Source organism: Kitasatospora sp. NPDC051164, from assembly GCF_044455625.1.
Lineage (GTDB): Bacteria > Actinomycetota > Actinomycetes > Streptomycetales > Streptomycetaceae > Kitasatospora.
Genome location: NZ_JBITFB010000006.1, coordinates 222,533 through 280,203, shown reverse-complemented (window position 1 = coordinate 280,203; position 57,671 = coordinate 222,533). Strand labels below are relative to the sequence as shown.

General features: G+C 73.7%; 33 protein-coding genes (2 of these 33 running past the window's edge). 17 read left to right on the top strand and 16 right to left on the bottom strand.

The features are described from left to right. On the bottom strand, positions 1-389 hold the 5' end (the start) of the coding sequence (locus ACIBEC_RS11750; protein WP_360490859.1) for a hypothetical protein. Its footprint begins 427 nt before the window's first position; 389 of the gene's 816 nt are visible here — the first part of the coding sequence; its start codon is at positions 387-389; its stop codon lies off the left edge, out of view. A gap of 79 nt (positions 390-468) precedes the next feature. Next, positions 469-1,101, bottom strand: coding sequence for a hypothetical protein (locus ACIBEC_RS11745; RefSeq protein ID WP_360490862.1), 633 nt, complete (start codon positions 1,099-1,101; stop codon positions 469-471). A 138-nt stretch (positions 1,102-1,239) separates the two neighbouring features. Here ACIBEC_RS11745 and ACIBEC_RS11740 point away from each other — a divergent pair, with 138 nt between their 5' ends. After that, positions 1,240-1,917 carry a response regulator transcription factor gene (locus tag ACIBEC_RS11740; protein ID WP_360490865.1) on the top strand — a complete coding sequence of 226 codons (678 nt, stop codon included), beginning with the start codon at positions 1,240-1,242 and terminating at the stop codon, positions 1,915-1,917. Positions 1,918-1,939: 22 nt separating this feature from the next. Next, positions 1,940-3,436 (top strand): ATP-binding protein, encoded by a 1,497-nt coding sequence (locus tag ACIBEC_RS11735; protein WP_360490868.1) that lies wholly within the window; start codon positions 1,940-1,942, stop codon positions 3,434-3,436. Between the two features lie 49 nt (positions 3,437-3,485). Here the strand turns inward: ACIBEC_RS11735 and deoC are convergent, their stop codons facing one another. Next, on the bottom strand, positions 3,486-4,178 hold the full coding sequence (deoC, locus tag ACIBEC_RS11730; RefSeq protein WP_360490871.1) for a deoxyribose-phosphate aldolase: 693 nt from the start codon (positions 4,176-4,178) through the stop codon (positions 3,486-3,488). A 257-nt stretch (positions 4,179-4,435) separates the two neighbouring features. Between deoC and ACIBEC_RS11725 the strand changes: the two genes are divergently transcribed. The 5 genes from ACIBEC_RS11725 (at position 4,436) to ACIBEC_RS11705 (ending at position 10,243) form a co-directional block, all read left to right on the top strand. Further along, positions 4,436-5,149 carry a GntR family transcriptional regulator gene (locus ACIBEC_RS11725; RefSeq protein WP_360490874.1) on the top strand — a complete coding sequence of 238 codons (714 nt, stop codon included), beginning with the start codon at positions 4,436-4,438 and terminating at the stop codon, positions 5,147-5,149. Between the two features lie 223 nt (positions 5,150-5,372). After that, on the top strand, positions 5,373-6,593 hold the full coding sequence (locus ACIBEC_RS11720) for an alcohol dehydrogenase catalytic domain-containing protein (RefSeq protein WP_360490877.1): 1,221 nt from the start codon (positions 5,373-5,375) through the stop codon (positions 6,591-6,593). After that, positions 6,590-7,903 (top strand): MFS transporter, encoded by a 1,314-nt coding sequence (locus tag ACIBEC_RS11715; protein WP_360490880.1) that lies wholly within the window; start codon positions 6,590-6,592, stop codon positions 7,901-7,903. Before ACIBEC_RS11720 ends, ACIBEC_RS11715 begins: the two co-directional genes overlap by 4 nt. Next, the gene (locus ACIBEC_RS11710) at positions 7,890-9,269 is read left to right on the top strand and encodes an MGH1-like glycoside hydrolase domain-containing protein (RefSeq protein WP_360490883.1); all 1,380 of its coding nucleotides are present in this window, start codon (positions 7,890-7,892) and stop codon (positions 9,267-9,269) included. The genes ACIBEC_RS11715 and ACIBEC_RS11710 overlap by 14 nt, the downstream gene beginning before the upstream one ends. A gap of 2 nt (positions 9,270-9,271) precedes the next feature. Continuing rightward, complete coding sequence (locus tag ACIBEC_RS11705; protein WP_360490886.1) at positions 9,272-10,243, top strand: Gfo/Idh/MocA family oxidoreductase; 972 nt, start codon at positions 9,272-9,274, stop codon at positions 10,241-10,243. A 71-nt stretch (positions 10,244-10,314) separates the two neighbouring features. On the opposite strand, the gene ACIBEC_RS11700 is transcribed toward ACIBEC_RS11705, so the two are convergent. Beyond that, entirely contained in the window at positions 10,315-12,420 is a 2,106-nt protein-coding gene (locus tag ACIBEC_RS11700) for a SpoIIE family protein phosphatase (RefSeq protein ID WP_360490889.1), read from the bottom strand. A 250-nt stretch (positions 12,421-12,670) separates the two neighbouring features. On the opposite strand from ACIBEC_RS11700, the gene ACIBEC_RS11695 reads away from it, so the two are divergent. Then, entirely contained in the window at positions 12,671-14,320 is a 1,650-nt protein-coding gene (locus tag ACIBEC_RS11695) for a CocE/NonD family hydrolase (protein WP_360490892.1), read from the top strand. A gap of 259 nt (positions 14,321-14,579) precedes the next feature. Continuing rightward, complete coding sequence (locus tag ACIBEC_RS11690; protein WP_360490895.1) at positions 14,580-15,941, top strand: MFS transporter; 1,362 nt, start codon at positions 14,580-14,582, stop codon at positions 15,939-15,941. An 82-nt stretch (positions 15,942-16,023) separates the two neighbouring features. Here the strand turns inward: ACIBEC_RS11690 and ACIBEC_RS11685 are convergent, their stop codons facing one another. From ACIBEC_RS11685 to ACIBEC_RS11650, 8 genes are all read right to left on the bottom strand, one after another. Continuing rightward, positions 16,024-16,680 (bottom strand): hypothetical protein, encoded by a 657-nt coding sequence (locus ACIBEC_RS11685; protein WP_360490898.1) that lies wholly within the window; start codon positions 16,678-16,680, stop codon positions 16,024-16,026. Next, entirely contained in the window at positions 16,677-17,498 is an 822-nt protein-coding gene (locus ACIBEC_RS11680; RefSeq protein ID WP_360490901.1) for an ABC transporter ATP-binding protein, read from the bottom strand. Before ACIBEC_RS11680 ends, ACIBEC_RS11685 begins: the two co-directional genes overlap by 4 nt. A gap of 61 nt (positions 17,499-17,559) precedes the next feature. Next, the gene (locus ACIBEC_RS11675) at positions 17,560-18,858 is read right to left on the bottom strand and encodes a PLP-dependent aminotransferase family protein (RefSeq protein ID WP_360491553.1); all 1,299 of its coding nucleotides are present in this window, start codon (positions 18,856-18,858) and stop codon (positions 17,560-17,562) included. A 139-nt stretch (positions 18,859-18,997) separates the two neighbouring features. Then, positions 18,998-20,101, bottom strand: coding sequence for an alpha-hydroxy acid oxidase (locus ACIBEC_RS11670; RefSeq protein ID WP_360490904.1), 1,104 nt, complete (start codon positions 20,099-20,101; stop codon positions 18,998-19,000). Between the two features lie 8 nt (positions 20,102-20,109). Next, on the bottom strand, positions 20,110-21,174 hold the full coding sequence (gene hppD, locus ACIBEC_RS11665) for a 4-hydroxyphenylpyruvate dioxygenase (protein ID WP_360490907.1): 1,065 nt from the start codon (positions 21,172-21,174) through the stop codon (positions 20,110-20,112). Continuing rightward, positions 21,171-21,404 (bottom strand): MbtH family protein, encoded by a 234-nt coding sequence (locus ACIBEC_RS11660; RefSeq protein WP_360490910.1) that lies wholly within the window; start codon positions 21,402-21,404, stop codon positions 21,171-21,173. The genes hppD and ACIBEC_RS11660 overlap by 4 nt, the downstream gene beginning before the upstream one ends. Then, positions 21,401-34,282, bottom strand: a complete 12,882-nt coding sequence (locus ACIBEC_RS11655) for an amino acid adenylation domain-containing protein (RefSeq protein ID WP_360490913.1) — start codon at positions 34,280-34,282, stop codon at positions 21,401-21,403. The genes ACIBEC_RS11660 and ACIBEC_RS11655 overlap by 4 nt, the downstream gene beginning before the upstream one ends. A 91-nt stretch (positions 34,283-34,373) precedes the next feature. Beyond that, positions 34,374-35,615 carry a cytochrome P450 gene (locus ACIBEC_RS11650; protein ID WP_360490916.1) on the bottom strand — a complete coding sequence of 414 codons (1,242 nt, stop codon included), beginning with the start codon at positions 35,613-35,615 and terminating at the stop codon, positions 34,374-34,376. A gap of 650 nt (positions 35,616-36,265) precedes the next feature. Here ACIBEC_RS11650 and ACIBEC_RS11645 point away from each other — a divergent pair. The 3 genes from ACIBEC_RS11645 to ACIBEC_RS11635 are packed head-to-tail and all read left to right on the top strand — an operon-like array spanning position 36,266 to position 49,757. Further along, positions 36,266-46,822 carry an amino acid adenylation domain-containing protein gene (locus ACIBEC_RS11645; protein WP_360490919.1) on the top strand — a complete coding sequence of 3,519 codons (10,557 nt, stop codon included), beginning with the start codon at positions 36,266-36,268 and terminating at the stop codon, positions 46,820-46,822. After that, positions 46,819-48,612 (top strand): condensation domain-containing protein, encoded by a 1,794-nt coding sequence (locus ACIBEC_RS11640; RefSeq protein ID WP_360490922.1) that lies wholly within the window; start codon positions 46,819-46,821, stop codon positions 48,610-48,612. The genes ACIBEC_RS11645 and ACIBEC_RS11640 overlap by 4 nt, the downstream gene beginning before the upstream one ends. Further along, positions 48,609-49,757 carry a nucleotide disphospho-sugar-binding domain-containing protein gene (locus ACIBEC_RS11635; RefSeq protein ID WP_360490925.1) on the top strand — a complete coding sequence of 383 codons (1,149 nt, stop codon included), beginning with the start codon at positions 48,609-48,611 and terminating at the stop codon, positions 49,755-49,757. Before ACIBEC_RS11640 ends, ACIBEC_RS11635 begins: the two co-directional genes overlap by 4 nt. 107 nt (positions 49,758-49,864) lie before the next feature. Here ACIBEC_RS11635 and ACIBEC_RS11630 read toward each other — a convergent pair whose 3' ends face one another. Continuing rightward, on the bottom strand, positions 49,865-50,950 hold the full coding sequence (locus ACIBEC_RS11630; protein ID WP_360490928.1) for a glutamate--tRNA ligase family protein: 1,086 nt from the start codon (positions 50,948-50,950) through the stop codon (positions 49,865-49,867). Positions 50,951-51,387: 437 nt separating this feature from the next. On the opposite strand from ACIBEC_RS11630, the gene ACIBEC_RS11625 reads away from it, so the two are divergent. From ACIBEC_RS11625 to ACIBEC_RS11605, 5 genes are all read left to right on the top strand, one after another. Further along, the gene (locus tag ACIBEC_RS11625; protein ID WP_360490931.1) at positions 51,388-51,537 is read left to right on the top strand and encodes a keywimysin-related RiPP; all 150 of its coding nucleotides are present in this window, start codon (positions 51,388-51,390) and stop codon (positions 51,535-51,537) included. A 53-nt stretch (positions 51,538-51,590) separates the two neighbouring features. Further along, positions 51,591-53,387, top strand: coding sequence for an asparagine synthase-related protein (locus tag ACIBEC_RS11620; protein ID WP_360490934.1), 1,797 nt, complete (start codon positions 51,591-51,593; stop codon positions 53,385-53,387). Between the two features lie 101 nt (positions 53,388-53,488). Then, positions 53,489-53,746 (top strand): lasso peptide biosynthesis PqqD family chaperone, encoded by a 258-nt coding sequence (locus ACIBEC_RS11615; RefSeq protein WP_360490937.1) that lies wholly within the window; start codon positions 53,489-53,491, stop codon positions 53,744-53,746. Next, entirely contained in the window at positions 53,743-54,177 is a 435-nt protein-coding gene (locus ACIBEC_RS11610) for a lasso peptide biosynthesis B2 protein (protein WP_360490940.1), read from the top strand. The genes ACIBEC_RS11615 and ACIBEC_RS11610 overlap by 4 nt, the downstream gene beginning before the upstream one ends. Positions 54,178-54,388: 211 nt before the next feature. Next, positions 54,389-55,675, top strand: coding sequence for an MFS transporter (locus ACIBEC_RS11605; protein ID WP_360490943.1), 1,287 nt, complete (start codon positions 54,389-54,391; stop codon positions 55,673-55,675). An 18-nt stretch (positions 55,676-55,693) separates the two neighbouring features. Here ACIBEC_RS11605 and ACIBEC_RS11600 read toward each other — a convergent pair whose 3' ends face one another. From ACIBEC_RS11600 to ACIBEC_RS11590, 3 genes are all read right to left on the bottom strand, one after another. Then, entirely contained in the window at positions 55,694-56,569 is an 876-nt protein-coding gene (locus ACIBEC_RS11600) for a helix-turn-helix transcriptional regulator (protein WP_360490946.1), read from the bottom strand. Between the two features lie 111 nt (positions 56,570-56,680). Next, the gene (locus ACIBEC_RS11595) at positions 56,681-57,523 is read right to left on the bottom strand and encodes a class I SAM-dependent methyltransferase (RefSeq protein ID WP_360490949.1); all 843 of its coding nucleotides are present in this window, start codon (positions 57,521-57,523) and stop codon (positions 56,681-56,683) included. After that, a protein-coding gene (locus ACIBEC_RS11590) for a 4-hydroxyphenylacetate 3-hydroxylase N-terminal domain-containing protein (RefSeq protein WP_360490952.1) crosses the window boundary here: on the bottom strand, positions 57,520-57,671 show its final stretch. The gene runs 1,348 nt beyond the window's last position; 152 of the gene's 1,500 nt are visible here — the last part of the coding sequence; its start codon lies off the right edge, out of view; its stop codon occupies positions 57,520-57,522. Before ACIBEC_RS11590 ends, ACIBEC_RS11595 begins: the two co-directional genes overlap by 4 nt.

The window sequence follows — 57,671 nt, the reverse complement described above, 5'->3', positions numbered from 1 at the left end:
ACCAGGGCGAGGAGCACGGCGAACGCCACCGCGGAGGCGACGTACGGCACCCCGACGGCGACGTGCGCGACATCGGCCGCCATGGTGCCGAACACGCTCACCATGATCACCGCCGTCCAGTACACCGCCGGGACGTAGCGGCGGGCCCGGGCCTGCACGAACAGCGCGGCGACGAGCAGCAGCCCCGCCGAGCCGACCGCAGGGACCGGCCCCAGGACCCGGGCGAGGTAGTCGGATGTGGTCTCGCCCATACCGGTGGTGAGGATCTTGACGACCCAGAACACCGCCGTGACCTGCGGGACCTTGCTCAACACGGACCGTGCGGGGACGAGCCGCCCGGGGACGGCCGGGCCGCGGTGGGCCGCTCGGGGGGTTGTCGTGGCGCCCATGACGGCGGCGCTCCCTTCTCTACGGCACGGCGTGGCCGCGCCTCGCTACGGCGCGGCCTGGCCGCGCCCGGTCGATGCGTCAGCCGCCCAGCACGGTGTTGCCGGTGACCGAGCCGGTGGCCCCGTCCACGGTCACGGCATGCCGCACGCCGTCGGCGCCGATCACCACGGCCCGCCAGGCCCGGCCACCGCCCTGTTCGGCCACCGTGGTCAAGGACTCGACCCTGCCGCCCGTGACGACGGACGCGGCCTTCGCCAGCGCGTCGGCGGCGTTGGTCGACGGCAGCGGCGCCGGTGCGGCGTGCCCGGCCCGGCCGTCCTCGTTCCCGTGGCCGGGGGCCGTGCGGCCCTCGTGACCCCGGTGACCCTCGCGATCCCGGCCGGCGCCCTGCCCGCCGCCTTGACCACCGTCGCGGCCGCCGTCACGGCCTTCGCCCTGACCGCCGTCCCGGCCGTCGTACCGCTCCTGGTCACCCGCCGCCGCCCACCGGCCGCCGCCGTGGCCCTCGTGCTCGTGGTGGACCGCCACCGCGGCCGCGCCACCGCCGATCACCACGACGGCCGCACCGGCCACGACCCAGCGCGCCGACCGACCGCGCACCCACCGGCCGCGCACCCACCGGCCGGCCCGCCCCAGGCCCGCACGCGCCTTGCCCGCGCCGCTCGTCACGTCGTTCTGCTGGGACTCCACGCCTTCTCTGGGCTCGCTCACGTACCCGCACCGCTCCTCGACCCGGCCCGGACCGTCCCCGGGCGACTGCGTCAGGATGGCGGGGCGTTGCTGAAGATCGGCTGAAGAGCAGGAGGCACCCCCGGCCACCCGCTCCGGCGACCTGCGACCCTGGTGGGCATGCGTGTACTGGTGGTGGAGGACGAACGCCGGCTGGCCCTGGCCCTGCAGCACGGGCTGACCGCCGAAGGGTTCACGGTCGACACGGCCCACGACGGCCCGTCCGGCCTCGCCAAGGCCATGGACCACGCCTACGACGTCGTCGTGCTCGACATCATGCTGCCCGGCCTCAACGGCTACCGGGTGTGCTCACGCCTCCGGGCCTCCGGCAGCGATGTCGGCATCCTCATGCTCACCGCGAAGGACGGCGAGTGGGACGAGGCCGAGGCACTGGACACCGGCGCCGACGACTACCTGTCCAAGCCGTTCTCGTTCGTCGTGCTGGTCGCCCGGCTCAGGGCGCTGGCCCGCCGGATCGGCAGCCGCGCGCCCCGGCGCACCGTCCTGGGCGACCTCGTCGTGGACTCCGCCGCCCGTACCTGCACGCGGGCCGGCACGGGCGTCGCCCTCACCCCCCGGGAGTTCGCCATCCTCGACCACCTCGCCCGACGGGCCGGCGAAGCCGTGTCCAAACGGGAGATCCTCGACGCCGTCTGGGACGGCGGCCCCGACAGCGACCCGAACACCGTCGAGGTCCACGTCAGCGCGCTCCGACGCAAGATCGACACCCCGTTCGGGCGGGCCGCGGTGCAGACCGTGCGCGGCACCGGCTACCGGCTGGCGGCCGACGGTGGCTGACCCGACCATGCCTGACCCGCCGGTGGCTGACCCGACCACGGCGCGCCGCCGGATCCGCGCGGCACTGCACCGGCGCCTCTCCCGCCACCCCCGGGCCGCCGCCCTCGCCGACCGGCTGACACCGCGCTCGGTCCGCGCCCGCACCACCCTCGCCGCCTGCCTCAGCGTCGCCGTCGTCCTCGCCGTCGCCTCCGCCGCCGTCGTCCTCCTGCTGCGCGCCAACCTGGAACGAACCGTCGAGGACGGCGCCCGTGAACAGGCCCAGGCCGTCGCCCGCCTCGCCGAGGACGGGCGGCTCCCCGGCCAGCTCCCCCTCGACCACGGCACCGACTTCATCCAGGTCGTCGACGCGCACGGCACGGTGGTCGCCGCCAGTCAGAACCTGACCGGCCACCCCTCGGTCGCCCCCACCGGCCACCGCGACGGCCACACCACCTTCAACCTCCGCACCCTCGGCGACCAGCACCACCAGCGCGTCACCACGATCACCACCGCCACTCCGAGCGGCAGCGTCACCGTCCACGTCGGCGCGTCCCTGCGCACCGTCGACGCCGCCGAGGACCTGACCACCGCCGCGCTCGCCGCGCTGAGCGCGGTCCTGCTGATCACGGTCGGCGTCCTCACCTGGCGGGCGACCGGCCGTGCCCTGCGGCCGGTCGAGGCCATCCGCGCCGAGGTCGCTGCCATCGGCGACCGCGACCTGAACCGCCGCGTCCCCGAACCCCGCAGCGAGGACGAGATCGCCCGCCTCGCCGGCACCATGAACGCCATGCTCGAACGCCTCGAAGCCGCGGGCGTCCGGCAGCGCCGCTTCATCGCCGACGCCTCCCACGAACTGCGCAGCCCCCTGACCGTGCTGCGCACCCAGCTCGAGGTCGCCCTCGCCCACCCCGACCCCGACGTGCGCACCGACCTGACGGCCGGCGCGCTGGAGGACACCGAACGCCTCCAGGCCCTCGCCGCCGACCTCCTGCTGCTCGCCCGCCTCGACGCCTCCGGCCGCGACCGGCCCGGGGAACCCGTCGACCTCGCCGCGCTGGTGCACACCACGATCGCGGCCCGCGGCGCCGAACCCCACCCCGTGACCGTGCACACGCCCGTCCCCGTCACGGTGTCCGGGCATCCCCTGTGGCTGGGCCGACTCCTGACCAATCTGCTCGACAACGCCCAACGCCACGCCCGGCATGCGGTCACCGTCCGCCTCGGCACGGACCGGGCCACCGGCCATGCGGTCCTGGACGTGGCCAACGACGGGCCCCCGATCGAACCCGCCGACCGCGAGAAGATCTTCGAACGCTTCACCCGCCTCGACGACGCCCGCAGCCGCGACGACGGCGGCGCCGGCCTCGGCCTGCCGATCGCCCGCGACATCGCCGCCCTCCACGGCGGCACCCTCACCGTCCTCGGCGTGACGGGCATGACCGGCGTGACCGGCGTGACCGGCGTGACCACCTTCCGCACCCGCCTACCGGCCGCCCCGACCGCCGCCCCGAACACCCGGCCGACGTCCGACGGCTGACCCAGGGTCGTCCGCCCGCCGCCCGGGGCGGGGGCGGCCGGGTGCGGGATCAGGCAGCGGCCTGGCGGACGGCCAGGTCGTCCAGGATGGTGGCGGTGGCGGTCGCACCGAAGCGTTCGGCGCCGGCGGCCACGAACTCCAGCATGCGGTCGAGGGTGCGGACCCCTCCGGCTGCCTTGACCCTCATGTGGGCGGGGACGTTCGCCCGCATCAACCGGACGTCCTCCAGGGTCGCGCCACCGGGCGCGAAGCCGGTCGAGGTCTTGACGAAGTCCGCGCCCGCCAGCGTGCTGAGCCGGCAGGCGCGCAGCTTGTCCTCGTCATCGAGGTAGGCGTTCTCGAAGATCACCTTGGTGAGGCCGGCACCCGCAGTGGCATCGACGACCGCCGCGATGTCCTCCCGCACCGCGTCGTCCTCCCCGCCGCGCAGCAGGCCGATGTTGAGCACCATGTCGAGTTCGGTCGCACCCGCCGCCAGGGCGTCGACGGCTTCGCCCGCCTTGGCCGCCGTGGTGGAACCGCCGTGGGGGAAGCCGATGACGGTGCCGACCTCGACGGCGGTGCCGGCGAGCGCCTTGACCGCCAGGGGGACGTCGGCGGGGCGCACGCAGACGGAGGCGACGTCGTAGGTCGCGGCGAGCTCACAGCCGCGCAGCACCTCGGCGGTGGTCAGTTCGGGCCGCAGGAGCGAGTGGTCGATCATCTTGGCGAGCTGCCGGACGTCGATGCCGGTGGAGTCCATGAGCCTGTCCTAGTGGTGAGGCGTTTCGCGTCGCACCGGTCAGGGCGCGACAGCGCGGACAGTCCGACGGTAACCTCAGGCTGTCTAGCTGTCTATACAGCCGGTCCGGAGATCGGGACAGGAACACATGTGACGGACATCACAGTGCACGCCTCTTGCCCTTGGCGTATTTCACCGTGGAATGTCCCGCTCTGTACTGGTCTACGCTGGTTGACTAGACAGCTAGACGGCGTATTCTCAATTTCGGAGGGCCCCTTTTGGAAACGGATTTCGCACCCAGGTACCACCGGATCGAACAGGCCCTCCGAAACCGGATCGCCGAGCATCGACCGCACGACCCGCTCCCGTCGGAGACGGATTTGTGCGAGGAATTCGGGGTGAGCCGCATGACTGCCCGAGCGGCCGTTCAAGGGCTCGTCACGGAAGGCCTGGTGTACCGGATCCCCGGGCGCGGGACATTTGTGGCGGAACCGCCGACCCACCGTCGCGCGGAAAACCTGGTCCGATTCAGCGAGGAAATGCGCAGACAGGGCCGCAAGCCCTCGTCACAACTGATTTCGGCGAGTCTCCGGACTGCCCTGCCGGAGGAGATCCACCGGCTCCGGCTGCGGAAATCCGCACAGGTCGTGGAGGTCAGCCGGGTGCGGTTGGCCGACGGGGTCCCGACCGCACTGGAGCGGGCGGTGTTCCCCGATGCCCTCGTCGCCCTGCTGGAGGTCGACTTCCGCACGGCGTCGATGCACGAGGCGCTCGCCGGGCTCGGCCGGACGCCGACCCGCGGACACGCGTCCATCAGGGCCGCCGCGGCCGGCGAGCGGGAGGCGGAGCTGCTGGCGGTGGCTCCGGGCACCGCCCTGCTCGTCGAACAGCGCCTCATCGTGGACCAGGACGAACAGCCCCTGGAACTCGCCGAATCCCGGTACGTGGGCGACAGATACGCCCTGGACGTCGCCTTCGAGGTCGATTCCTGAGGCGATTCCTGAGGCGATCTGCCGAGATCACCTGGTCATCCCGTCATCCGTGCGGCTCTCGGGCCGCACGGATGACGCGGATGTCGACCACGTGGGAGAAATTTCCGACGGGGAACTGCACGATCGGCGGGCAGTACGGCCCGAGCGGGCGATACGACCCGACCCGATTCCAGTAGTGGAAGACACTTTCATGCGTGGAGGGAAAGCCGTGTACGCGTACCTGATGACCTCTCCCGGGGAAATCAACCGCACCCTGGTACCTGATCCGGAATGCCGTGAGGACGAAATCCTGCTGCAGACCGAGGCGGTTTCCATCTGTTCGACCGACGTCTCCTACTTCCGCGGCCACCTCTTTCCGGAAGCCTGGCCGATCATTCCCGGACACGAATACGTGGGAAGGGTCGTCGAGGTCGGCAAGCGACTCCGGGACGACGTACTACCGGGCGACCGGGTGACCTACTGGGGACAGACCGACTTCGGCGGGATGGCCGAGTACCGGGCGCTGCGGCCGCTCTTCCCGGGACGGCTCGGCGTGGAGACGGCCTGGTACACCGGGCGCAACTTCTACGACGCCGACCAGGCCGCGGCCGTCGTCCTGCCGGCGCACGTGCCCTCGGACCTGGCCTCCGTGATCGAGCCGCTGACCTCGGTCCTGCGGTCGTTACTGCTCAACCCGCCGAAGCCGGGCGACACCTGCGTCGTCCTCGGCTGCGGCCCCAGCGCCCAGCTTGCCGTCCAGGTGCTGCACCGCCACCTCGGCGCCGGCTCGATCACCGTGCTGGACCGCAACAGCGACCGGATGGCCGTCGCGCTGCGGCACGGGGCCTCCCACGCCTTCAACACGGACACCCAGGCGCCGGAGCTCGAAGCGTACGTGCGCGAGCACCATGACCAGTACGCGGACTACGTGTTCGACGCGCTGCCCCACATCTCGGCGCCGGCCCGCTCGGCCGGGCAGGCCGACGCCCCGGACAAGGACATCCGGGAGATCGCGATGGGCCTGTTGCGCCCCGGCGGCTCGTACGTCATCTACGGCGCGACGGCCGTCCCGCAGCGGCTCAACACCTGGATGATCCTGGCCAAGGGCCTCAAGCTGCTCTCCACCCCCTTCGACGTCCGCTCGTTCCCGATGGCCCGCTCCGCGCACGTCACCGCCGTGGCCCTGCGGCTCGTCGAGTCGGGCCTGGTCGATCCCGCCCCACTGATCACCACCCGCGCCTGTATCGACGACGAGGACGCCGTCCGCGAGGCGTTCACCGGCTACGGGCGGGGCGCCTCGATGAAGACCTCGCTGCTCGCCCCGTCCGTCCTCCTCGACCACGTGCGCCGCACGGCCGCCGCGACCGACTCCGCCCCCGTCGGCTTAATCCCCGCCGACGCCGTCCGGGCCGACACCGTCCGGGCCGACGGTCCCTTCGCCGAGCAGACCGGGATACCGGGGTGACTGGCACCGACCCCGGCACCGACTTACCGGTCGCCCCGGTTCACCGGCCCCCCGCCTTCGTCCGGGACCGGCTGACCACCACGGCCTACGGCGGACTGGCCGTGTACGCCTATCTCCTGTACGCGCTCGGCCCACTGCTGCCGCTCCTGCGCCACGACCTGCGGCTGAGCTACGCGCTGATGAGCCTGCACTCCACGGCCTTCGCCGCCGGTGCGATCCTCACCAACCTGCTGTTCCGCCGGCTCCGGACGCGGGTGGGCCACCGGATGCTGTTCTGGTCCGCGCTCGCGGCCCTCGCCCTGGGGTCGCTCCTCCTGGCGACCGCGCTGTCGGCCGCCGTCACGCTCGGTGCGGCCGTCCTGGGCGGCATCGGCGGGGCGCTGCTGCAGACCACGGCCCTGGCGGTGCTGGCCGAGCACCACGGCGCGGACGAGTCACTCCGGGCGCGGGCCCTGGTCGAGGCCAACGCCGCCGCGAGCGTCAGCGCACTCGCCGCGCCCCTGGTCATCAGCGGCCTGGAGAGTGCCGGGGCGGCCTGGAACTGGTGCCTGGTGCTGCCCGTCCTCGCGCTGGCGGCCATGTACCCGGCGCTCCGCAACGAGCCGCTGCGCCCACGCACCCCCGCCGTCCCCGACGCACCCGACGCAAGGACTGCCCCGACCACCACCGCCGTCCACCCGGCGGAGGCCGACCGGCCGACGGGCGCGTTCCCGCTCCGCGCCGCCCTGTGCGGTCTCGTCGTGGGCTTCGAGTTCTGCCTCGCCTACTACGCCGCGCCCCTTCTCACCAACGCCATCCACCTGACGGACAGTCAGGCATCGGCGGCGCTCGCCCTGTTCTACGGCGGCGAGCTGGCCGGCCGCCTGGCGGGGAGCCGGCTGGCGGCCGGGGCCCGCTCCGCCCGCTCGGCCGCGCTGGTGGCCGGCTCCCTGACCGTCGCCGCCACCGGGTTCCTCCTGCTGTGGCTCGCCTCCACCACCTGGCTCGCCCTGCTGGGCCTGATCATCGGCGGACTGGGGGTCGCCAACCTCTTCCCGCTGACCCTCGCGCTCGCGGTGAGCGCTGCGCCCGGCCGCACCGACCAGGCCACGGCCCGCGTCCAACTCGCGGTCAGCACCTGCATCATGCTCGCGCCCCTGCTGCTCGGCACGCTGTCCGACCGCCTCGGCGTCCGCTCGGCCTTCGGCCTCGCCGGCTGCCTGCTGCCGCTCGCCGCACTGCTGCTCGCCGCCCGGCGACGGCACCCCGCCCCCACGACCGCCCCTGCCCATGTGTCCTCCACGGGAGTCACCCCGCATGTCCGTCACTGAGCGCACCGAGAGCACCGAGAGCGCGGACAGCCGCGCCGAGAGCTCCGAGAGCATCGCCGAGAGCTCCGCTTTGGCCCGCGACACCCTGGCCCGCAACCACCGCACCGGCTTCTCCCGGGCGGCCCAGCGCCCCTACGACTTCACCTGCCCCTCCCCCGACAGCTACCCCTTCCAGTGGGCCTGGGACAGCAGCTTCCACGCCATCGCCCTCACCCACGTCGACGCGGTCCGGGCCCGGGACGAACTGCGCTCCCTGCTCGGCGCGGTCACCCCGACCGGCTTCCTCCCGCACATGGTCCTGTGGCAGGACGACCTCCGGCCGCGCGCCACCGCGGACTTCAGGATCGACCTCTGGGAGGGGTGGCGGTCCGTCACCATCGCGCCGCCCGTGGTGGCCCGGGCCGTCGAGCGGGTGTACCGGGCCACCGGCGACGACCTCTGGCTGCGTCGCGTCCTGCCGCCGACGCTCGCCTTCTTCGGCTGGCTCAGGGACCATCGCACGAGCCCCGGCACCGGACTCCTCGAGATCTACCAGCCCGACGAGTCCGGACTGGACAGCAGTCCCAAGTACGACGCCGCCCTCGGTATCCAGTCGGCCGCCGAGGACGCCGTGCACACCGCCTGGCACCGCGCGATGCGGTCGCTCATCACGGCCTACGCCTCCCCCTCCCGCACGCCCGAGACCCCGCTCCGTGACCGGAGGCTGTTCGTCTGGAACGACGTGCTCGTCAACACCATCTACGCCGACGGGCTGGCCTGCCTGGCCCGCCTTTCCCGAACGGTAGAACCGAACGGGCGTACGGCGGAGCGGCTGGCCGAGGAGTCCCGCGCGATCGGCACCGCGCTGATGCGGCACTGCTGGGACGAGGCCACCAGCGCCTTCCAGGACCTCGACCTTGTCGCCGGCGAACGCAGTGACGTCCTCACCGCCAGTTCGCTCCTGCCCATCCTCCTCGACTCGGTACCGGAGACCGCCGCCCGCCGGGTCATCGAACAACACCTCCTGAACGAAAGGGAGTTCTGGCGTCCCCATCCGATACCCAGCGTCGCCGCCACCGAGCCGTCGTACGACGCCTCGTTCCGCACCGGCGCCATCTTCCGCGGCTCCAGCTGGGTCAACCTCAACTGGTACCTGTACTGGGGGCTGCGCAAGCGCGGCTACCGCACGGAAGCCGACACCCTCGCGGCCCGCACCTGCGCGCTCGTCGCGGCCTCGGGCACCCGGGAGTGCTACGGGCCGGAGGACGCCGCCGGGCACGGCGCGCGCTCCTTCGGCTGGAGCTCCCTCGTCCTGGACCTGGCCTCCGCCATGACGACAGCGACCACGAGGACGACGACGGCAACGGCAACGACGGAGGAGGACTGACCATGGCCAACTGGGGTTTCCTGGGCGCCGGTTCGATCGCCGCCTCCAGCCTCGCACCCGCCGTCCACGCGGCCGACGGGCCGCGCCTGCACGCCGTCGCCGCGACCGACTCCCGGCGGGCCCGGGCGCTCGACCCCGCGCGGGTGTACACCCGCTACGAGGAGCTGCTGGACGACCCCGCCGTCGACATCGTCTACGTCGCGCTCCACAACAGCGCCCACCGCCCGTGGGTGGACCGCGCCCTGCGCGCGGGCAAGCACGTCCTGTGCGAGAAGCCGCTCGGGCTGACCGCCGCGGAGGTCACCGCCATGACGGCCACCGCCCGCGCCGCCGGCCGGCTGCTCGTCGAGGCCGCCTGGAACCGCTGGCACCCGCGCACCCGCGACCTCGAGTCCATGATCACCCGCGGCGCGATCGGCACCGTCCACACCGTCACCGCCCGGTTCGACGGCCTCGCCCCCGCTCCCGGCAACTACCGCCTCGACGCCGCCCTCGGCGGCGGTGCCCTCTACGACGTCGGCTACTACGCCGTCTCGGCCGCCCTCGCCGCCTTCGGCTGGCGGACACCGAGGGTCGTCCGGGCCGAGCAGGACCACTGGCGGCCCGGCTCCGCCGACTCGGCCACCCGCTTCCTGCTCGAGTTCCCCGACCGGGGGACGGCCGAGGTCGGCTGCTCGCTCGTGGGCGGCATGGCCGAGACCTTCACCACCACCGGCACGAGCGGCTCGATCACCCTCACCCCACCGGCCTTCTGCGCCGGCGCCGCCCCCAGCACGCTCACGTCCACCGTCGGGGGCCGGCGCCACTACCCGGCCCAGGACCCGTACCGCCTCATGGTCGAGGCGATGGACGCCGCGGCGGATGGCGACACCTCCGCCCGCCTCGTCCCGCTCGAGGAGTCGCTCCTCATCGCCACCACGCTGGACTCCGTGCGGAGCCGTCTCCCCCGCCGGGACACCCGCCGGGACAGCTGACGCACCCGTCCACCGCCCCGCCCGAGGCATCGCACCGGTTCAGCGACACACCTGTTCGGCGACGCGCCGGTTCATCGACGCGCGGGTCCGGCCGCGTGCGACAGCGGCCGGACCCGGGCGACCAGGAGGGCGATGTCGTCGTTCCCGCCCTGGTGGTGCAGGGCGCCGAGGAGGAGGTCGCAGGTCTCCTCCGGGGAACTGCGGGGCCGGCCGAGGAGGTCGGTGAGGGCCGTGAGCCGCACGTCGATGTCGTGGTCGCGGGTCTCCACCAGCCCGTCGGTGTAGAAGACGAGTTCGTCGCCGGTCCTGAGGTCGATCGGGGTGTCGTGGAAGGCGATCCCGCCGACGCCCAGGGGTGCGCCGGTGGGCAGGTCGAGCAGGACCGGCCGGCGGCCCGGGTGGGTGTGGACCGGGGGCAGGTGGCCGGCGATGGCGATGCGACAGCGGTGGTGGCGGGGGTCGTAGAGGGCGTAGACGCAGGTGGCGATGGACTCTCCGAGACCGGCGGCGATGCTGTCGAGGTGGGTGAGGACGGCGGCCGGCTCCAGGTCAAGGCCGGCCAGCGTCCTTGCGGCGGTGCGGAGTTGGCCCATCGTGGCGGCGGCGGTGATGCCGCTTCCCATCACGTCGCCGACGACCAGCGCGGTCCGGTCGGCGGTCAGCGGGATGACGTCGAACCAGTCGCCGCCGACCTCGCCGACGCCGGAGGCCGGCTGGTAGCGGTAGGCGACCTCCAGCCCGGGCGGCTGCGGGGGCGGGCCGGGCAGCAGGTGCCGCTGGAGGGCGAGCGCGGCGTGGCGCTGGCGCTGGTACCAGCGGGCGTTGTCGATGGCGACGGCGGCGCGGGCGGCCAGTTCACCGGCCAGGACCACGTCGTCATGGTCGAACGGCTGCTTGTTGCGGGCCCGTTTGAGATCGAGCGCGCCCAGGACCTGGCCGCGGGCGCGCAGCGGCACGGCCAGGTAGGAGTGGATCCCGGCCTGCCGGAGCAGCTCGACGGCCTCCGCGTCGCGGGCGATGCGCGGCAGGTCACGGTCGGTGACGCGGGCCAGCAGGATCGGGCGGCCGGTACGGGCACAGCGGGTGACCAGGCGGGTCGCGTCGTAGCGGGCGATCTGCCCGACCGGATCGGCGGCCTCGACGGCGGGCGTGGGGTGGGCGGCCTTGACGGCGAGGGCGCGGAACAGGGCCGGACGGTTCCGGTCCTCCGTCGGCGCGCTGTCGGTGAGGATGTCCTCCAGGATGTCGACAGCCGCGATGTCGGCGAATTCCGGGACGAGGACGTCGGCGAGCTCGCGGGCGGTGACGTCGAGGTCGAGGGTGGTGCCGATGCGCTCGGAGGCGTCGGCGATCACGGTCAGGCGCCGCCGGGCCGCCGCCGCGGCGGTGGCCGCCCGGTGCTGCTCGGTGACGTCGACGACCGAGACGGCGACGCCGATCACCCGGTGCGCAGGGTCCTCCAGCCGGTGGAAGGACGCCGACCAGGCGTGCTCGACGCCGGGGTCGGCGCGGGTGTGTCCGGTGGTGAACTGGTTCAGCAGCGGGGACCCGGTGGCCAGCACCTCCCGCATGGCCGCCTCGATCGCCTCGGTGTCCAGGAACGGCAGGGCTTCCCGGACGGTGCGGCCCAGGTGCCGGGCGGCGGGCAGTCCGTTGATGCGTTCCAGCGCCGGGTTGACCAGGACGAAGCGCAGCTCGGTGTCCATCACGGACAGCCCGATCGGGGACTGCTCCACCAGGCGTAGCGACAGGGCGAGGTCCCGTTCGAGGCGCCGCAGCGTGGCCTGGTCCGAGGCCAGGCCGAGCGCGTAGGACCGGCCGCTCTCGTCCTCCAGGCGCATGTTGCGGAACTCGACCAGCAGCGTGGACCCGTCCTTGTGTCGGACCGGGAAGGCCCCGGCCCACGCCCCGCCGCCGGCCATCACCTTCGCGAACGGTTCCAGCACCCGGCCCAGGAGCCGCTCCTCGACCAGCACCCGGGCGGCCGGGTGCCCGAGGGCTTCCGCGGCCGGGTAGCCGAAGAGGTCCTCGGCCTGCGGGCTCCACAGCACGATCCGCCCCTCCGCGTCCAGCACCACCGCGGCGACGCCCAGGACGTCCAGCAGCCCACCGGTCTCCAGTGCGGGGTCCCGCTCCGGCGGGACGGCACCCGACGGCTCCGCGTGCCCGGCGTCCATCCGGCCACCTCCTCCCGCCGCACCTGATGGATGGGGTTCACTCCATCGTCCCGCCTCGCTTCCCGGCCGCCAGCCGGGCGGCCCCGGAGCCGGCATGTGAGGGGAATGTCGTGGCTCTCGGCTCTCCCGGACCGTCCGGGCATCGCCGGTGTTACTGGCCGGTAATTTGGCTGATCATCATCTCCCCTGGGGCTTCTTCAGCTGGCTACGCTCCGGCAGTCAAGCAGTACGAGCACAGATGGAGCACGTCATGGAACGACCCACCCCCAGCCGAGGACGCCGGACGGCGAGCACCGTCCTCGCGGCGACGCTCGCCCTCGGCGGGGCCGCCGTCGCACAGCCCGCCGTCGCACAGCCCGTCGTCGCGGAGGCGCCGTCCGGGGCCGCGGTGGGCGTCGGGTCGTTCCGGCTGGCCGACATCCCGGCGAAGGACGGCGTCGTCCTCAAGGCCGACGTGTTCACCCCGGCCCCCGGGACGCCGTGGGCCGATCCCCAGGGGCGCTACCCGCTGGTGGTGCAGCCGGCCAGCTGGGGGCAGAACGACCTGGAGTACGTCGCCCAGGGCCGTGCGCTCGCCGCCGAAGGGTACGTCGTCGTCACCTACACGGTGCGGGGCTTCTGGGGCTCCGGCGGGGAGGTCGACGTCGCCGGGCCCAAGGACGTCGCGGACATCTCCACGGTGATCGACTGGGCGCTCGCACACACCCCGGCCGACCCGGACCGGGTCGGCATGGTGGGGCTCTCGCTGGGCGGCGGCCTGACCCTGCTCGGCGCCGCCTTCGATCCGCGGATCAAGGCCGTCGCCTCGCTCAGCGGCTGGGGCGACCTCACCGACTCGCTCTACAGCGGGCAGACCCGGCACCTGCAAGCGGCGGCCGTGCTCGCCGGCATCCAGGCTCCGACCGGCCGCAAGAGCCCCGAGTTCGCGCGGGTGCTGGACGACCTCTTCGCCGACCGCGACCTGCCCCAGGTCATCGACTGGGCGGACATCCGCTCCCCCGCGCGCTACCTGGACCGGATCAACGCGAACGGCACCGCCGTCCTGATGGCCAACGCCTGGGGCGACAGCTTCTTCAACCCCAGCCAGGTCACCGACTTCTACCAGCGGCTGACCGTGCCCAAGCGCCTCGAACTGCGCCCCGGCGACCACGCGAGCCAGGAGTTCACCGGACTGCTCGGACTGTCCAACGCCACCTGGGACAGCGCGCGTTCGTGGCTCGACCAGTACGTCAAGGGAGCCCCCGGCACCCGCACGCAGCCGGTCCGGCTCGACGTCCGCCCCTCCGGCGTGGCCGAGAGCCACGCCGACTGGCGGTCCGTCAGCTCCCGCACCGAGCACCTCGCGGTCGGCGCCGACACCCTCGGCGCCGACGCCCACGGCGATCCGGCCTCCGTCACGTGGCAGAGCACCGTGCTCGGCGGCACCCCCTCCGGCGCGAGCGGCGGCGTCGCCCTGCTGTCCGGGCTGGTCGACCAGACGGTGCACCAGCCGCCGACCGTGGTCGTCCCGCTGCTGGCCCGCTCGGCCGCCGTCGTCCGGACCTCGCAGCCCTACCCGCAGGGCCTGTCGCTGCGCGGCGTCGCCCGGGTACACGGCACGGTCACCGCGTCGACGCCGCAGGGCACGGTCGTCGCCTACCTCTACGACGTGGACGCGCTCGGCATCGGCCGGCTGGTCTCACACGCGCCGCAGAGCTGGTCCGGACGGACGCCCGGGCAGCCGTTCCCGCTGGACGTCCCGCTCTTCGCCACGGCGTACGACGTGCCGGCCGGCCACCGCCTGGCCCTGGTGCTGGGCACCCGGGACGCCCTGTACGGCGGGGAGACCCCGCTCGGCTCCCAGGTGACCTTCGGCTCGACCGCGGCCGACCCGGCCGAGCTGACGCTGCCGGTGCGCTGATCGCCCGACACCGCCCACTCGACGAGCGCGTACGGCCGGACGGGTGACCAACGAGGCTCCCCGGCGGAACAGTTGAGACGTCAGACCGCTCACTCGACCGCCGGGGAGCCTCGTTCGTCCCGCACCCGGGCCGAATCGTCTTCCGAATCGGGTTCACCGGGTTTATCCCGCATTTCCAGGACCCGGTCGACGTTTCCGATGTCGCGTGTTTGAATTTTCCGGACGTGTCGGTGGACACCGACCGGAACGGGGAGGGAAAATGACCAGCCCGCAAAGGACGGAAAGGGCGGAAAGGGCGGATAACGACGCCCTCGCGGATCGCGTGGCGGCCGGCGATCCGAACCTTTCCACCGAACGGACAAACCTTTCGGCCCGCCGTGATTTCCGCGCGTACTGGCTCGGCCAGACCGTGAGCGTCATGGGCCACCAGGTGGCGATCTTTGTCTTTCCGACCACCGCCATCGTCCTGTTCCACGCGTCCGATCTCGGCGTCGGCCTGCTGAATGCCGTCGGCACTGCTCCCTATCCGGTGCTGGCGCTCTTCGCCGGTGTCGTGATGGACCGGCGGCGGCGCAGGCCGGCCATGATGTGGTCGACCGCGGGCACGATGCTGGCGCTCGCCGCGATCCCCCTGGCCGCCGCCGCCGGGGTGCTGGGCATGGCGGAACTGTGCGTGGCGGCGCTCGCCGCCGGTTCGTTCGGCGTCCTCTACGACGTCGCCAACCAGTCGCACCTGCCGACCCTGCTGCCGAGGGAGATGCTGCCGCGGGCGAACGCCAGGCTGGAGGTGTCCACCTCCCTCGCCATGCTCGGCGCGCCCGCCCTGGGTGGCCTGCTCGGCCAGTACCTCTCCGGTACGACGGCGCTGGCGGTGGTCGCCGCCACCTTCGTCCTCCCGATCCTGACGCTCATGAGCCTTCGCACCCCGGAGCCCCCGGCGCCGCCACGGCAGCCGGGGGCTTCGATGTTCGCCGAGATGAAGGAGGGCGTCGCGGCCCTGTGGCAGCACCCGCTGCTGCGCCCCGCGACGGTGGCCGCCGTGCTGCGGAACCTGGGCAACGCGGCCGCCTCGACGGTGTCGCTGCTCTTCGCCTACCGGACCCTCGGGCTCCCGCCCGGGACGGTCGGGGTGCTCTTCACCCTGGTGGGCCTCGGCGGGGTCGGCGGCGCGTGGATGGCGGACCGGCTGCTGGCCCGCTTCGGCCTCGGGACGACCCTCGCCGCCGCCTGCGCCTCCGGAGCCGTGTGGGCCGCCGCCCCGCTGGCCCTGTGGCTGCCGGCTGTGCCGACCCTGGTGGTGGTCGGCGCGGCGGCCTCGGTGTGGGTGCCGGTGTGGAACGCCACGATCACCACCTTGCGGCAGTCGGTGATCAGGCCGGATCTGCTCGGCCGGGTGCACGCGACGTCACGGACCATCAACTTCTGCGCGATGCCGCTCGGAGCCCTGCTGGGCGGGGTGGCCACCGATGTCCTGGGCGGCGCCCTGGGCCCGAAGGCCGGCACCGGATGGGCGCTCGTGCTGACCGGGCTGGCGTCGGCGGCCGCGACGGTCGTGCTGCTCCGCTCCGAACTGCGCTCGGTGCGGGAGATCCCCGGTGTCGCGAGCGAGTCGGCAGCGTGAGCAGGTCGGCAGCGTGAGCGAGTGAGCGAACGAAGGGACGTCCCGCACCCGCGCGGGACGTCCCTTCAGGATTCTTCTCGGCTCAGCTCTTCTTGACGGTGATCGCGTGGGTGACGGCCGTTCCCGCCACGAGCAGCACCGCGGCCGCGGCGACCAGCACACCCGTGGAGCCCAGGGCGTCCGCCGAGTTCGTCGTGTGCTGGAGGTCGGTCAGCATGATGTTGACCGGCGACACGCCCTTGCCGAGCATGACGGCCAGCAGCAGCACCAGGGCGACGACGAGCGCGTAGCCCTGCCGCCGGAACACCAGCCGTGAGCAGACCAGCCCGATGGCCATGCCGGTGAAGGCGCAGATCAGCTGGGCCTCCGTGCCGAGGACCAGATCGGCGAAGCGGACGGTGTGGGTGCCGAACAGCAGCGGCAGCGCCAGGCCGCCCACTGTCAGCAGCAGGCACCAGGCGGCGGCGGTCGCGACCGAGCCGAGCAGGACCCTGCGATGGCTGCCCGCGCTGACGACGACGATCGCGCGGTGCGGCGGGTCCTCCAGGCCGATCAGCGCCATGGTGAGCCAGGTGGAGCACAGCAGCATGGCCCCGGCCACCGCGGAGTAGGTGGCGGCGAGCGGGCCGGTGTCACTGCTGGTCAGCACGGCGGCCAGGCCGATGAACAGGAGCAGCGGCGCGAGGTAGCGCTGGGAGAGCAGCAGCACCGTGAACATGTAGCGGACCAGGGGGATCACAGGGCGACACTCCTGGCGTCGGTACGGGAGCCGTGGTCGTGCGCGGCCCTGGCCACCGCTTCCACCGACCAGCGGTGCTGCAGTGCCGTCAGCAGTACGGTGTCCGAGTGCTCGCGGGTCACCCGCAGGGTGATGCCCTGGCCCCGGCGGGCGGCGTCGACCACGCCCGGGAGCGCGTACCAGTCCGGCTGGGCCGGGACGGCGCCGGTGGCCGGCACGGTCAGGACCAGTTCGACCATCGGGGCGGGGCCCTCGGCGTGCACACCGCCGCGCCAGGTGACCCGGCCGTCGGTGATGGCGTAGGCGCCGGTGGCGTGCGTCCCGGTGATCGCCTCGCGGTGGTCGGTGAAGACCACCGCGCCGCCTTGGCCGGCCACCTCGTCGATGAACTCGCCCAGGACGCCGTGGGCCGAGGCGTCCAGGCCCGACCAGGGCTCGTCGAGGACGAGCAGGTCGGGCCGGACGAGCAGGGCCTGGGCCAGCGCGACCTTCTGCGCGTTGCCCTTGGAGAGCGTGCGCAGCGACGCGGTCGGGCCGCCGACGAGGGCGAGCCGCTCCAGCAGTTCGCCTCCGCGGGCGCGGGCGGCGGCGGTGGACATGCCTCGGATGCGGCCCATGTGGGTGAGGTAGGAGATCGCCGAGATGCGTTCGTGCGCCGTGAAGCGGTCCGGTACGTAGCCGACGGTCGGCGGTCGGCCCGAGACCGTGCCGGACGTGGGCTGGGAGAGTCCGACCAGGATCTTCAGCAGGGTCGACTTCCCGGAACCGTTGGTGCCCACCACTGCGACGGCGTCGCCGGCGGAGACCTTCATGTCCACATCGCTGAGGATCCACCGTCCTGCACCGTAGCGTTTGCAGACAGCTTTGCAGTGTAACAACTCAACTCCCGACTGTGATCTCCGCGCTCACGCTACTACAGTCAGGCATCGAGGCGGTGTCCCTGTCAACATGACGCACACCGAGGTCGGCAAAAAGGGTCGCAAGCCTGTTCAACCCTTCTTCCAATTGTTCGCCGGAGAGTGAACTACAGGACAGCCGGAGCTGGTTCTTGCCGTCCTTTCCGTCGTAGAAATGCGACATCGGAGTCCAGAGCACGCCGAACTCCTGACCGGACCTTTCGAGCAATTCGTCGTCGGCGGTGAACGGCACATTGACGACGACGAAGAAACCGCCGTGCGGGGTGTTCCAGGAAACGTCCGGGCACCGCTGGAACCGTGCTTCCAGGCCGCGCAGGACGTGCGCCAGATTGCGTCGGTAGATCTCCTGTTCGCCGGAGGTCGCCCGGGCCAGGCTGAAGTCGTTCTCCAGCAGGGCGCCGCCGATGACGGCCTGCGAGATCGGCGAGGTGTTGACGGTGACCATGCTCTTGATCCGCGAGAGCTGCTCGGCGAATCCGCCGACCTGCCCGCGCCCGTCGCGCACCCGCTGGTCGGCCACCAGGTAGCCGACCCTGGCGCCGGGGAGGACGGTCTTCGCGAACGATCCGAGGTAGATCACCGTCCGGTCGGTGTCGAGCGCCTTCAGCGTGGGCAGGCGCCCGGAGCCGTCGTGGAACATTCCGTACGGGTTGTCCTCCAGTAGGAGGACCCCTTCGCGGGCGGCCAGGTCGAGCAGTTCGCGGCGGGTCCCGAGGTCCAGGCGCAGCCCGGACGGGTTCGCGAAGTCCGGCACGATGTAGCAGGCGCGGGGGCGCAGTCCGCGCTCGCGGGCCTGGCGCAGCGTTACGGCCAGGTCCGCGAGGTCGATGCCGGTGGTACCGCTCGCCACCGGCACCACCGGCATGTCGACCAGTCGTGCCGCGCCGGTCAGGCCCACGTAGGTCGGTGCCACGGCCAGGACGACGTCGCGCTCGTCCCGGCGCAGACTGCGCAGGGCCAGGAACATCGCCTCCTGGCAGCCGACGGTGACGACGATCGACTCGGGATCGACGTGCATCCCCTCGTCCACCTCGAGGTGGCGTGCGATGAGGTGGTGCACGATGCCGCTGGTCCGTCCGTACTGGCACAGCGTGCGGCTCACCTCGGCCGGGCCGTAGCCGAGGTCCGTCGACAGGTGGTCGCAGAACCGCTCCAGGTGGCGGTGGACCGCCCGGACGTCGAAATGGGTCTCCGTCGGCCGGCCCGGCGCGAAGGACAGGGCGTTCGGGTAGCGCGCGGTGACCTCGTTGAGGAAGGTCATGGAGGCGAGCGCCGGGTCCTCCAGTGAGGCGTGCAGGTCGGCGAGGTCCAGGTCGGCGACGTCCAGGTCGGCGACGTCCAGGGCGGCGAGGTCCGGGGCGGAGGCTTGCGGGCCGGCGGCTTCCGGTGCGCGGCGGTCGTCAGTCACCGGGCACCCACCTGCGGGCGTGCAGAGCGGCCGCGGCGGCCAGGTCGGCGCAGCCGGCGAGCAGCATGCCCTCGCGCAGCTCGTCGTGCAGGACGGACAGCACCTCGGAGACTCCCTTCTCACCGTCGGCGGCCAGGCCCCACAGGACGGGCCTGCCCAGCAGCACCCCGGCCGCCCCGAGTGCCAACGCGCGCAGGACGTCCGTGCCGGTGCGCACCCCGCTGTCCAGCAGGACCTCGCACTGCCCGCCGACCGCCTCGACCACCGCGGGCAGCTGGGCGATGCTCGGTACGGCGCCGTCGAGTTGGCGCCCGCCGTGATTGGACACCACCACGGCGTCCGCGCCGCACTCCACCGCCCGTCGGGCGTCCTGCGGGTCCAGGATGCCCTTGACCACGAGGGGCAGTTCCGTCCGCCGGCGCAGCTGTTCCAGCTCCGCCAGGGTCGGGACGCCGAAGAGCGCGCGGGTGTGTGCGGCCACCGCGGACACCCCGGACGCCGGGCGGTGCGCCAGGTCGTCGAGTCCGGGCTCGAGCAGCGCGGCCCGGACGTGCGGGGGCAGCGTGAACCCGTTGGTCACGTCCCGCCATCGCCGGCCCATGACCGGCACGTCCACGGTCACCACGAGGGCCCGGCAACCGAGTTGCTCCGCCCGGTCGACCAGCGCCTCGCGTGCCTGGCGCTCGCGCAGCCAGTACAGCTGGAACCACACGTCGGCGCCGGTCTCGACGACCGCCTCGATCGGGTAGCTGCTGAGGGTGCTGAGGATGAACGGCACCCCGGCGGCGTGGGCCGCCCGGGCGGTGGCGAGTTCGCCGTCGGGGTGCAGCAGGCGCTGGTAGGCCATCGGCGCCACGAGCAGCGGCATGGCGGCGTCGGTGCCCAGCAGCCGGCCGCCGCAGTCGGCGGAGGCCGTGTCGGTCATCACCCGGTGCACCAGCGTCACCGCGTCGAAGGCGGCCCGGTTCGCGGACAGCGTCGTCTCCCAGCCGCTGCCGCCCTCGACGAAGTCCCACACCTCGGGCGCCGTGGCGGCGTGCGCCGCGCTCCGCAGGCCGGCCAGGCCGGGCGGCGCCGTGGCGGCCGGATCCTGCATGCCGCTCCTCATTCGTCCTCCGCTGCCACGGCCTCGTACAGCGCGCGGATGTTGCCGCTGCCGAACGTGGTGGCCCCGGCTCGTTCGATGACCTCGAAGAACAGCGTCTGGTGCCGGTGCGTGGAGCGGGTGAAGATCTGGAACAGCTGTCCGGCGTGGTCCTCGTCGGCCAGGATGCGCAGACTGCCGAGCTGCTCGGAGGAGTGGCGGGACAGCGCCAGCCGCTCGGGCAGCTTGCCGTAGTACGCGTCGGGGGTGTCGAGGAACTCGACGCCGGCCGAGCGCATCGTCGTGACGGTGCGCATGATGTCGTCGGTGGCGAAGGCGACGTGCTGGACGCCGGCGCCGCCGTGGTTCTTGAGGAACCCGTCGATCTGTCCCGGGTCGCGGGTGGTGTCCGGCTCGATGACGGTCAGCGTGACCAGGCCGGAACCGCTCTGCACCACCTTGGAGTTCATGGCCTGGGCGCCGATGACCATCCGCTCCTCGAAGATCATCCGGAAGTCCAGGACCCGCTCGTAGAACTCCACCGTGGCGTCGAGTTCGCCGGCCTCCACGCACACGGCGAAGTGGTCCACGTACCGCAGGCCGGTGTCGGTCACCGCCGCGTCGGTCCTCGCCGCCGCGTCGGTCCTCGCCGCCACGTCGGCGGCCGGCCGGGCCGCGGGCCGCTGGACGAAGGTGTGGGCCACGTCGCCGAATCCGGCCACGGACGCGGTGACGACCCCGCCCTTCTCCACCGGCTCGGCGAGCGGACGGGCGCCGCGGCGAACCGCCTCGGCGAAGGCGCCGGCGGCGTCCGCGGTGCCCAGCGCGATGTCCGCGACGCCGTCGCCGTGGCGCCGGGTGTAGACGGCGTCCGGATGCTCGTCGTGCGGCGGCCGGCTGAGCACCAGGCGGATGTCGCCCCGGGCGAGGACGGCGGTGTGCTCCGCACCGGTCGGATCCGGCTCGTCCGTGACGGTCAGCCCGTAGCCCCGGACGAACTCGGCGGTCCGGGCGTCCAGGTCGTCGACGCAGAACCGGATGTGATCGACAGTCAGGTTCTCGAAGTGGCTGCGGTCGGTGTTCACAGCGCGGCGCTCCCACTCGCGGCGGCGTCCATCGCCGCGATCAGGCTGTCGGGACGCATGTCGGTCCAGTGCTCGTTCACGTGGTCGATGCAGGACTGGCGGTCGGCCTCGCCGTGGACAGCCTCCCAGCCGGCCGGCACGTCGGCGAACGCGGGCCACAGCGAGTACTGGCCCTCGGCGTTGCGCAGCACGAGGTAGGTGGCGTCGTCGTCCTCGAAGGGATTGGTCATCGGTTGGTTCCCCCTGTGTGGTGTGCGGATGCGGTGAGTTCCCGGAGCCGGTCCGCGAGTGCCGGGCCGATCACGCGGAGGGCCTGCGGCCGGGTCATCTCCTCGTGCCCGCAGGCGACTTCGTGCCGTCGCAGCGGGCCGTCGAGGTGCGGCTCCCAGAGCTTCGCCTCGAGTCGGTCCTGATCCCCGTCCTGACCTCGGCCCTGATCCCGGTCCTGCGTCGCGGCGAAGTGCAACAGCTCCCCGTGGAAGACGCCCGGGGTGAACGCCTGGGCGGCCCGGGCGACGCCCAGGTACACGGCCGCCAGGTTGTCCCGGACCCGGTCGTCGAGCTGCAGGCCGGCGGTCTCCCGCTGTACCGCCTCGGCGACCTCCTCGGGCGACGGGGCGGCGACCGGGGCCCGGTCGGCCAGCGGGTAGCCGTCCAGCACCGCGAGCAGACCCACCTGTTCGCCGGCCGCCTGGAGCTGCACGGCCATCTCGTGGGCGATCAGACCGCCCGCCGACCAGCCGAGCAGGTGGTACGGACCCTGCGGAGCGACCCGGCGGATCTCGGCGACGTACGCCGCCGCCGTGTCGGCCACCGTCGCCGGGAGGTGGTCCGGGCCGCCGTCCAGCCCCGGCGACTGCAGCGCGTACAGCGGGTGCCCGGCGTCCAGGTACCGGGCGAGTCCGGCGAAGGACCAGCCGAGGCCGGCCGCCGGATGGACGCAGAACACCGGGGCGCCCGCGCCGTCCGGCCGCAGCGGCAGCAGGACGTCCCAGTCGTCGCCGCGCCGGGACCCGTCCGCGGCAGCGTCCAGGGCGGCCGCCAGCTCCGCGACCGACGGGGACTCGAACAGCAGCCGCAGGCCGAGGTCGAGGCCCAGCGCGGTGTGGACCCGGTCGATCAGCCGGGCGGCCAGCATGGAGTGGCCGCCGGCGTCGAAGAAGCTGTCGTGGACCCCGAGGTCGGGGGCGCCGAGGACCTCCGCGAAGAGCTCGCGCAGGACGGCTTCGCGGGGGCTGCGTGCGGCGCGGTCCGGCTGTCCGGAGAAGTCCGGCTCCGGCAGCGCGGCCCGGTCCAGCTTGCCGTTCGGCGTGACCGGAAGGGCCGGCAGGACGATCACCGCGGCCGGGACCATGTGGGCGGGCAACAGTTCGGCCGCGTGCGTGCGCAGTGCGGCCGGGTCCGGCGCGTCACCGTGCGGTACGGCGTAGCCGATCAGCCGCGGCTCGCCCCGGCCGTCCTCGCGGACGGTCAGCACGGCCTGGGCGACGGCCGGATGGTCGAGCAGCGCAGCCTCGATCTCGCCCGGCTCCACCCGGAACCCGCGCACCGAGAGCTGGTGGTCGGCGCGGCCGAGGAAGTGCAGGCGGCCCTCGCGGTCCCATCGGACCAGGTCACCGGTGCGGTACATCCGCGAGCCCGGCGGGCCGAACGGATCGGGCAGGAACCGCTGCGCGGTCAGCCCGGGCCGGCCGAGGTAGCCGCGGGCCAGGCCGGGACCGCTCACGTACAGCTCCCCGGCGACTCCCGGCGGCACGGGCCGCAGCCGATCGTCGAGGACCCGCACGCCGGCGCCGCCGATGGGACGGCCGATCGACGGGCGGTCCTGGCCGGTCAGCGGCTCGCTCATGGTGGCGCACACGGTCGTCTCGGTCGGCCCGTACGCGTTGATCAGGCGCCGTCCGGAGCCCCAGCGGCGCACCGCGTCGGCGGGCATCGCGTCGCCGGCCACGGCCAGGGTGCGGACCGTCGCCAGCCCGTCCGGCGGCAGGACCGACAGCGCCACCGGCGGCAGGGTCACGTGGGTGATGCGGTGCCGGGCGATCAGCTCGGCCAGCGGGCGGCCCGGCATCAGTTCCTCCCTGGTGGCCAGCACCAGTTCGGCACCGGACAGCAGCGCCATGCACAGTTCGGAGAAGGCCGCATCGAAGCTCGGCGAGGCGAACTGCAGCACCCGGTCCGCCGCGGTGACCCGGAACCGGTCGATCTGCCGAGCCGCCAGGTTGGCGATGCCCTCATGGGTCACCACCACCCCGTTCGGGCGGCCGGTGGAGCCCGAGGTGTGGATGACGTACGCCGGATGGGTGGTCAGCAGCGCGGTGGTGCGGTCCGGGTCGGCCGGGTCGGTGTCCGGTGCCGCGTCGAGCGTCCGCGCGGTGAGCGGGTCGTCGAGCACCAGCGCGGCGGCCGGCTCCGGCAGCCGGTCGGCCGTCGAGCGCAGGGCGAGCACCCGGGACGGCCGGGCGTCGGCCAGCATGTGCCGGATCCGCTCGGCCGGGTAGTCCGGGTCCACCGGCAGGAAGGCACCGCCCGCCTTGAGCACGGCCAGCACGGCGGTCACCTGCTCGGGCGAGCGCGGCAGCAGCAGCGCCACGGTGCTCTCCGGGCCCACCCCGAGCGAACGGAGGTGGTGCGCCAGCCGGTTGGCCCGGTGGTTCAACTCCGCGTACGACAGGGTGTCGTCGCCGGAGCGCAGCGCCGTACGGTCCGGCGTGCGCGCCACCTGCCCCTGGAACAGCTCCGGCATCGTCCGCGCGGGGACCGGGGGCTCCGGAGCGGCGGACCACCGCTCGAGGTCGAGCCGCTCGGGCGGCAGCAGCACGTCCAGGGAGCCGATCGGCGCCCGCGGGTCGTCCGCAACGGCGGCCAGCAGGGCCACCAGGCGGCCGGCCAGCGCGGTCACGGTGGCCTCGTCGAACAGGTCCGCGTTGTACCGGATGCTGCCCCGCACGCCGGCCGCCAGGCCCTCCGGCGTGTGGCTCTCGCCGAGGGAGACGTCCAGGTCGAACCTGGCAGTGCCGGGGTCCACCTCCGGCTGGGTGATCGTCAGGCCGTCCAGGTCGAACCGCGGCGGCTCGGTGTTCTGCAGCACCAGCAGGACCTGGAAGAGCGGGTGCCGGGACACCGAGCGGGTCGGGCTCAGCACCTCGACCAGCCGCTCGAACGGCACGTCCTGGTGGGCGTAGGCGGCCAGCGCGGTGGTGCGGACCCGGTGCAGCAGCGTGACGAAGTCCGGATCGCCGGAGGTGTCGGTGCGCAGCACCACGGTGTTGGCGAAGAAGCCCACCAGCTGGTCGAGCGCCTGGTCGCCGCGGCCCGCCAGCGGGCTGCCGATCGGGATGTCCGTCCCGGCGCCGAGCCGGGTGAGCAGCGCCGCGAGCGCGGCCTGGAAGACCATGAAGGTGGTGACGCCCTCGCGCCGGGACAGCTCGGTCAGCTTCCGGTGCAGCCGCGCGTCCAGGTCGAGCGGCACGTGGCCGCCCCGGTGGCCGGGCACCGTGGGGCGCGGACGGTCGGCGGGCAGCGTCAGCTCCTCCGGCAGGTCCGCCAGGGCGTTCCGCCAGTGGGCGAGCTGCCGGGCGATGGCGCTGTCCGGGTCGTCCTCGGTGCCGAGCAGGTCCCGCTGCCAGAGCGTGTAGTCCGCGTACTGGACCGCCAGCGGCTCCCACTGCGGGGCCCGGCCCACCGAGCGGTCCCGGTAGGCGGTGGTGAGGTCGCGGGCGAGCGGGGCGTACGAGGAGCCGTCGCCGGCGATGTGGTGCAGCACCAGGAGCAGGACGTGCTCGGTCGGCGAGAGCCGGAACAGCGTCGTGCGCAGCGGCGGTTCGACGGCGAGGTCGAAGCCGGCGCGGGTCGCGGCGGTCAGCCCGGCAGGCAGCTCCGCGTCGGTGACCGGCACCGTGACGAGGGCGACCGGGCCGTCCTCGGCGGCGAGGATCCGCTGGTGCGGGTCGCCGTCGTGGTCCGGGAAGACGGTGCGCAGGGCCTCGTGCCGTTCCACCACGTCCCGCAGTGCGGCGTCCAGCGCCGCCGGGTCGAGCTCCCCGGACAGCCGCAGGGCCAGCGGGATGTTGTACGCCCCCGAGCCGCCGTCGAGCCGGTTGAGGAACCACAGCCGCTGCTGGGCGTAGGACAGCGGGATCACCGCGGGGCGGTCGGCGGGGACGAGCGCCGGGCGGGCGCTGTCCGCGGTGTCCAGCCGAGCCACCAGGCCGGCCGGGGTCGGCGTCTCGAAGACGGCGCGCAGCGGGAGTTCGACCCCGAACGCGGAGCGGACGGCGTTGCCGAGCCGGGTGGCCAGCAGGCTGTGCCCGCCGAGCGCGAAGAAGCCGTCGTCCGGGCCGACCGAGGGCACCGCGAGCACCTGGGCGAACAGCTCGCCCATCAGCTCCTCGCGCGGGTCGCGCGCCCGGCCGCCGGCGGCGCGGGCGGTGAGGTCCGGGGCCGGGAGGGCGTTGCGGTCGAGCTTGCCGTTGGCGTTCGTCGGCAGCGCGTCCAGCACGACGAACGCCGTCGGCACCATGTACTCCGGCAGCGCGGCGGCGGCGTGCGCGGCGAGTTCCGCGCCGGTCGCCCCGCTGCCCGGGCGCACGGCCACGTGGGCCACCAGGCGCCGTTCGCCGGCCGGGTCGGCCACGGCGCTGACCGCGGCGGCGGTCACCGCCGGGTGGCGGGTCAGGACGTTCTCGATCTCGCCGAGTTCGATCCGGAAGCCGCGCACCTTGACCTGGTCGTCGGTGCGGCCGAGGTAGTCCAGGGCGCCGTCCGGGCGGCGGCGCACCAGGTCACCGGTGCGGTACATCCGGGCGCCCGGCCCGCCGAAGGGGTCGGCGACGAAGCGCTCGGAGGTCAGCGCGGGACGGCGGAGGTAGCCGCGGGCCAGACCCGGGCCCGCCAGGTACAGCTCGCCGCGGACCCCGGTGGGGACCGGTCGCAGCCGCTCGTCCAGGACGTGGGCGCGCACGTGCGGCAGGGGCCGGCCGATCGGCGGCGCGGCGGTCTCCTCGCCGGTGGCCTCCTCGTCCTCCGAGTACCAGGCGGTCGCGTAGACGGTGGCCTCGGTCGGGCCGTAGATGTTGGCCAGCCGCGTGCCGGGCAGCAGGCGGCGCACCTCCCGGACCAGGTGCTCCGGCAGTGCCTCGCCGGCCATCACCAGGGTCCGGGCGGAGAAGGCGACCTCGCCACCGGCGAGCAGCGCGGCGAACACCGACGGCACGCCGCTGACCAGGCTGCCCGACCAGGGCCGTTCGGCCAGTTCCAGCAGGTCGCGCACGATCTCGACGTGACCACCGGTCAGCAGTGGCGCGAACAGCTCGAACACCGAGACGTCGAAGGAGAGCGAGGTGGCGGCCAGGACGTCCGCCAGTCCCTCGGCCCCGAAGCGGTCCGCCGCCCAGTCCAGCAGCCGGGCCATGCTGCCGTGCGGAACCACGACGCCCTTGGGCCGCCCGGTGGAGCCGGAAGTGTAGATGACGTACGCGGGCGAGTCCGCCGCGATCGCCGCGCACCGCTCCTCGGCGGAGCGGGCGTCGGCGTCGGCGGAGAGCGCGTCGGCGGGGGTGTCGGCGAGGGCGGCCAGGACCGCGGGGTCGTCCAGCCGGACCCGGGGCAGCACGGACGGCTCGGGCATCCCCGGCACCGGCTCGCCCTCGGTGATCATCAGGATCGGCCGGGCGTCGGCGCAGGCGAAGGCGATCCGCTCGGCCGGCTGGGCACGGTCCACCGGAAGGTACGCCGCGCCGGACTTCAGCACCGCGAGCACCGCGACCAGCATCCGCTCCGAGCGCGGCAGCGCCACGGCGATCACGCGCTCCGGACCGGCGCCGCCGGCGACCAGGAGCCGGGCCAGGCGGTCGGCTTCGGCGTCGAGTTCGGCGTAGGACAGGGTGCGGCCCGCAGAGCTGACCGCGGGCGCCGCGGGCGTGCGCCGGGCCTGCGCCGCGAAGCGCAGCGGCACCGGGTCGAAGTGCGCCGGGCCGGACGGCTGCGCGTCGGCGGCCCGGGGCCGCTCCTGGGGCGTCAGGATGTCGACGTCCCCGATCGGCAGGGCCGGGTCGCCGGCCACCGCGCTCAGGAACCGGATCAGCCGGTCGGCCAGCGCGGCAGCGCTCGCCGCGTCGAACAGGTCCGCGCAGTAGCCCAGGGTGCCCTCGACACCGGCCGGTTCGCCCGCCGGTGAGCGGGTCTCGCGCAACTGGACGTCGAGGTCGAACTTGGCCGTCCGCTGGGGGATCCGCTGCCCGGTGACGTCGAGCCCCGGCAGGGTCACCGCGTCGTCGCCGCCGGGCTGCAGCGCCAGCATCACCTGGAACAGCGGGTGCCGCGCCAAGGACCGCGGCGGCGCCAGCACCTCGACCAACCGCTCGAACGGGACGTCCTGGTGGGCGTAGGCCTCCAGGTCGTCCGCGGCCACCTGCCGGAGCAGGTCGCCGAAGGCCGGGTTGCCGCCGGTGTCGGTGCGCAGGACCAGGGTGTTGACGAAGAAACCGACGAGCCGCTCCAGCGAGGCGTCGGCGCGCCCGGCGACCGGGGTGCCGATCGGCAGGTCGGTGCCGGCTCCCAGCCTGGTCAGCAGCGCCGCGAGGGCGGCGTGCAGGACCATGAAGAGGGTGGCGCCGTGCTCGCGGGCCAGGCCGAGCAGGTCCGCGTGCAGTTCGGCCGGCAGCCGGAAGGCGACCTCCGCGCCCCGGTAGCTGAACTCGGGCGGCCGCGGCCGGTCGGTCGGCAGCTCCAGGCCCTCCGGCAGCCCGGCCAGCCTGTCGCGCCAGTAGGCGATCTGGCCGCTGATCCGGCTGTCCGGGTCCTGCTCGCTGCCGAGCACGGCACGCTGCCACAGCGCGTAGTCGGCGTACTGGACGGGCAGCGGCGGGAACTCCGGTGCCCGGTCGGCCAGGCGCGCCGCGTAGGCGGTGCCGAGGTCGTGGGCCAGCGGGTCCATCGACCAGCCGTCGCCGGCGATGTGGTGCAGCACCACGAGCAGCACGTGATCGGTGGGCGTCAGTCGGAAGAGCGTCGCGCGCAACGGGAGTTCGGCGCCGAGGTCGTGGCCGCGGGCGGCCTCGGCCGGCAGCGACCGTTCGAGCGCGTCGGCGTCGGTGTCCACCACGGCGAGGTCGGGCCGCGCCTGCGCCGGGTCCAGGATCCGCTGCACCGGTTCGCCGTCCACCTCGGCGAAGACCGTGCGCAGCGACTCGTGTCGCACCACCAGATCGTGCAGGGCCAGGCGCAGTTCGCGCTCCCGCACGGGGCCGGACAGCCGCAGCGCGATCGGAATGTTGTAGGCGCCGCCGTGTTCCTCCAGCCGGTGCAGGAACCACAGCCGGCGCTGGGCGAACGACACCGGCAGCGGGTCCGGCCGGTCCATCGGGACCAGCGGGGCCTGCGCCGGGGCGGCCCGGTCGAGCCGCTCGGCGAGCGCCGCGACGGTGGGGGCCTCGAACACGGTCCGCACGTCCAGTTCGGCGCCGAACGCGGAACGGATCGCGTTGACCAGCCGGATGGCCAGCAGCGAGTGCCCGCCGAGCTGGAAGAAGTCGTCCTCGATGCCCGCCTCGGGCAGCCCGAGCACGTCGGCGAACAGCGCGCAGAGCGTCTCCTCGCGCGGCGAGCGCGGCGCGCCCGAACCGGCCTGCACCTCCCGGTCGGGTTCCGGGAGGGCCGCACGGTCGAGCTTGCCGTTCGCGGTGACCGGAAGGCGTTCCAGCACCATGAACGCCGCCGGAACCATGTACGCCGGCAGCCGGGTGCCGACGTGCGCCCGGAGGGCCTTGGCGAGCCGCCCGGCCTGCTGGAACAGCAGCGGCGCGTTGGTGTCGCGGGCCGTCTCGTCCTCGGTGGCGGGCTCGGCCCATCCGGTCGGCAGGACCGGGCCGGTGGGCCCGGAGGCGTCGGCGAAGAGCACGTCGAGCAGGCCGCCGCGGCCGGACGGCGACCAGGTGACGGCCGTCCGGTAGCCGAGCCGGTCGCCCAGCTCGTACAGCAGCGCGGGGTCGACTCCGACGGCCTGCGCGAGCCGGGCCCGCACCCGGGCGAGCGGCTCGCCCGCGTCCAGGGCGGCGGCGGCCGCCGTCTCCGGCCCGGTACGGCCGTCCGGCACGCCGGTCACCCGCAGGCTCGCCGGCCGGTGCTGCGCGAGGTGGGCCTGGAGGTCCGCCAGGTCGGTGACGTCCTGCGTCCAGCGCAGGGTGGTCGCCTCGACCGGCGGCACCGGCGCGTCCACGGCGGCGTGCAGCACGACGTCGTAGCGGTAGCGGGTCAGTTCGTTGTGGGCGTGGCCGCGCTTGACGCGGACATCGGCGCCGGCGAGGCCGTCGGTGGCCCGGGCGAACCTGTGGAAGTAGCCGGGCGCCACCAGGAGTTCCTTCTCGCGCTCCGCCCGGCGCCGGGCCCGGCGCCGGAGTTCGGAGGCGTCCTCGGCGTCGTCGGCGCGCACCAGTTCGACGCCGGTGTGGAAGGTGTGCAGCAGGTCCAGGTTCCGCACGTCGCCCACGAACAGCGAACCGCCGGGGGCGAGCAGGGTGGTGAGTGCGGTCAGCACGCGCCGCAGGTAGTCGGCGTCGGGGAAGTACTGAACCACCGAGTTGATGATGATCGTGTCGAAGTGCCCGGCGGGCAGGCCGGTGAGGTCGTCGGCGGTCTGGGTGCTCAACCGTACGGTGGGGTGGGCTCCCAGGTGGGCGCGGAGCGTGCGGATCGCCTGCTCGGAGAAGTCGGTGGCCCAGTACGACTCGCACTCGTCGTACAGCTGGGACAGGATCAGGCCGCTGCCCACCCCGACCTCCAGCACGTGTCGCGGGCGCAGTTCGCGGATCCGCTCGACGGTGGAGCGGCGCCACTCGTCCATCTCGTCCAGCGGGATCGGCCGGCCGTCGTAGCTGCTCTCCCAGCCGGAGAAGTCCGAGCCGAAGGCGGCGGAGCGGGCGCCGTCGTACATGCCGTCGTAGATCTGCCGCCACTCGGCGACGTGCTGGACCGCCCCGGCCTCCTGTTCGGCGGGCCGCAGGCCGCCGGCGACGACGTAGGCGACCAGTTGCCGTTCGCCGCGGTGGTCGGTGCGTGCCAGCACCTCGGCCTCGGAGACCTCGGGGTGGTCCGCCAGCACCGCGGCGACCTCTCCGGGCTCCACCCGGAAGCCGCGGATCTTGACCTGGTCGTCGCCGCGGCCCATGAACTCCAGCTGCCGGCTGCCGTTCCAGCGCGCGAGGTCGCCGGTCCGGTACATCCGGCTTCCGGGCGCCCCGAAGGGATCGGCGACGAACCGCTCGGCGGTCAGGCCGGCCCGGTTGAGGTAGCCGCGGGCGAGACCGGTCCCGGCCAGCCAGACCTCGCCGGTCACTCCCGGCGGGACCGGCCGCAGCCACTCGTCCAGCACGTAGACCCGGGTGCCGGCCAGCGGCCGCCCGAGCGGCACCCGGACGTCGGCGGTGTACGGCGACCGCAACTCGTGGTGGGTGGCGCACAGCGTCATCTCGGTGGGCCCGTACAGCTGGCGCACGACCGCTCCGGGCGCGTGCTCCAGGACGCGCTGGACCGCGATCGGCGAGACGACGTCGCCACCGGTGAGCACCTCGCGGACGGTGGCCAGGCACTCGGGCGCGTCCTCGGCCACGACCCGCAGGAGCCCGGCGGTGAAGTGCACGGCGGTGATCTTCTCGTCCGCGATCAGCCGGGCGATGGCGGCGGTGTCCAGCGGTCCGGGCGGGGCGAGCACCACCTCGTTCCCGGCCAGCAGCGGCACCCACAGCTCGTAGTCGCTGATGTCGAAGGCGTACGGGGCGTGCATGAGCACGCGCTCGTGGTTGCCGGAGTCCCAGCACGGGTCGTCGGCGAGGGCCACCACGTCCCGGTGCGCGACGGCCACGCCCTTGGGCAGACCGGTGGAGCCGGAGGTGTACATGATGGTGGCGAGCTGGTCCGGGTGGACGACCGGCAGGTCGGGGCCGGTCGCGGCGACATCCGCCGGCACCCGGCCGGCCTCCACCACGACGACCCGCGCCTCGTGCCGGAACTCCCGGGCGAGCATGGCCCGGTCGGTCAGCAGCACGGACGCCGCGGTGTCCGCCATGACGTATTCGAGCCGCTCCGCCGGGTACGCCTCGTGCAGCGGGACGCAGACCCCGCCGGCCTTCCAGACGGCGAGCATCGACACGACCAGTTCCGGGGAGCGCTCCAGGAAGACGGCGACCCGGCTCTCCGGTCCGACGCCCTGAGCCCTCAGTGAGCGGGCCAACGCGTCGGCCCGCCGGTCCACGTCCCGGTACGTCAGCTCCCGGTCCCCGGCGCGCAGGGCGATCCCGTCGGGGTGCTCCGCGGCCGTGCGGGAGAACCGGACGTGCAGTACCTCCTCGGCGCCGGTGACCTGCGCGGGGGTACCGGCGAGCAGCCGACGGCGTTCGTCCTCGCCGAGGATCTCCACGGCTCCGATCCGCCGGCGCGGGTCGGCCGCGACGGCCCGGAGGAAGCGGGTCAGCCGCTCGACGACGGTTTCGACGGTGGCACGGTCGAAGATGTCGGTGCGGTACTCGACGGTGCCCTGGACGCCGTCCGCCAGCCGGCCCTCGCGGAAGCGCTCGGAGAGGTTGAACGCCAGGTCGAACTTGGCCGACGGCAGCGGCTCCTCGGCCAGGGTCACGTCCAGGTCGGCGAAGCGGAGGTCGGCGTCGGGGGTGTTCTGAAGCGCGAGGAAGACCTGGAAGAGCGGGTGCTGGGACAGCGAGCGCTCCGGCTTGAGGATCTCGACCAGGCGCTCGAAGGGAAGATCCTGGTGGGCGTAGGCGGCCAGGGCGTTGTCCCGGACCGCCGTCAGCAGTTCGGTGAAGCGGGGGTCGCCCGAGGTACGGGTGCGCAGCACCAGGGTGTTGACGAAGAAGCCGATCAGGTCCTCGAGGGCGGCGTCCGTCCGCCCCGAGATGGGCGAGCCGATCGGGATGTCGGTGCCCGCGCCGAGCCGGGTGCACAGGGCGGCCAGCGCGGCCTGCAGCACCATGAAGAGGCTGGCGTTGTGCCGGTGGGCGAGGTCGAGCAGCTGCCGGTGGAGTTCGGCGTCCAGGCTGAGGGCGACCGTCTCGCCGTGGAAGCCGGCCTCGCGCGGGCGCGGCCGGTCCGTGGGCAGCACGGTCTGCTCGGGCAGTGCGCGCAGCGCGTCCTGCCAGTAGCCGGTCTGCGCCGTGAGGACGCTCGCCGGGTCGTCGGGTCGGCCGAGGACCTCGCGCTGCCACAGGGTGTAGTCCGCGTACTGGACCGGGAGCGGACGCCAGCCGGGCTCCTGGCCACGGCTCCTGCCCCGGTAGGCCGCGGCGAGGTCACGGGCGAGCACGGTCAGGGACCAGCCGTCGGCGGCGATGTGGTGCTGGACGAGCAGCAGCACGTGCTCGGTCGGCGAGAGCGCGAACAGGTGGGCGCGCAGGGGGGCTTCGCGGGTGAGGTCGAAGGCCTCGGCCGCGGCGGCGCGCAGCCGGCCGGGCAGGTCCGCCTCGCCGCTCTCCGTCACGGTCAGGACGGGGCGACCCTCCTGCGGGTCGAGGACGAGCTGGTGGGGCTCGCCGTCGACCTCGGGGAAGACGGTGCGCAGGGCCTCGTGGCGCGCGGCGACATCGGCGAGGGCCGCCGCGAGCGCCGTGCGGTCGAGTTCGCCGCGCAGCCGCAGCACGCTCTGCATGTGGTACGCGGAGCCGTCGTCCGCCAGCCGGTTGATGAACCAGAGCCGGCGCTGCCCGAAGGACAGCGGGATCCGCGCGGGTCGTGCCGCGGGGGCGAGGGGCGTGCGCGCGCCGGCCGAGCCGTCGATCCGCGCGGCGAGGGCGGCGACGGTGGGCGCCTCGAAGAGGGTGCGCACCGGGATCTCCACGCGCAGTCGCGAGCGCAGGGCGTTCACCAGGCGGGTGGCGAGCAGGGAGTGGCCGCCGAGCTGGAAGAAGTCGTCGTCCAGTCCCACCCGGGAAACTTCGAGGACCTCGGCGAACAGCTCGCAGAGGATCTCCTCCTGCGGGGTGCGCGGCCGGCGTCCGGGCCCGGCCGGGCCGAGGTCGGGGGCCGGCAGAGCCTTGCGGTCCAGCTTGCCGTTGGGGGTCAGCGGCAGCGCGTCGAGGACGGTCAGGACGGTGGGGACCATGTGGCCGGGCAGCCGGCGGGCGAGGTGGTCGCGCAGCACGGCCGGGTCCGGGGCGGTGCCGGGGACGGGCACGGCGTAGCCGGTCAGGACCGGCCCGCCGGAGCCGAGGTCCCGGACCACGACGGCGGCCTGGGCCACCTCGGGGTGGTCGGTGAGCGCGTGTTCGACCTCGCCGAGCTCGATCCGGAAGCCCCGGACCTTGACCTGGCCGTCGGTCCGGCCGAGGTACTCCAGGCTGCCGTCGTCGCGCCGGCGGACCAGGTCCCCGGTGCGGTACATCCGGGATCCGGGCGGGCCGAAGGGGTCGGCCACGAAGCGTTCGGCGGTCAGCCCGGGCCGGTTCAGGTACCCGCGGGCCACGCCGGCGCCCGCGATGAACAGCTCGCCGGTGGCGTCGGTGGGCGCGGGGCGCAGCGCGCGGTCGAGCACGTAGGTGCGGGTGTTCGCGAGCGGGCGTCCGATCGGCGGACGGCCGGGAGTTCCGGGGTCGACGGTGGCCGCCGTCGACCAGATGGTGGTCTCGGTCGGGCCGTAGACGTTGGTGACCTCGGCGGCCGCCTCGCCCAGCTCCCGGGCCAGGCCCTCGGGCAGCGCCTCGCCGCCGACCAGCACCTTCAGCCCCGCCAGGCCGTCCGGGCCGTGGTCCAGCATGCTGCGCCACAGTGTGGGCGTGGCCTGGACGGCCGTCACTCCGGCGTCGGTGATCAGCTGCTTGAGCGTCTGCGGGTCGTGCGCGCCGTCCTGCCCCGCGAGGACCAGTTCGCCGCCGGACAGCAGCGGCAGCAGCAGTTCCAAGTTGGCGATGTCGAAGCCGAAGGTGGTGACCGCGAGCATGCGGTCGTCGGGGCCGAAGTCCAGCCGCTGCTGGAAGTCCGTCAGCAGGTTGACGAGGTTCTCGCCCGGGATCACCGTGCCCTTGGGCAGTCCGGTCGAGCCGGATGTGTAGATCACATACGCGGGGCTGAGCGGGTGCGGGCGGGCGGGACGGTCATTCGCCATGGGGATCCCTCGTTGAGGACGGCAGGGTGGAGCACAGAGCGGTGCGGAGGTCGCCGGGCCCGGGGCCGGACACGGCCCGGGCCCGGCGAGGTCAGCCGGCCTGGGTGGCGCGGCGCACGGCGACGGGCAGCCGGACCGGGCCGAGGACGCCGATCGAGGGGTGGAACTGGATGCCGGACTCCGGCAGCACCTCGATCTGCTCGAAGCGCTGCAGCAGGGCGGTGAGCGCGATACGCGCCTCCATGCGGGCCAGCGGCGCGCCCAGGCAGTAGTGGATGCCCTTGCCGAAGGCGACGTGCCGGCCTTGGTTCGGCCGGTGGATGTCGAACTCCTCGGCCCGGCCGAAGTGGGCGGCGTCGCGCTGGGCGGAGAGCAGCCACACGCACACCACCGCGCCGGCCGGGATGCGCTCCCCGCCGAGCTCCGTCTCACACGCCGTCACCCGCTGGTCCCGCACCAGCGGCGGGCGCCAGCGCAGCACCTCCTCGACGACCTTGGGCAGGAGGTCCACGTCGGAGCGGACCTCGGCGAGGACGTCGGGGTGGCTGTCCAGACTCATCACGGTGCTGCCGACGAGCACGGAGGACGGCAGGTGTCCGGCGATCACGAACATGCCGATGACGCCGACGATTTCGTGGTCGTCCAGGGAGCGTCCGTCGACCTCCGCCTGCGCCAGGGCGCTGATCAGGTCGTCCTGGGGCTCGGCGCGGCGCTGGTGGATGATCTCGAGGAGGTAGGCGGAGGCGAAGCGGACGAGCTCGCCCAGTTCGCGCACCGCGGACTCGTCGGCCCGGCCGAGCTCACCGGCCGGCCTGGCGCCGAGCAGGGCGTCCGCCCAGACCGTGAACATCCCGTGGTCCTTCTCGGGGATGCCGAAGAGCTTGGCGATCACCCGGGCGGTCAGCGGGGCGGCGTACTCGGCCACCACGTCGAAGGTGCCGGTGCCGTCGGCCGACAGCTCGACCTGGTCCAGCAGTTCGTTCGCGGTCTCGATGATGATCGGTTCGAGACTCGCGATGACGTTGGGCGTGAACGCGCGCCGCACCAGTTCACGCATCCGGGTGTGGTGGGGCGGGTCGACGCCGAGGAAGTTGCCCTGGGCGGCGCTGGCCAGCTCCCGCTCGTCCTCGGGGATCATGTCGTTCATGTCACTGGAGAAGGTCCGGTGGTCGCCGAGCACCTGGAGTGCCTCGTCGTAGCCGAACACCTCCCACACACCCGGCTGGTAGCTCTTGGCCACCGGGCCGGCGGCGCGACCGCGGTCCAGGTACTCCAGGAACGCCTTGGTGCGCTGGTCGTAGGAAAGGCTCGTCAAAGCTGCGAGATCGGTCATGAGATAGCCCCCGCGAGCAGGAAATGGTTAACGAGGGCCGGCGACGAAAGGAGCTGAAAGTGGCCGGCTGCCGTGCTTGCCTGGCCACTCAGACGGACCCCCGTACCGCCCTGAATCGTCGAATTCGAGTACCGGAAGGGGCAGCCCGAATTGACGCCAACGGAACTGGAGCCTAGGTAGCCTGTCTCGGCAGTGTCAAGAGTGATCTTCGACGGTACGTCAGGACCGCGCGTCGGTACGGGTCGTCTGACCTGGGAGAACGGCGCCGACGGTGCCGTCTTCGCCGATTTCCGGACCGGAGGGCACGGTTCCGGTCAGGCGGGCGGCGTTCCGGCCAGGCCTTTGCGAACTCTATTGGCCGGGGTACGCTGCGGAACGGTGCCTGCGGGACTGTTGTTCGAGAACGTCGAGGAACGGGACGCACGGCACGAGACACGGGGGACGGGGGATGTGCACGTGATCGTGCAGTTTTGTCGATGCTGGGACCGCGCCGGGCCTTCGCGCTGAAGCTTCGCTGGAACTCGCGGAGATCCCGAAGGAAACAGCCGGACGCGCGCGCCCGCCGCAACGCGGTACCGCCATCCAATCCTCGGGACCTCGCCTGTTCGTGAGTTGACTGCAACCGCCAACAGCTTTGCGAAGGACTCTGCATGCCCGCAACAGCGCGTCAAGAATTCGCTCTTACTTCCGCGCAGACCGGAATATGGCTGGCCCAGCGTTTCGCGCGGGACGGCCTCGACTACAGCGTCGCGCTGTACGCCGACATCGTCGGCCCGCTCGACGTCGACCTGCTGGTGCGGGCGGCCCGCGGGACCTTCGCCGACACCCCGACCCTGCGGGCCCGCATCGTGGCGTCCGGCCCGGAGCCGGTGCAGGTGGTCGACGACTCGGCCGAACTCGTCATGCCCTGCCTGGACCTGCGCGACCAGGAGCAGCCGCACCGGGCGGCGATGGCCTGGATGGAGGACGAGCTCGCCGTGCCGCTCGCCCCGGACAGCGGCCGGATGTACTCCTTCGCGCTGCTGCGGATCGGCGAGGACCGGCACCTGTGGTACCTGCGGGCCCACCACGTGGCCATCGACGGCTTCTCCGGCGCATTGTTCGTACGGGAAGCCGCGTCCCGGTACACCGCGCTGGCGACCGGCCGGGCCGATGTGAACGGCCTTGGCCATTTCGGGGAGATGTTGCGCTCGGATCGTGCCTATCGCGAGTCCGCGGCATTCCACACGGACCGTGCGTACTGGATGGAGAAACTGGCGGACAGCCCGGCGCCGGCGACCTTCGGACAGGCCGAGCCGAACCGTCAGGGCGGCCGGACCCGCGAGACGGTGAAAATCGAGAGCGAGCTGAGCGAGGCACTCGGCAAACTGGCGCAGCGTTGCGGCGTGACACCCGCGGCCGTTTACGCCGCGGCCGCCGCCCGTTACACCGCACGACTCACCGGTGAAACGGACGTCGTGCTCGGGCTGCCCGTTACCGCCCGGTTCGGCAAGGCCATACGCGGTATTCCCGGAATGATGTCCAACGTGGTGCCGCTGCGCGTTATGGCGGGACCGGAGCTGCCGCTGTCCGGATTGCTGCAGAACGTCTCCGCGGAAATGCTGCTCGGCCTTCGGCACCAGCGCTACCGATATGAGGACCTGCGCAACGACCTCGGCGCGGGAGAGGAAAGCAGCCCGCTGGTCGGGCCGCACGTCAACCTGCAGTTCTTCGACCAGGACGTGGATCTCGCCGGATGCGCGACGACGATCCACAACCTGACCAACGGACCGGTCGACGACCTGGCCTTCGTGATCTACGGAGACGTCCGGCGGGGAAGCGGACGGATCGACGTCGACGGCAACACCGAGCTCTACCGCCGCGCCGATCTGCGGGTGCACGGCCAGGGCCTGCTGCGACTGCTGGAACAGATGGCCGAGGCGGACCCGGACACCCCGTGCCACGAGCTCGACGTCTTCCGGACCGACGACCTGGAACGGCTGCTCGTCGGCCGCAACGACACCGGGCGGCCGACCGGCCCCGAGACGGTCGTCGACCTGTTCCAGGCCCGAGTGGCGGCCACCCCGGACGCCCCGGCCGTGGTGCACGGGCTGCACGGCCTCTCGTACCGGGAGCTGAACGAGCGGGCGAACCGGCTCGCGGCGCTGCTGCTCTCCCGCGGCCTCGGCCCGGAGGACGTCGTCGCGCTCGCGGTGCCGCGGTCCGTGGACCTGGTCACCGCCCTGCTGGCCGTGGTCAAGTCCGGTGCCGCGTTCCTGCCGGTCGACCCGGACTACCCGACCGACCGCATCGCGTACATGCTCGACGACGCCCGGCCGGCGCTGCTGATCACCACGCAGGACACCGTGCCCCGGCTGCCCCATGCCACGGCCACCCCGCGGCTGCTGCTCGACGACGCCGAGCCGGCGACGGCCCTGGAAGCGGCGCCCGGCCGGGACGTCACCCAGGCCGACCGCCCGCGCCCGCTCACGCCGGACTCGCCCTCCTACGTCATCTACACCTCCGGCTCGACCGGCCGGCCCAAGGGAGCGGTCAACACCCACGCCGGCCTGGCGAACCGGCTGCAGTGGATGCAGGACCGCTACCGGCTGACCGCGCAGGACCGGGTGCTGCAGAAGACGTCCTGCGGATTCGACGTCTCCGTCTGGGAGTTCTTCTGGCCCCTGGTGAGCGGCGCGACCCTGGTGATGGCCGACCCCGGGCTGCACCGCGACCCGGGCTACCTCGCCGCGGTGATCCGCGAACAGCAGGTCACCACCGTCCACTTCGTCCCCGCCATGCTCCAGGCCTTCCTGGCCGAGCCCGAGACCGCCCGGTGCACCGGCCTGCGCCGGGTGATCTGCAGCGGTGAAGCGCTGCCCGCCGAACTCGCCGACCGGTTCTTCGCCGTCCTCGACTGCGAGCTGCACAACCTGTACGGACCGACCGAGGCGTCCATCGACGTGACGTCCTGGCAGTGCGACCCGGCACGCACCGGCGCCCCGCCGATCGGACTCCCGATCGCCAACACCCGGGTGTACGTGCTGAACCAGGCCCTGGAGCCGCTGCCCGACGGCGTGCCCGGCGAGCTCTACCTGGCCGGCACCGGCCTCGCGCGCGGCTACCTCGGCCGGCCCACCGTCACCGCGGAGCGCTTCGTGGCCTGCCCGTTCGGCCGGCCCGGTGAGCGGATGTACCGCACCGGCGACCTCGCCCGGTGGGACGCCGACGGGCAGCTGGCCTACCTGGGCCGGACCGACGACCAGGTGAAGATCCGGGGCGTGCGGATCGAACCCGGCGAGATCGCCTCGGTCCTCGGCGAGCACCCCGAGGTCGGCGAGGCGGTGGTGGTGGCCCGCGACGACCGCTCGTCCGGAAAGTACCTCGTCGGCTACGTGGTGCCCGAGCGCAACCGCCTCGCCTCTGTGCAGGAGCGGACCCACGGCGAGCACGTCGACCAGTGGCAGCAGCTGTACCAGTCGATGTACGGCGCGCAGTCCGAGGCCGCCTTCGGCGAGGAGTTCGCCGGCTGGGACAGCAGCTACACCGACCGCCCGCTGCCGCTGGAGGACATGCGGCAGTGGCGCGACCGGACGGTGGAGGCGATCCGCGCCCTCCGGCCCCGCCGGGTACTGGAGATCGGCGTCGGCAGCGGCCTGCTGCTCGCCCGGCTCGCGCCGGACACCGAGCGGTACTGGGCGACCGACTTCTCCCCCGCGGCGATCGCCGCGCTGCGCCGGCACCTCGACACCCGGCCGGACCTGGCCGGGCGGGTGGAGCTGCGCACCCAGCCGGCCGACGACCCGGCCGGGCTGCCCGAGGACTTCTTCGACACCGTGGTCATCAACTCCGTGGCGCAGTACTTCCCCACCGCGGAGTACCTCGGGACCGTCCTGCGCGGAGCGCTCGGCCTGCTGCGCCCCGGCGGCGCCGTGTTCCTCGGAGACGTCCGTGATCTGAGGCTCCGTCAGTACCTTGCCACCGGTGTGCAACTCGCGCACAGCCCGGCGGACGCGGACCCGCAGGCCGTGCGCCGGGCCGTGGAACAGCGGACCCGACAGGAGAACGAACTCCTGGTCGACCCGCGGTTCTTCACCGCGCTCCAGCAGGAGACCGACGACCTCGCCGGCGTCGACATCCGGGTCAAGCGCGGCGACTACGACACCGAACTGAGCCGCTACCGCTACGACGTGGTCCTGCACAAGCGCTCGGAGCACCGGCCCGTCTCGCTGCTCGACGTGCCGGACGCGGACTGGGGCACCGAGGTCGCCGACCTGACCGCGCTGCGGCACCGGCTCGCCACCGACGCGCCGGCCCGGCTGCGGATCACCGGCGTGCCCAACGCCCGCCTGGCGCCCGAGGTCTCCGCCACCCGGCAGCTGTTCGCCGGGGCGCCGATGGCGGACGTCCGGCAGGCGGTGGACGGCGACGTCCCGGCCGGCCCGCTGCCCGAGACCTTCCACGCGCTCGGCGAAGACCTCGGCTACCGCACGGTGGTCACCTGGTCCGGCGAGGGCTCCGACGGCGAACTCGACGTGCTCTTCCTGAGCTCCCGGACGGACGCCGCCACCGCGGCCCTGACCGACGTCTTCCTCCCGGCCGCGGCGGCGCCGCCGGCCCTGACCAACAACCCCGCGGTCGGCCGCGAGGCCGGCCGGCTCGCCGCCGCCCTGCGCGAGCACCTGCGGGAGAACCTGCCCGACTACATGGTCCCGGCCGCCGTCATGGTGCTCGACGCGCTGCCCACCACGGCCAACGGGAAGCTGGACCGACGCGCCCTGCCCGCACCGGAGTTCCGCGCCACCGGCGGCAGCCGACCGGCCCGGGGTCCGCGCGAGGAACTGCTGAGCCGGCTGTTCGCCGAGGTCCTGGGCCTGCCCGGCATCGGTGCCGACGACAGCTTCTTCGACCACGGCGGCGACAGCATCGGCGCGATCCAGCTGGTCAGCCGCGCGCGCGGCGCCGGAGTGCTGTTCACCCCGCGCGAAGTCTTCGAACACCGGACGGTCGCCCGGCTCGCCGAGGTGGCCCGTACCCAGGACACCCAGGCCCCGGTGCCCGGCACCGGAGTCGGTCCCGTTCGGCTGCTGCCGATCGTCCACCAGCTGCGTGAACTCGGCGGCCCGGTCGGCAGGTTCAGCCAGTCGATGCGTCTCGACGTGCCCGCCGGACTGCGCCTGGAGACCCTCGGCGACGCCCTGCAGACCGTGCTCGACCACCACGACGCGCTGCGCCTGCGGCTGGACCGGGACGTCGACGACGCGTGGTCGCTGACGGTACGGCCGGCCGGCGCCGTCGACGCCGCCGGGTGCCTGCAACGGGTGGCCGTCACCCAGACCGGCGAACCCACCGAGGCGGAGCTGCGGACCTGGGAGGAAGCCGCCCTCGACCGGCTCGACCCCGAGCGCGGCGTCCTGGTGCAGGCCGTCTGGTTCGACGCCGGCCCGACCCGCCGCGGCAGGCTGTTCCTGGCCGTCCACCACCTGGCCGTGGACGGGGTGTCCTGGCGCGTCCTGGTGCCCGACCTGGCCGACGCCTACGCCGCCCTCGCCGAGGGCGGGCGCCCCGCACCCGCCCCGGTGGGCACCTCGCTGCGGCAGTGGTCGCAGCAGCTGGCCGAGCGGGCCGGCACCGCCGACGTGGTCGGCGAGCTCGACCACTGGCGGGAGACGCTCTCCGGCGCCACCGCCCCGCTCGGCGCACGCGCGCTCGATCCCACCCGGGATGTCCTCGCCACCCGGCGCACCCTGGTGTCCTCCGTCGACGCCGACACCACCGCGGCGCTCCTCACCGAGGTGACCACCGCCTTCCACACCGGCGCGAACGACGTCCTGCTCGCCGCCCTGGCCCTGGCCCTGCAGGACTGGCGCCGGCGGCGCGGGCACGAGACCGCGCCGGTGCTGGTCGACCTGGAGGGGCACGGCCGCGAGGAGGAGACCGTCCCGGGAGCCGACCTGTCCCGCACCGTCGGATGGTTCACCAGCCTCTTCCCGGTGCGCCTCGACCCCGGCGTGACCGAACCGGCCGGGACCTGGGCTACTGGCCAGGCCGTCGGAACGGCGCTGCGCTCGGTCAAGGAGCAGCTGGCGGCGGTGCCCGGCAAGGGACTGGGCTTCGGGCTGCTGCGCCACCTCAACCCGCAGGCCGCCACGGCCCTGGCCGACCTCGGCAGCCCGGACGTCCTCTTCAACTACCTCGGCCGCTCCCTCACCACCCGCGGCCGGGGCACCTGGACTCCGGTGCGCGACGGCAGCGCACTGGCCGGACACACCGACCCCGGCACGCCCTTCGCCCACACGCTGGAGATCAACGCGCTCGTCCACGAGGACGGCGAGGACGGCGAGGGCCGGAAGGACGGGCACGACGGGGAGAACGGGAAGAACGGCCCCCGGCTGTCCGCCGAGTGGTCCTGGCCCGCGGACCTGCTCACCGAGGACGAGGTCCGCGACCTTGCCGACACCTGGTCCACCGCCCTGCGCGCGCTGGCCACCCACGCCCGCCGACCGGGCGCCGGCGGCCACACGCCGTCCGACTTCCCGCTCACCCGGCTCGACCAGCAGGACATCGACGAGATCGAGGCCGTCTGCCCCGACGTCGAGGACGTCCTGCCGCTGACGCCGCTCCAGGAGGGCCTGGCCTTCCACGCCGCGTACGACGACCACGCGCCGGACGTCTACCACGTCCAGATCGCCCTCGACCTGGACGGCGAGATCGATCCCGGGACGCTGCGCGAGGCCGCCGAGGCCCTGCTGCGCCGCCACCCGGTGCTGCGCACCTGCGTACGGCACCGGGCGAGCGGCGGCCTGGTCCAGGTGGTCCGGGCCGAGGTCCCGGTGCCGTGGCGGTACCTGGACCTGAGCGGGCTCGACCCCGAGCAGCGGGCCGCCCAGGCCGAGGCGGCGCTCCGGGACGACCTGAGCCGCCGCTTCGACCTGGCCGAGGCACCCCTGCTGCGCCTGACGCTGCTGCGCCTCGGCGAAGGCCGCCACACCCTCGCGGTGACCAACCACCACATCGTCCTGGACGGCTGGTCGATGCCCCTGCTGCTGCAGGAGCTGTTCGCCCACTACGGCACCCGGGGCGCCGACGCACCGGCGCGGCCGGCCGGCTCCTGGCGCACCTACCTGGACTGGCGGGCCGGCCAGGACCGTACCGCGGCCGAGCAGGCGTGGCAGGCGGCGCTCGGCGGACTCGACGCGCCGACCCGGCTGGCTCCGCACGGTGACGTGCACGCCTCCGTCCAGCCCGACTCCCGCTCCGTCCGGCTGCCCGAATCCGTCACCGCCGCGCTGACCGGGCGGGCCCGGGAGTACGGCGTCACGCTCAACACGGTCGTGCAGGCCGCCTGGGGGTTCCTGCTGAGCCGACTCACCGGCAGCGAGGACATCGTCTTCGGCACCACCGTCTCCGGACGGCCGCCCGAGCTGCCGGGTACCGAGACGATGATCGGCTGCTTCATCAACACCGTCCCGGTGCGGCTGCGGCTGCGCCCCGACGAGCCGATCGGCGGGCTGCTGGCCAGGCTGCAGGACGAGCAGTCCCGCCTCGCCGCCCACCAGCACCTCGGGATCGCCGAGATCCAGCGCCTGACCGGCGTCGACGGCGAACTCTTCGACACGCTCACCGTGTTCGAGAACTACCCGCTGGACCCGGACGCCCTGAACCGCGGCGCGCGGACCGGCCTGCGGGTGGGCGCCGTCCGCACGCACAACGACGTGCACTACCCGCTGGCCCTGATCGCCACCCCTGGCCCCTCGCTCGACCTGCAGTTCACGTACCGGCCGGACCTGTTCGCGGCCGCCGACGCCGAGCAGATCGTGCGGCGCTACACCCGGCTGCTCCGGGAGATCGCCGAGGCGGGCCCGGACACCCGGGCGGACCGGATCGAGGCCCTGGAGCCGGCCGAGACACGGCAACTCACCGAGGAGTGGAACGACACCGGCCGCCCGGCGGCCCCGGTCGCCGTGGCCGAGGCCGTACGGGACTGGGCGGCGCGGGAACCCGGCCGCATCGCGGTGGTCGGCGCGGCCGAAACGCTGACCTACCGCGAGCTCGACGAGCGGGCCGACCGGCTGGCCCGGCACCTGCGGGCCCGCGGCGTCGGACCGGAGGACCTGGTCGCGGTGGCGGTGCCGCGCTCGGCCGAACTGATGGTCGCGCTGCTGGCCGTCCTCAGGACCGGCGCCGGCTACCTGCCGCTGGACCACCGGCACCCGGCCGAGCGGACCGCGTTCATGGTCCAAGACGCCGCGCCGGTGCTGGTGCTCACCAGCGGCGAGGAGGTGCCGGGGCTGCCGCCGGCGGACCGACTGGCGCGGCTCGCGCTGGACGACCCCGGCACGCCCGGCGACGCGGCCGTCCCGTCCGGCACCCTCCCGTCCGGCGCCCTCCCGTCCGCGCCAGACGGTTCGCTCGCCTACGTCATCTACACCTCCGGGTCCACCGGCCGCCCCAAGGCCGTCACCGTGTCGCGCGCGGCCATGAACGCGCTGGTGGGCTGGGCGGTGGAGCGCTTCGGCGGCGAGGGACTGCAGCGGGTCCTGGCCGCCACCTCGCTCTCCTTCGACGTCTCGGTGTTCGAGCTGTTCGCCCCGCTGGCCGCCGGCGGGCAGCTGGAGATCGTCCGCGATCTGCTGGAACTGGCCGAACGGCCCTGGCAGGGCTCGCTCATCAGCGGCGTCCCGTCGGCGCTGGCCGCGCTGCTCGCCGACCCGTCGCCGACCTTCGCGGCCCGGCGGCTCGTCCTGGCGGGTGAGGCCCTGCCCGAGCCCCTGGTGCGGCGGATCCGGCAGTCGCTGCCCGGTACGGAGATCGTCAACCTCTACGGGCCGACCGAGGCGACGGTGTACGCCACCGACTGGACGTGCGCCGACGACCAAGTGCTCGCCCCGCCCATCGGCCGCCCACTGTCGCACACCCGGGCCTACGTGCTGGACCGCTGGCTGCGCCCGGTCCCGGCCGGGGTGCCCGGCGAGCTGTACCTGGCGGGCACCGGTGTCGCGCGCGGCTACCTCAACCGGCCCGCGCTGACCGCCGACCGCTTCGTCGCCGACCCGTACGGCGCGCCGGGAAGCCGGATGTACCGCACCGGCGACCTCGCCCGTCGGCTGCCCGACGGCGCGCTGGACTACCTGGGCCGCACCGACACCCAGGTGAAGGTCCGCGGCCACCGGATCGAACTCGGCGAGATCGAGGCGGTGGTGGCCCGCCATCCGGACGTCGCCCAGGCCGTCGTGCTGGCCCGCGACACCTCGGCGGGCACCACCCGGCTGATCGCCTACGTGGTCCCGCGTCCCGGCGCCGAACCGGACGTCACCGACCTCGCGGAGCGGACCGCGAGCGAGCTGCCCGGCTACATGGTCCCGGCCGGCTACGTCCTCCTGGAGCGGCTGCCGGTCACCGCCAACGGAAAGCTGGACCGGGCCGCCCTTCCGGCGGCCGACCCGGGCGAGCACGCCCCGGACACCGGCCGGGCCCCGCGGACCTCGCGCGAGGAACTGCTGTGCGGACTCTTCGCACAGACCCTGGGCGTGCCGCTGGTCGGGCCCGACGAGAGCTTCTTCGCGCTCGGCGGGGACAGCATCACCTCGATCCAGCTGGTGAGCCAGGCCCGGCGCCAGGGCCTGGAGTTCACCCCCCGGGACGTCTTCGACCACCGCACCCCGGCGAACCTGGCCAGGGTGGCGCGCGAGCAGGCCGACCCGGTGGCCGAGGAGGACACCGAGGCCGGTCCGGGGCCGCTGGCACCGACTCCGGTGATGGAGTGGCTGCGCGAACTGGGCGGCCCGGTCGACCGGTTCAACCAGTCGATGTTCGTCCGGCTGCCCGCCGGCATCGACGAGCCGACGCTCACGGCGGCGCTGCGGTCGGTGGTGGACCGTCACGAGGCCCTGCGGCTGCGGCTGCACCGCAAGGACGACGACACCCGCTGGGACCTGGAGATCACCGAGCCGGGCGAAGACCTCGCGGACCGGTTCGCCCGCCACGACGTCGCCGGGCTGACCGGGGACGCGCTGCGCGAGGCCGCCCGGCGCCAGGCCGAGCGCGCCTGGGACCGGCTGGCCCCCGAGCACGGCACCGTGTGGCAGGCCGTGTGGCTCGACGCAGGGCCGGCCGCGCCCGGACACCTGCTGCTGGCCGTGCACCACCTCGCGGTGGACGGCGTCTCCTGGCGCATCCTGCTCGGCGACCTGGCGGAGGCCGCCGACGCGCTGCGGCGCGGCGCCGACACCGCGGTGGCCCCGGTCGGCACCTCGCTGCGCCGCTGGTCGAGGCTGCTCGCCGAGGAGGCCGGCAGCGACCGGCGGACGGCGGAACTCGGCCTGTGGACGGCGATGCTGGACGGCGCCGACGCGCCGCTCGGCCGCCGGGCGCCGGACCCGGCCCGGGACGTGGTGGCCTCCCGGCGCACCGTGGAGCTGACGCTGCCGGCGGACGCCACCAAGGCGCTGCTGACCGACGTGACCACCGTCTTCCACGCCACGGTCAACGACGTCCTGCTCACCGCGGTGGCCCTGGCCGTGCAGGACTGGTCACGTCGGCGGGGCCGTCCCGCCGCGCCGGTGCTGGTGGACGTCGAGGGCCACGGCCGGGAGGAGGACGCGGTCGGCGGCGTGGACCTGTCCCGCACCGTGGGCTGGTTCACCACCGTCCACCCGGTCCGGCTGGACCCGGGCGCCGTCGAGTGGCCGGACCTGTGGGCGGCCGGGCCCGAGACCGGACGGGTGCTGAAGCGGGTCAAGGAGCAGCTGGCCGCCATCCCCGACCACGGTCTGGGCTACGGCCTGCTGCGCCACCTCAACCCGCGCACCCGGCAAGCGCTCGGGGGGCTGCCGGTGCCGCAGATCGGCTTCAACCACCTCGGCCGGTTCGGCACGCCCGCCGGGTCCGGCGCGTGGGCGCCGGCGCACGAGGTCGGCGGGTTCACCGGCGGCGCCGACCCGGGCCTGCCGCTGGCGCACGCGGTGGAGGTCAACACGCTCGTCCGGGAGGACGACGGCGCGGAGCCGGTGCTCGTGGCCGAGTGGTCCTGGGCGGCTGAGCTGTTCACGGCCGCGGAGGTCGAGGACCTGGGAGCCACCTGGTTCCGCGTCCTGCGGGCCCTGGTCGACCATGCCCAGCGGCCCGACTCGGGGGGCCAGAGCCCCTCCGACCTGCCACTGGTCTCGCTCTCCCAGGACGAGATCGACCAGCTTCAGGAAGAACTGGCCCTGGAGGGGGACCTGTGACAACGGCAACGAAGCGCACGCCCAGGATCGAGACCGTCCTCCCGCTGACGCCCGTCCAGGAAGGACTGGTGTTCCACGCGGCGTACGACGAGGACGGATCGGCCCTGTACAACGTCCAGGTGGTGCTGGACCTGGAAGGACCGCTCGACGCCGCCGTGCTGCGGCGGTCGGTGGAGGCCGTGGTACGGCGCCACCCGACCCTGCGGGCGAGCTTCCGGCGCCGGGCCACCGGCGACACCGTGCAGGTGGTCCAGTCGCAGGTGCCGCTGCCGTGGGAGGAGGCGGACCTCACCGCGGTCGCCGACGGCGACCGGGAGGCCGAGGTCGAACGGATCACCCGGGAGGCCCGCACCCGCCGGTTCGACCTGGCCGCGGCCCCGCTGCTGCGGTTCACGCTGGTCCGGCGCCGGTCCGACCGGTTCCGGCTGGTGCTGACGAACCACCACGCCGTGCTGGACGGCTGGTCCACCGGGCTGCTGCTGCGCGAGCTCTTCGAGGTCTACGGCGCCGGCGGCGGCGCGTCGGCGCTGCCGGCCGCCGTGCCGCTGCAGGAGTTCTTCGCCTGGCGGGCCCACCAGGACGCTCCGCAGGCCCGGGCGGCGTGGCGCGCGGCGCTGACCAGCCTGGAGGAGGCCACCCGGGTGGCGCCGAACGCGGACAGCCGTACGGCAGTGCCGACCGAGCAGGTGCTGGTCACCGTGCCCCGGGACCTGACCGCGGCCGTCGCCGAACGCGCCCGGCTGCTGGGCCTGACCGTCAACACGGTGGTCCAGGGCACCTGGGGCCTGCTGCTGTCCCGTTTGACGGGCCGTGACGACGTCGTCTTCGGTACCACGGTGGCCGGCCGGGCACCCGAGCTGCGCGACGTCGAGGCCATGGTCGGGATGCTGGTCAACACCGTGCCGGTGCGGGTCCGGATCGACCCGCGGGAGACCCTCGGCGGACTGTTCGCGCGGCTCCAGGAGGAGCAGTCCCGGCTCGGCGCCCACCAGTACCTCGGACTGACCGAGATCCAGGGCCTGTCGGACATCGACGGTGACCTCTTCGACTCGCTCGTGGTGTTCGAGAACTACCCGCTGGACCGGACCGTCGACTCCGTCGCCGGCGTGCGCGTGACGGGCACGGAGGCGCACAACAGCATCCACTACCCGCTGAGCCTGATCGCCCACCCGGGCGAGACCCTCGTGCTCTGCTTCGGCTACCGCCCGGACCTCCTCACCGGCGCCGCGGCCCGGCGCGTCGCAGACCGCTTCGTCCACCTGCTCGGCGGCTTCGCCACCGGTGCGTCGGACGCCGCCGTCGGCGACATCGACGTGCTGACGGCGGAGGAACGGCACCGGCTGATCGTCGGGCTGAACGACACGGCCCGTCCGGTGCCGGACCGCTCGGTGGCCGAGCTGTTCGCCGCACAGGCCGCCGCCACACCGGACAGAGTCGCCGTCCGCTACGGTCAGCAGGCCACCTCCTACCGGGAGTTGGACGACCGGGCGAACCGACTGGCGGCCGACCTCGGCGGCCGGGGCATCGGGCCCGAGGCCATCGTCGCCCTGGCGGTGCCGCGGTCGACCGAGATGGTGGTGGCCATGCTCGCCGTCCTGAAGACCGGCGCGGCCTACCTGCCGATCGACCCCGGCTATCCGGCCGAACGCATCGCATTCATGCTCGCCGATGCGCGTCCCGCCCTGCTCATCACCACGACCGGCCTCGTCGAACGCCTCGACGGCAGCAGCCCGGGAACGCCCCGGCTGCTCGTCGACGACGCGCACGCTTCGGAAGGGAACCTGCAATGAGAGTACTGTCCATGGCCGCCCCGGGCTCCGGCCTCTTCCTGCCCACCGTGCCGCTCGCCTGGGCGCTGCGGACCGCCGGGCACGAGGTCCTGGTCGCCAACAACGGCCAGGCCGCCGAAACGCTGGTCGCGGCCGGACTCCCGGCGGTCGACGTGTGCCCCGGCCGCGACGTGTTCGGCGAGTTCATGGCGGCCAGCCACGCGATCAACATGACGCCGCCCGGCGAACCGCGGCCCCGACGCGGCGGGCTCGGACTGTTCGGCGAGGAGATGGCCGAGGGCCTGCTGAAGGTCGCCGAGGAGTTCCGGCCCGACCTCGTGCTGTCCACCCTGGAGCAGGGCGCCGGGCCGCTGGTGGCCACCGCGCTCGGCGTCCCATACGTGGAGCAGAGCGTCCGGCTGGCCTGGGCTGGCAGCGACGAGCAGGCGACGACGTACCGCCGGTCCATCGCCCAGTACCTGGAACCCACGCGGGCCAAGCTGGGCCTGGACGAGCCGGCCTCCGCGGCCGCGGCGATCGACGTCCGACCGCCGAGCATGGGAGGCCACGACGACGCGGCCGAGTGGTCGATGCGGTACGTGCCCTACAACGAGAGCCGGCTGCTGCCCGAGTGGGCGCTGGCGGCGCCGTCCCGGCCGCGGGTCTGCCTGACCCTGGGCAGTGTGCTGCCGCTCTCCGGCGAGCTCGACGAGCTCAGCGCGTTCCTGCAGGAGTGCGGCGGCCTGGACGTCGAACTCATCCTCGCCATGGGAGAGGACCAGGCGGCGGCCCTGGGCCCGGTGCCGGACAACGTGCGGGTGGCCGGCTGGGTGCCGCTCAGCACGCTGCTGCCGACCTGCGCCGCCATCGTCCACCACGGCGGAGCCGGCACCGCGCTGACCGCGCTGGTCCACGGCGTCCCGCAACTGGTCGTGCCGCGGCTCGCCGACCAGCCGGCGAACGCCGCCGTGATCGCGGCCCGGGGCGTCGGCCTGGCCCTCGCCCCGCACGAGGCGACCGCGACCGCCGTGAAGGACGGCCTGCTGCGGCTGCTCGACGCGCCGGACCACCGACAGGCCGCCCGCGAGGTGCAGGCCGAGATCGCCTCCCGGCCCAGCCCGGCGGCACTGGTCACGCGACTGGAGGAGCTGGTCGCCGGGCACTGACCGGCTCGACCGGCGCGCTTCACCGGACCGCCCGAGCGCGTCGCGCGGAAGGACCCGACTGACGGGCCCTTCCGCGCGACGTCGGCGAGCGGTCGGAGTCAGGCACCTCAGGCCAGGCGCTCGACGGCGGCGTCCAGGCGGGCCAATGTCCGCTCACGGCCCAGGACTTCCAGCGACTCGAACAGCGGCAGGCCCACCGTCCGGCCGGTCACCGCCACCCGTACCGGCGCCTGCGCCTTTCCGAGCTTCAGCCCGTGTTCGGCCGCCACCGCAGCCAGCTCCTCCTTCAGCGCCGCCGCCTCCCAGGCCGCCACCGCGGCGAGCCGCTCCCGGGCGGTGCGCAGCAGGGCGAGGGAACTCCCCCGGCCCTTCATGGCCTTCGCCCAGGAGGGCTCGGCGCGGACGGGCTCGGACAGGAACAGGAAGTCGACCTGCTCGACGATCTCGCCCAGGACCGCGATCCGGGACTGCGCGAGCGGGGCGAGCGCGGCGAAGGCCCGCGCGTCGAACGCGTCGGCCGGCCATGGCGCCCGCGGCGCGGCCAGCCACGGCCCGCACGCCGCGGTGAACTCCGCCACCCCCATGGCCCGGAGGTACTCGCCGTTGAAGGCCCGCAGTTTGGCCACGTCGAAGTACGCCGAGGCGGCGTTCACGTCCTCCACCCGGAACAGCTGCTCCAGCTCGGCGTACGGGCGGATCTCGACGTCGTCCTTCGGCCCCCAGCCGAGCAGAATCAGGTAGTTCACCATCGCCTCGGGCAGGTAGCCCTCCGTCAGGTAGTCCTCCAGGGCCACCTTGTCGCGGCGCTTGGACAGCTTCTGCCGCTTCTCGTTCACGATCACGGGCAGGTGCGCCCACCGGCAGAACCCGTCGTACCCGAGCTGGGCGGAGCCGGTCCGCTCGGCGAGCCGCTCGCGGGTGCAGTCGCAGTAGTAGGCCCGCCCGGCGGCGTACAGCTTCTCCGCGGCCGAGCGGTGCCGCTCGACGGCGGCGGACTGGAAGGAGGGGCCTTCGAAGGCCGGATCGCCCTCGTGGATGCCGATCGAGGCGAGCGCGCTGACGATGCCCGCGGTCCACTCGGGCTTGTTGCGGGCGGCGTCGGTGTCCTCGATCCGCAGGACGAACGTGCCGCCCCGCTGTCGTGCCGTCGCCCAGTTGTACAGAGCCGAGCGCGCACCGCCGACGTGGAACATGCAGGTGGGGCTCGGAGCGAATCGGACACGGACGGGACTCGTCCATGGAGGCAGGGTAGAGGCAGCGAGGCCGTCACCGAGAGCGAATTTCCCCCGAACGGCCTCCGGGAAGAGCCGCCGCGAGAACCTGATGTGACGTCAACTCACCATATTGACGGTTGCCTACTGAAGATCTCGTGGGTACTGTCGGATCCGCGTCAGGGAGACCGTCACGGGGGTGAAAATGGTCCTGAAAGCATTTCGCACCAGCTGACTGGACATCGGTTGTCGTCGGCTCCGGTCCTTGGGTGAGCAGCGTCGGGCGCTATCGGTCGATTTGCCGCCCTGCATGTGCTCTGACCTCGGCCGCCGCACTACCGACCCCCGCGAACAAGGAACGCTCTCCGAGCGTTCTGTCCCACCCGGACGTGTTTCGCATCATGAGGGAGGAGACTGTCATGGACAACAATTCCGTGGAGACCCCTGAGCTCCAGGCCTACGAGACCCCCGAGGTCTTCGAGGTGGGCTCTTTCGCCGAGGACACCGGCTACATGGGTTTCGTCGGCGGCGAACCGTGGGTGACCACCATCCCGCGTAGCTTCTGGTAAATCCGCGCCATGAGTGACGTGGCGCGCCAATCCGTCAAGGGGGAGCCGGTTCGGTGGATTTTGGTGAGCAGTACTTCGTGGTCCTCCCGGACCAGCAGAGGGCAGTCGCCGCCGCCGACCGGCTTCCACCGGATGCCACGCCGCTCATGTCGCACCGATCCGGCCGGCCCTGTCTGGCCGGCCGGATCAGCGCGGGACAGTTCCTGAAGGCCGAGGCGGGTGACACCGTTCTCGCCGTCGTGGGTGTCTGCTCCGCCACCCAGGCCGACCTGGACGCCCAGGTGGAGCGCATCACCGACCCGGCCCAGCTGGACGAGCTGTCACTGCGCTGGTCGGGCAGCTACCACCTGATCGCCTCGGTGGGCGGGCGACTGCGGGTACAGGGCACCGCCTCGGGGCTGCGCCGGATCAGCCACGGCAGCCTGGACGGGCTGACCGTCGCCGCCGACCGGACCGACCTGCTGGCCGAACTGATCGGCTCCACACCGGATGTGGGCGCACTCGCGCTGCGCCTGCTGGAGAACCTGCCCCACCCGCTGCCCGAACGCTCGCTCTGGCAGGGCGTCGAAACCGTCCCGCCCGGCAGCTGGCTGTCGGTACCGACGGACGGCCGGGGTGCCACGGTGCACCCCTGGTGGCGGTCACCGCAGGCCGAACTCTCCCTGGCCGAGGCCGCGGTGGCGCTGCGCACGGAACTGGCCGCCGCCGTCGACGCACGGCTCGCCCTCACCACCCGGCTGACCGGTGACTTCTCCGGCGGCCTGGACTCCACCTCGCTGCTCGCGCTGGCCGCGCAGGACACGCCTGTCGTCGGGTTCACGATGGCCAACGACGACCAGGCCGACGACGACCTCCACTGGGCCGAGCTCGCCGCCGCCGAACTGCCCCACCTCAAGCACGTCGTGTTCGGGAGCCACGAGGTGCCGGGCTTCTTCGCGGGCCTGACCGACCTCGAGGCAGTCACCGACGAGCCCAGCGTCGCCCTGCTGAGCACGCCCCGACTGCGGGCCATGCGGGAGCTCGCCGTCGAGCACGGATCCACCCTGCACCTGGACGGACTGGGCGGCGACCAGGCGCTGACCGGCCACTTCGCCTACTACCACGACCTGCTGCGCCGGCATCCGCTGATGGCCCTGCGGCGGCTCCGGACCATCCGCCAGCTGAGCCGACTGGACCTCGGGGCCTCACTGCGCACCCTGCTGGACGGCAGCTCCTACCCTTCCTGGTTCACGGCCGAGCTGAACGCGCTCACCTCGGGCCGGGTCCGGCGCCGCAACCGCGTCTTCGACTGGGGCGGCGGACCGGCCTTCCCCGACTGGCTGACGCCCGAAGCGGCGGAGCTGGTGACCGCCGAACTGCGCGCCGCCGCCGAGCGCGCCCGCCCGCTCGACCCGAGCCGCGGCCGGCACAGCGACCTGGCCGCGATCCAGGACGCCGGGCTGCTGGTCCGGTCGCTGCACCAGGTGGTCGCCCAGCCGGGGTACAGCGGCTCCTCGCCGTTCCTGGACGACCGGGTGATCGCGGCCTGCCTCGCGGCGCGGCCCGAAGAGCGGGTCACGCCCTGGGAGTTCAAGCCGCTGATCAAGAGTGCCATGGCCGGCGTGCTGCCCCGGCGGGTGCTGGAGCGGCGCACCAAGGCGGACGGCGCGATGATCGCCGCCGAGGGCTTCGCCCGGCACCGGCTCGAACTCGACCGGCTCTGGCAGACCTCCCGGCTGGCGGAGTTGGGGCTGGTCGACCCGGCCCCGCTGCGCGAACTGTGCCGCCGCCCGTACGCGAGCGCCACGCACGCGGGGCGGATGCCCGTGGCTCTGAGCACCGAACTCTGGGCCAGGGACCGGCTCGCCTGAGCCCGCTCCGCCCAGCCGGCCCTGCCGGAACCGCCGCCCTCCGCCCCGCCGGAACGCGCCCGAAGGCCGGAATGCGCCCGACCACGACGAGAGAGACCAGCATGACCTTCACGCTTCACCCGGACGTATCCACCGCCGACACCGAGTACGGCATCGTGCTGCTGGACGGCCGGGACGGCCGCTACTTCCAGCTCAACGGGACCGCCGCCGCGGCCTTCCAGGCGCTGGTGGACGGCGGCACCGTCGAGCAGGCCGCCGAGCGGCTGACGGCCACCTTCGACGTCGCATCGGACCGGGCCCGGCAGGACGTCGAGCGGCTGGTCACCAAGCTGGTGGCGCTCAAGGTCGTCGTCGCGTGAGCGACACGGTGGTGCCCGCCAGGACGGGACCAAAGCTGACGGTCAGCCAGAAACTCGTCGCCAAGGTGGCCGTGGGCCTGGCCCGGCTGCTCGCCCGCAAGCCGCCGGCCAGGATCCGGGCACTGCTGACCCGGCTGGGCAAGGGCGCCCGCCCGGCGAGCTACGCCGAGGCGGAGGCGGCCCGCAACGCCGTCGTCGCGGTCAGCCTGCGCTGCGCGGCCTTCGAGGGCTGCCTGCCACGCTCACTGGCGACGGTCCTGATCTGCCGGGCTCACGGCACCTGGCCCACCTGGGTGGTGGGGGTCCGGGCCCGGCCGCCGTTCGGCGCGCACGCCTGGGTGGAGGCCGAGGGGCGGATGGTGGACGAGGGGGTGGACCCCTCGTACTTCCGCAGCCTCTTCACCGTCGGCACGCCCGACGGCCAGGCGTAGCCCCCGCCGGTGCTGTTCCACCGCACCCGCCGGAGCCGCGTGCCGGGCCGAGCCTGTGAGCTGGAGTCACAGGATCACCGCCTGTCTGGCTGGGCCTCGGGACGGTCCGCAGGATGGCCGTATCGGACGTCCTGTCAGCCGTCGCGCGGCCGCTTCCGCCCGCCGTCCGAGGGCCCGGCCGCGCCACCGTACGTGAAGGTGGTACTTCGCCGTGAGCAGCATCTCCGACCCGCCCCTGCCCGACCGGGCCGAGGACGTCCCGCCCCTGGACACGGCCGCGCGGGGCTTCGACCGGTGGCGCTACGCCGGGGTGTTCCTCCTGCTGTTCCTGTTCGGCACGGAGACCTTCCTGGTCTCGCCGCTGCTGCCGACCATCGCGGACTCGGTCCACACCAGTGAGGCCGCCGCCGCCTCCAGCGTCACCGCCTACGTACTGGTGTACGCCGTCGCGGCGCCCTTCCTCGGGCTGCTGAGCGACCGGTTCGGCCGCCGCCGCACCCTCGTCGTGGGCACCCTGCTGTTCGTCCTGTCCAACGCGGCGGCGGCCCTGTCCACCGGGCTGACCCTGCTGGTCGTGTCCCGTGCGGTGGCCGGGCTGGCGGCGGCCGCGGCCGGGCCGGCGATCTGGGCGCACATCGCCGAGACCGCGCCGGAGGCGGTGCGCGGGCGGGCGCTGGGCCTCGGGATGGCGCTGTTCTCCTGCGGGCAGGTGATCGGTGTGCCGCTCGGCGGCTTCCTGGCCGGGCTGGCGGGCTGGCGCTCGGCGTTCTGGGCGTTGGCCGTCGGCACCGCCGCGGCGGTGCCGCTGCTGCTGCGCCAGGTCAGGGGCCGTACGGCGCAGGCGCCCGCGCCGCGGGTGGGGGCCGTACGGGCGATCCTGGCGGGCTGGGCCGATCCGACGCTGCGCCGCGCCCTGCTGGTCAACACGGTGTTCAACGCGGCCAACCTGGGCGCCTACACCTTCCTCGGCGCGGTGCTGGTGCAGCGCTTCGACCTGTCGGTCCAGGCGCTCGGCCTGGTGGGTGTGCTGGTCGGTGCGGGCAGCGTGGCCGGCTCGCTGGTCGGCGGGCGGCTCGGCGACCGGGCCAGGACCGCCGGGCGGTCCGACCTGCCGCTGCTGCCGCTGTGGGGCGTCCTGCTGGCGCTGGGCATCGCGGTGGCGGCCAAGGGGCCGGGCCTGGTGCTCGCCCTGGCCGGGGTGACGGTGTGGTTCCTGGCCTCGGGCGGCTTCGTGACGGACCAGCAGACGCTGGCGGGCACCATCGCCCCGGAGCTGCGTGCGACCTCCAGTGCATGGCTGACGTCGACCATGTACGCGGGCACCGGGCTCGGCGCCTGGGCGGTGGGTACGTTCGGCGACGTTGCGGACGGCACGCTGCTCATCGGCGCCGGTCTCGCGCTGCTGGCCGCGCTCGGCGGTCTGGCGGTCAGCCTGGGGATGCGCCACGCCGCCGCCACCGCCGGCACCTCCCCCGCCCCCACCGCACCGAAGGCCTGAGGCACCGGCCGGTCCGGCTCAGCCGACCCGGCGCTCCCCCTCCACGCCGCCGACCGCGCGCAACGGATGCTCGACCAGTTCGGTCATCCGCGCCCGGTCGGTGGCGTCGGTCGGGGTGAACAGCAGCACCGTCGCGGAGGGGTCGTCCACCGGGTGGAAGGAGGACAGGGTCAGCCGGACCGGCCCGAGGCCGACCGGTTCGACGGTGACGGTGCGGACGGTCAGCTCCGCCACCGAGTGGCATCCCCACCAGTGGCGGAGCTCCGGCGCGTCCTCGTCCAGGTGCCGGTAGACCTCACGGGTGCGGGGGGCGGCGAGGGCGGGGCCCGCCTGGGCGCGGAAGTGCTGGAAGACGTTCATCGCGAGCGGTTCCCAGTCGCGCAGCACCGCGCGCACCCGCGGGTGGGCGGCCATCACCCACATCAGGTTGCGCCGGTCGGCGGGGACGAACTCGGGCGAGCCCCAGAGCGCCGCCCACGCGGCATTCCAGCCGCGCAGGTCGAAGTGGCGGTCCAGCAGGACGGCGGGGCTGGCGGGCCAGGAGTCGAGGACGGGCTGGATGGCCCCGGCGATCCGGTCGGCGCCGTCCGGGCCGGCGGCCGGGGCGGGCTCGTGGTAGCCGGCCAGGCGCAGGGCGTGCCGCAGGCCCGCGTCGTCCAGCCGCAGCACGCGGGCGATCGCCTCCAGCACCTGCCGGGACGCGGCGACCCTCCCCTGCTCGACCCAGGTGTACCAGGCCAGGCCGACCCCGGACAGGGAGGCGACCTCCTCGCGGCGCAGGCCGGGGGTGCGGCGGCGGGTGGTGGCGGTGAGGCCGACGTCGGCCGGCTTGAGGAGTTCGCGGTGGGCGCGCAGGAAGGCGCCGAGTTCCCGTCCGGTGGGGGGAGTTGACACGGGTGGGCTCCTCGGCTTCTTCTTCTCGGGGTGATGGCCCCAGCGTAGGCGCAGCCCGCCGCTCGTCCCAGGGGTGAGCGGCGGGCTACACATGCTGTTAACGGAAGCGGGCTAACGGGGGGTCAGCGTCCAGAGCCGGACGGCCATGTGGCTGACGTGTCCGCGCTCCCGCTGCCGGCGCCAGGCGCTCTCGCCGACGGCGCGGAAGAACGCGGCCCGCCGGTCGGCCGGTACCAGGCGGCTGTAGTAGTCGCCGAAGGTGGCGGCGTGGAAGTGCTCGTACTGCTCGGCGCTGTCGACGGTGACGACGGCGTCGCGCTCCAGGTGGCCGGCCACCGCGAGGTGCGGGCCGATCACCGCCGCGAGGTCCTCGACGGTCCGGGTGCGGGTGGCGATCGGCAGCACGCCGCCGCGCGCGAAGGCGCCGGGCACCTCGTCGTCCGGGGTGCCGAGGGCCACCAGGGCGTCGCGGACCAGTTCGTCCTCGCCGCCGAGGCCGTGTTCGTCGCGGGCGGGGTGGTAGCTGGTGAACAGGAACCTGCCGCCGGGGGCGAGGTGGGCGGCGGCCCAGGCGAAGATCCGTTCCTCGTCCGGGTACAGCCAGTGCAGCACCGAGGTCTGGGTGATCACCTCGGCCCGGAAGGGCAGCGGCTCGGGCGCGGTGAGGTCGGCCCGGTGCAGGGCGATCCGCTCGCCGTACGGCCGGAGCCGGTCGGCGGCCTCGGCGATGCGGTGTTCGGAGCGTTCCAGGCCGACGGCGCGGCGCAGGGTGGGGAACCGTTCCAGAGCGGCCTGCAGCAGCTGGCCGATCCCGCTGCCGAGGTCGATCAGGGTCTCGGGGGCTCCGGTGACCTGGTCGAGCACCCAGTCGCGGTCCTGGACCTGGCGCAGCCGGCTGGCGTCGGCGTACCCGGCGAGGGTTCGGGCCTGGATCTCGACGGCGGACGTGCTCACGACTGGTTCTCCTCGGCGCTCGCGGGCCGGTCGACCAGGTGCAGCAGGCGCTCGCGGGCCTCGCTCTGGTCGTACCGCTTGAAGATGTTGATCCGGTTGCGGGTCAGGTCGCCCCGGTGCACGTACTCGTAGAGGTCCTGGCGCTGGC

Excerpts from the sequence above, each read along its gene's own strand:
- ACIBEC_RS11740 (WP_360490865.1), top strand. The coding sequence starts at position 1,240 with ATGCGTGTACTGGTGGTGGAGGACGAACGCCGGCTGGCCCTGGCCCTG.
- deoC (WP_360490871.1), bottom strand. The coding sequence starts at position 4,178 with ATGGACTCCACCGGCATCGACGTCCGGCAGCTCGCCAAGATGATCGAC.
- ACIBEC_RS11720 (WP_360490877.1), top strand. The coding sequence starts at position 5,373 with ATGACCTCTCCCGGGGAAATCAACCGCACCCTGGTACCTGATCCGGAA.
- ACIBEC_RS11710 (WP_360490883.1), top strand. The coding sequence starts at position 7,890 with ATGTCCGTCACTGAGCGCACCGAGAGCACCGAGAGCGCGGACAGCCGC.
- ACIBEC_RS11705 (WP_360490886.1), top strand. The coding sequence starts at position 9,272 with ATGGCCAACTGGGGTTTCCTGGGCGCCGGTTCGATCGCCGCCTCCAGC.
- ACIBEC_RS11700 (WP_360490889.1), bottom strand. The coding sequence starts at position 12,420 with ATGGACGCCGGGCACGCGGAGCCGTCGGGTGCCGTCCCGCCGGAGCGG.
- ACIBEC_RS11695 (WP_360490892.1), top strand. The coding sequence starts at position 12,671 with ATGGAACGACCCACCCCCAGCCGAGGACGCCGGACGGCGAGCACCGTC.
- ACIBEC_RS11690 (WP_360490895.1), top strand. The coding sequence starts at position 14,580 with ATGACCAGCCCGCAAAGGACGGAAAGGGCGGAAAGGGCGGATAACGAC.
- ACIBEC_RS11675 (WP_360491553.1), bottom strand. The coding sequence starts at position 18,858 with ATGACCTTCCTCAACGAGGTCACCGCGCGCTACCCGAACGCCCTGTCC.
- ACIBEC_RS11670 (WP_360490904.1), bottom strand. The coding sequence starts at position 20,101 with ATGCAGGATCCGGCCGCCACGGCGCCGCCCGGCCTGGCCGGCCTGCGG.
- ACIBEC_RS11660 (WP_360490910.1), bottom strand. The coding sequence starts at position 21,404 with ATGACCAATCCCTTCGAGGACGACGACGCCACCTACCTCGTGCTGCGC.
- ACIBEC_RS11655 (WP_360490913.1), bottom strand. The coding sequence starts at position 34,282 with ATGGCGAATGACCGTCCCGCCCGCCCGCACCCGCTCAGCCCCGCGTAT.
- ACIBEC_RS11650 (WP_360490916.1), bottom strand. The coding sequence starts at position 35,615 with ATGACCGATCTCGCAGCTTTGACGAGCCTTTCCTACGACCAGCGCACC.
- ACIBEC_RS11645 (WP_360490919.1), top strand. The coding sequence starts at position 36,266 with ATGCCCGCAACAGCGCGTCAAGAATTCGCTCTTACTTCCGCGCAGACC.
- ACIBEC_RS11635 (WP_360490925.1), top strand. The coding sequence starts at position 48,609 with ATGAGAGTACTGTCCATGGCCGCCCCGGGCTCCGGCCTCTTCCTGCCC.
- ACIBEC_RS11630 (WP_360490928.1), bottom strand. The coding sequence starts at position 50,950 with ATGTTCCACGTCGGCGGTGCGCGCTCGGCTCTGTACAACTGGGCGACG.
- ACIBEC_RS11625 (WP_360490931.1), top strand. The coding sequence starts at position 51,388 with ATGGACAACAATTCCGTGGAGACCCCTGAGCTCCAGGCCTACGAGACC.
- ACIBEC_RS11615 (WP_360490937.1), top strand. The coding sequence starts at position 53,489 with ATGACCTTCACGCTTCACCCGGACGTATCCACCGCCGACACCGAGTAC.